46 protein-coding genes, 1 tRNA gene and 2 pseudogenes are annotated in these 49,182 nt (G+C 55.5%); 27 read left to right on the top strand and 22 right to left on the bottom strand.

The window, feature by feature from the left end:
* Positions 1-80 precede the first annotated feature (80 nt).
* From FEAC_RS10545 to FEAC_RS10535, 3 genes are all read right to left on the bottom strand, one after another.
* Positions 81-659, bottom strand: coding sequence for a hypothetical protein (locus FEAC_RS10545; protein ID WP_052566234.1), 579 nt, complete (start codon positions 657-659; stop codon positions 81-83).
* Positions 660-724: 65 nt separating this feature from the next.
* Positions 725-1,108, bottom strand: coding sequence for an ABC transporter permease family protein (locus FEAC_RS10540; protein WP_052566233.1), 384 nt, complete (start codon positions 1,106-1,108; stop codon positions 725-727).
* 46 nt (positions 1,109-1,154) lie between these two features.
* Positions 1,155-2,192, bottom strand: a complete 1,038-nt coding sequence (locus tag FEAC_RS10535; protein ID WP_160290381.1) for a LacI family DNA-binding transcriptional regulator — start codon at positions 2,190-2,192, stop codon at positions 1,155-1,157.
* A gap of 253 nt (positions 2,193-2,445) precedes the next feature.
* On the opposite strand from FEAC_RS10535, the gene FEAC_RS10530 reads away from it, so the two are divergent.
* A complete protein-coding gene (locus tag FEAC_RS10530; protein WP_035391820.1) occupies positions 2,446-3,852 on the top strand; it encodes a GH1 family beta-glucosidase in 1,407 nt (468 codons plus the stop codon).
* Between the two features lie 176 nt (positions 3,853-4,028).
* Here the strand turns inward: FEAC_RS10530 and FEAC_RS10525 are convergent, their stop codons facing one another.
* Both FEAC_RS10525 and FEAC_RS10520 read right to left on the bottom strand, forming a co-directional pair.
* Positions 4,029-4,757 carry a GNAT family N-acetyltransferase gene (locus FEAC_RS10525; protein ID WP_035391834.1) on the bottom strand — a complete coding sequence of 243 codons (729 nt, stop codon included), beginning with the start codon at positions 4,755-4,757 and terminating at the stop codon, positions 4,029-4,031.
* Between the two features lie 279 nt (positions 4,758-5,036).
* Positions 5,037-5,534, bottom strand: coding sequence for an NUDIX hydrolase (locus tag FEAC_RS10520; protein WP_052566232.1), 498 nt, complete (start codon positions 5,532-5,534; stop codon positions 5,037-5,039).
* 313 nt (positions 5,535-5,847) lie between these two features.
* Between FEAC_RS10520 and FEAC_RS10515 the strand changes: the two genes are divergently transcribed.
* Both FEAC_RS10515 and FEAC_RS10510 read left to right on the top strand, forming a co-directional pair.
* Positions 5,848-6,873: an alpha/beta hydrolase gene (locus FEAC_RS10515; protein WP_035391829.1), complete on the top strand. Its 1,026-nt coding sequence runs from the start codon at positions 5,848-5,850 to the stop codon at positions 6,871-6,873.
* A 414-nt stretch (positions 6,874-7,287) separates the two neighbouring features.
* Positions 7,288-9,852: an EAL domain-containing protein gene (locus FEAC_RS10510; protein WP_081901277.1), complete on the top strand. Its 2,565-nt coding sequence runs from the start codon at positions 7,288-7,290 to the stop codon at positions 9,850-9,852.
* A 311-nt stretch (positions 9,853-10,163) separates the two neighbouring features.
* Here FEAC_RS10510 and FEAC_RS10505 read toward each other — a convergent pair whose 3' ends face one another.
* Together FEAC_RS10505 and FEAC_RS10500 are read right to left on the bottom strand one after the other, a co-directional pair.
* Complete coding sequence (locus tag FEAC_RS10505) at positions 10,164-10,472, bottom strand: group II intron maturase-specific domain-containing protein (RefSeq protein ID WP_081901279.1); 309 nt, start codon at positions 10,470-10,472, stop codon at positions 10,164-10,166.
* Between the two features lie 197 nt (positions 10,473-10,669).
* On the bottom strand, positions 10,670-11,728 hold the full coding sequence (locus tag FEAC_RS10500) for an IS110 family RNA-guided transposase (protein ID WP_035390505.1): 1,059 nt from the start codon (positions 11,726-11,728) through the stop codon (positions 10,670-10,672).
* 245 nt (positions 11,729-11,973) lie between these two features.
* Here FEAC_RS10500 and FEAC_RS10495 point away from each other — a divergent pair, with 245 nt between their 5' ends.
* Genes FEAC_RS10495 through pcaF form a run of 3 tightly spaced genes read left to right on the top strand, consistent with a single transcriptional unit; the run spans position 11,974 to position 13,861 of the window.
* Entirely contained in the window at positions 11,974-12,237 is a 264-nt protein-coding gene (locus FEAC_RS10495; protein ID WP_152623195.1) for a hypothetical protein, read from the top strand.
* Positions 12,234-12,659 carry a hydroxyphenylacetyl-CoA thioesterase PaaI gene (gene paaI, locus FEAC_RS10490; protein ID WP_035390509.1) on the top strand — a complete coding sequence of 142 codons (426 nt, stop codon included), beginning with the start codon at positions 12,234-12,236 and terminating at the stop codon, positions 12,657-12,659. Before FEAC_RS10495 ends, paaI begins: the two co-directional genes overlap by 4 nt.
* A gap of 2 nt (positions 12,660-12,661) precedes the next feature.
* Positions 12,662-13,861, top strand: a complete 1,200-nt coding sequence (gene pcaF / locus FEAC_RS10485) for a 3-oxoadipyl-CoA thiolase (protein ID WP_035390511.1) — start codon at positions 12,662-12,664, stop codon at positions 13,859-13,861.
* Between the two features lie 24 nt (positions 13,862-13,885).
* Here pcaF and FEAC_RS10480 read toward each other — a convergent pair whose 3' ends face one another.
* The 5 genes from FEAC_RS10480 to FEAC_RS10460 form a co-directional block, all read right to left on the bottom strand.
* On the bottom strand, positions 13,886-14,860 hold the full coding sequence (locus FEAC_RS10480; protein ID WP_152623194.1) for a hypothetical protein: 975 nt from the start codon (positions 14,858-14,860) through the stop codon (positions 13,886-13,888).
* A 224-nt stretch (positions 14,861-15,084) separates the two neighbouring features.
* On the bottom strand, positions 15,085-16,089 hold the full coding sequence (pyrB, locus tag FEAC_RS10475) for an aspartate carbamoyltransferase (protein WP_035390515.1): 1,005 nt from the start codon (positions 16,087-16,089) through the stop codon (positions 15,085-15,087).
* A 57-nt stretch (positions 16,090-16,146) separates the two neighbouring features.
* On the bottom strand, positions 16,147-17,655 hold the full coding sequence (locus tag FEAC_RS10470) for a class I adenylate-forming enzyme family protein (RefSeq protein ID WP_035390517.1): 1,509 nt from the start codon (positions 17,653-17,655) through the stop codon (positions 16,147-16,149).
* A gap of 216 nt (positions 17,656-17,871) precedes the next feature.
* A complete protein-coding gene (locus FEAC_RS10465) occupies positions 17,872-18,936 on the bottom strand; it encodes an HD domain-containing protein (RefSeq protein ID WP_052566238.1) in 1,065 nt (354 codons plus the stop codon).
* Positions 18,937-19,104: 168 nt separating this feature from the next.
* On the bottom strand, positions 19,105-19,842 hold the full coding sequence (locus FEAC_RS10460; protein ID WP_035390519.1) for an SDR family NAD(P)-dependent oxidoreductase: 738 nt from the start codon (positions 19,840-19,842) through the stop codon (positions 19,105-19,107).
* Between the two features lie 77 nt (positions 19,843-19,919).
* Here FEAC_RS10460 and FEAC_RS10455 point away from each other — a divergent pair, with 77 nt between their 5' ends.
* The 9 genes from FEAC_RS10455 to aroA are packed head-to-tail and all read left to right on the top strand — an operon-like array spanning position 19,920 to position 28,021.
* Positions 19,920-21,383: an FAD-linked oxidase C-terminal domain-containing protein gene (locus tag FEAC_RS10455; protein ID WP_201773896.1), complete on the top strand. Its 1,464-nt coding sequence runs from the start codon at positions 19,920-19,922 to the stop codon at positions 21,381-21,383.
* On the top strand, positions 21,377-22,567 hold the full coding sequence (locus tag FEAC_RS10450) for an FAD-binding oxidoreductase (protein WP_052566231.1): 1,191 nt from the start codon (positions 21,377-21,379) through the stop codon (positions 22,565-22,567). Before FEAC_RS10455 ends, FEAC_RS10450 begins: the two co-directional genes overlap by 7 nt.
* On the top strand, positions 22,564-23,811 hold the full coding sequence (locus tag FEAC_RS10445) for a (Fe-S)-binding protein (RefSeq protein ID WP_052566230.1): 1,248 nt from the start codon (positions 22,564-22,566) through the stop codon (positions 23,809-23,811). Before FEAC_RS10450 ends, FEAC_RS10445 begins: the two co-directional genes overlap by 4 nt.
* A 22-nt stretch (positions 23,812-23,833) precedes the next feature.
* Complete coding sequence (locus FEAC_RS10440; RefSeq protein WP_052566229.1) at positions 23,834-24,319, top strand: GNAT family N-acetyltransferase; 486 nt, start codon at positions 23,834-23,836, stop codon at positions 24,317-24,319.
* On the top strand, positions 24,316-25,017 hold the full coding sequence (locus tag FEAC_RS10435) for a hypothetical protein (protein WP_035390521.1): 702 nt from the start codon (positions 24,316-24,318) through the stop codon (positions 25,015-25,017). The genes FEAC_RS10440 and FEAC_RS10435 overlap by 4 nt, the downstream gene beginning before the upstream one ends.
* Complete coding sequence (gene scpB / locus FEAC_RS10430) at positions 25,010-25,612, top strand: SMC-Scp complex subunit ScpB (protein ID WP_052566228.1); 603 nt, start codon at positions 25,010-25,012, stop codon at positions 25,610-25,612. Before FEAC_RS10435 ends, scpB begins: the two co-directional genes overlap by 8 nt.
* 17 nt (positions 25,613-25,629) lie before the next feature.
* Positions 25,630-26,316: a pseudouridine synthase gene (locus tag FEAC_RS10425; protein ID WP_035390522.1), complete on the top strand. Its 687-nt coding sequence runs from the start codon at positions 25,630-25,632 to the stop codon at positions 26,314-26,316.
* 10 nt (positions 26,317-26,326) lie between these two features.
* Entirely contained in the window at positions 26,327-26,689 is a 363-nt protein-coding gene (gene aroH, locus FEAC_RS10420) for a chorismate mutase (RefSeq protein ID WP_035390525.1), read from the top strand.
* A gap of 6 nt (positions 26,690-26,695) precedes the next feature.
* Positions 26,696-28,021 carry a 3-phosphoshikimate 1-carboxyvinyltransferase gene (gene aroA / locus FEAC_RS10415; RefSeq protein WP_052566227.1) on the top strand — a complete coding sequence of 442 codons (1,326 nt, stop codon included), beginning with the start codon at positions 26,696-26,698 and terminating at the stop codon, positions 28,019-28,021.
* A gap of 281 nt (positions 28,022-28,302) precedes the next feature.
* On the opposite strand, the gene FEAC_RS10410 is transcribed toward aroA, so the two are convergent.
* From FEAC_RS10410 to FEAC_RS10400, 3 genes are read right to left on the bottom strand one after another with little or no spacing between them, the layout of a single operon-like run.
* Positions 28,303-28,749: a MarR family winged helix-turn-helix transcriptional regulator gene (locus FEAC_RS10410; protein ID WP_035390527.1), complete on the bottom strand. Its 447-nt coding sequence runs from the start codon at positions 28,747-28,749 to the stop codon at positions 28,303-28,305.
* Position 28,750: 1 nt separating this feature from the next.
* Entirely contained in the window at positions 28,751-29,143 is a 393-nt protein-coding gene (locus FEAC_RS10405; RefSeq protein WP_052566226.1) for a carboxymuconolactone decarboxylase family protein, read from the bottom strand.
* Positions 29,143-29,790: a class II aldolase/adducin family protein gene (locus tag FEAC_RS10400; RefSeq protein ID WP_035390529.1), complete on the bottom strand. Its 648-nt coding sequence runs from the start codon at positions 29,788-29,790 to the stop codon at positions 29,143-29,145. The genes FEAC_RS10405 and FEAC_RS10400 overlap by 1 nt, the downstream gene beginning before the upstream one ends.
* Before the next feature lie 275 nt (positions 29,791-30,065).
* On the opposite strand from FEAC_RS10400, the gene FEAC_RS10395 reads away from it, so the two are divergent.
* A complete protein-coding gene (locus FEAC_RS10395) occupies positions 30,066-30,818 on the top strand; it encodes an SDR family oxidoreductase (RefSeq protein ID WP_035390532.1) in 753 nt (250 codons plus the stop codon).
* A 77-nt stretch (positions 30,819-30,895) separates the two neighbouring features.
* Here FEAC_RS10395 and pspAB read toward each other — a convergent pair whose 3' ends face one another.
* On the bottom strand, positions 30,896-31,471 hold the full coding sequence (gene pspAB / locus FEAC_RS10390) for a PspA-associated protein PspAB (protein ID WP_035390534.1): 576 nt from the start codon (positions 31,469-31,471) through the stop codon (positions 30,896-30,898).
* A gap of 1 nt (position 31,472) precedes the next feature.
* Complete coding sequence (gene htpX, locus FEAC_RS10385; protein ID WP_035390536.1) at positions 31,473-32,432, bottom strand: zinc metalloprotease HtpX; 960 nt, start codon at positions 32,430-32,432, stop codon at positions 31,473-31,475.
* 59 nt (positions 32,433-32,491) lie between these two features.
* On the opposite strand from htpX, the gene FEAC_RS10380 reads away from it, so the two are divergent.
* Both FEAC_RS10380 and FEAC_RS10375 read left to right on the top strand, forming a co-directional pair.
* Positions 32,492-33,235: a (d)CMP kinase gene (locus tag FEAC_RS10380; RefSeq protein ID WP_052566224.1), complete on the top strand. Its 744-nt coding sequence runs from the start codon at positions 32,492-32,494 to the stop codon at positions 33,233-33,235.
* Positions 33,235-33,933, top strand: a complete 699-nt coding sequence (locus FEAC_RS10375; protein WP_052566223.1) for a lysophospholipid acyltransferase family protein — start codon at positions 33,235-33,237, stop codon at positions 33,931-33,933. The genes FEAC_RS10380 and FEAC_RS10375 overlap by 1 nt, the downstream gene beginning before the upstream one ends.
* 124 nt (positions 33,934-34,057) lie before the next feature.
* On the opposite strand, the gene ispH is transcribed toward FEAC_RS10375, so the two are convergent.
* Positions 34,058-35,116 carry a 4-hydroxy-3-methylbut-2-enyl diphosphate reductase gene (ispH, locus tag FEAC_RS10370; protein ID WP_052566222.1) on the bottom strand — a complete coding sequence of 353 codons (1,059 nt, stop codon included), beginning with the start codon at positions 35,114-35,116 and terminating at the stop codon, positions 34,058-34,060.
* A gap of 77 nt (positions 35,117-35,193) precedes the next feature.
* Between ispH and FEAC_RS10365 the strand changes: the two genes are divergently transcribed.
* The 7 genes and pseudogenes from FEAC_RS10365 to FEAC_RS16440 all read left to right on the top strand — a co-directional run.
* Positions 35,194-36,585 (top strand): DUF512 domain-containing protein, encoded by a 1,392-nt coding sequence (locus FEAC_RS10365; RefSeq protein ID WP_035390538.1) that lies wholly within the window; start codon positions 35,194-35,196, stop codon positions 36,583-36,585.
* The gene (gene der, locus FEAC_RS10360) at positions 36,578-37,942 is read left to right on the top strand and encodes a ribosome biogenesis GTPase Der (RefSeq protein ID WP_236684641.1); all 1,365 of its coding nucleotides are present in this window, start codon (positions 36,578-36,580) and stop codon (positions 37,940-37,942) included. The genes FEAC_RS10365 and der overlap by 8 nt, the downstream gene beginning before the upstream one ends.
* A gap of 59 nt (positions 37,943-38,001) precedes the next feature.
* Complete coding sequence (locus FEAC_RS10355; protein ID WP_035390540.1) at positions 38,002-39,522, top strand: acyl-CoA carboxylase subunit beta; 1,521 nt, start codon at positions 38,002-38,004, stop codon at positions 39,520-39,522.
* Positions 39,523-39,887: 365 nt separating this feature from the next.
* The gene (locus FEAC_RS10350; protein WP_035390541.1) at positions 39,888-40,775 is read left to right on the top strand and encodes an MBL fold metallo-hydrolase; all 888 of its coding nucleotides are present in this window, start codon (positions 39,888-39,890) and stop codon (positions 40,773-40,775) included.
* Between the two features lie 11 nt (positions 40,776-40,786).
* Entirely contained in the window at positions 40,787-41,947 is a 1,161-nt protein-coding gene (locus FEAC_RS10345) for a methyl-accepting chemotaxis protein (RefSeq protein WP_052566221.1), read from the top strand.
* Between the two features lie 91 nt (positions 41,948-42,038).
* Positions 42,039-42,116: transfer RNA gene (locus FEAC_RS10340), tRNA-Pro, on the top strand.
* Between the two features lie 1,019 nt (positions 42,117-43,135).
* A pseudogene (locus FEAC_RS16440) lies at positions 43,136-43,836 on the top strand (transposase); the annotation flags it as partial.
* Positions 43,837-43,925: 89 nt separating this feature from the next.
* Here the strand turns inward: FEAC_RS16440 and FEAC_RS16120 are convergent.
* From FEAC_RS16120 to istA, 3 genes are read right to left on the bottom strand one after another with little or no spacing between them, the layout of a single operon-like run.
* Entirely contained in the window at positions 43,926-44,186 is a 261-nt protein-coding gene (locus tag FEAC_RS16120; RefSeq protein WP_269078270.1) for an ATP-binding protein, read from the bottom strand.
* Positions 44,173-44,670 carry an ATP-binding protein gene (locus FEAC_RS16115; RefSeq protein ID WP_269078269.1) on the bottom strand — a complete coding sequence of 166 codons (498 nt, stop codon included), beginning with the start codon at positions 44,668-44,670 and terminating at the stop codon, positions 44,173-44,175. The genes FEAC_RS16120 and FEAC_RS16115 overlap by 14 nt, the downstream gene beginning before the upstream one ends.
* A gap of 21 nt (positions 44,671-44,691) precedes the next feature.
* Complete coding sequence (gene istA / locus FEAC_RS10320) at positions 44,692-46,239, bottom strand: IS21 family transposase (RefSeq protein ID WP_419195368.1); 1,548 nt, start codon at positions 46,237-46,239, stop codon at positions 44,692-44,694.
* A gap of 141 nt (positions 46,240-46,380) precedes the next feature.
* Here istA and FEAC_RS16435 point away from each other — a divergent pair.
* Positions 46,381-46,955 (top strand): annotated as a pseudogene (locus FEAC_RS16435) (IS256 family transposase); the annotation flags it as partial.
* Positions 46,956-47,261: 306 nt separating this feature from the next.
* On the opposite strand, the gene FEAC_RS10305 reads toward FEAC_RS16435, so the two are convergent.
* Positions 47,262-48,428 (bottom strand): acyl-CoA dehydrogenase family protein, encoded by a 1,167-nt coding sequence (locus FEAC_RS10305; protein WP_035392420.1) that lies wholly within the window; start codon positions 48,426-48,428, stop codon positions 47,262-47,264.
* A 267-nt stretch (positions 48,429-48,695) separates the two neighbouring features.
* Between FEAC_RS10305 and FEAC_RS14810 the strand changes: the two genes are divergently transcribed.
* Positions 48,696-49,182: helix-turn-helix domain-containing protein (locus FEAC_RS14810; protein WP_160290380.1), on the top strand; the 487-nt coding region annotated here is incomplete at its 3' end.

Below are 49,182 nucleotides of genomic sequence, written 5' to 3'. Positions count from 1 at the left end.
CCCTCGATCTGGTTTGGACCAAGACGGTTACAGAGAGCTTGAAGAGCTACAGAGTCCCTCACAGGAGGCGAACCCATTGGCTAACTCCGTGAATCCGATACTGCTTTGAGCGCTTGACGTTTCGCCCATTCGTGTCCGTTGACCCAGACCTTTCCCGGATAGGGGAAGTACGAGCAGATCTTGATGAACCCGGCTCCGAAGTCGGCATCCATGAGATAGAAGTAGTAAGCGGTGACTCGTCGATCAGCCTTTGCGAAGGTGAATGACGGAGCACCCCCAGACGAGTCCTTCCTCTTGGTTGCGCTAAAGACTGATTGAAACTCCTGGGCTACTCCGATTGCTACTATTCCAGGTTCAGTTGCAGCCTTGAGGTAGGGCTCCATGACCTCGATGTGGCGCTCACCCTTCTTAAAACGCACAATAGGGATGTTGTTTGTCGTTGCAAAGCTCCGAACGGCCTCTCTGAAGCGATTCCCCATCTTCTCCATGATGGCCGGAGAGGCAATTGGCATCTTTCGATGATCGCGCAGGAAGTAGACGACTTGACCTGGCATTTGAAGCTTGGGCACATAGACGTTCAAGTAGATCCGGTCGAGACACTCAAGATCGAGAATCACATGGCTATCGAGGAGATCGTTCACGTTTGCAACGTCGCCCACACCCCACCCCCAAACGGTCGGTCAGGTTTTGTCCTGATACCGGTCATGATAGAGAACCTGCATCATTATCCACTCACTCGGCGGTCCGAGGTTTGCCTCATTAGAAGCCAGCTTATGATAGTCGCGGTGCCAACCAAAATGACGGTCCACGGCAACGCGCTCTTGATGATGTCTATTACTGGAGTTGGAAACTGGAGTGGGTCAATGCCGAAGTTCCCATGAGCCAGCTGACCCAGATAGAGCAGGTACTGGTGGGCTATCGAACCATTGTGTCCGACACCGAGCAGAACATCGAGCGCATGTTGAGCTGATGGCTTCAAGTTTGGATACTTGGACATCAAGTTCTCAACTACATTGCCTGGCATGAGCCTAGGTATGAAGAAATTTACCGTCACCGCAGCAAAGAGTGCGATTAGGTAGAACCCTAACCTCCTCAATAAAAACCGCACTGCAACCGTACCCCCCTTTCGCCAGAGATCTAGCCTTACTCTCTGGCTACTCTTTGCAACCGCAACTCTCTCTTATTACAAACCTGGTCGGCAGGACTATATTTTGCATGACCGGCTTACGCTGAGAGATCGCTTGATCAATCAACACCTCAGCGGCCACCGACCCTAGCTCCTCGACCGGCTGATGCACCGTGGTCAGTGCAGGCGTCATGTGGCGTGCCATCGATATATCATCGAAGCCAGTAACGGCAATGTCTTCTGGCACTCGCAAACCAGCCTGAGTCAGTGCGTGGATCGCGCCGATGGCTGCCTGATCGTTCGCGCAGGCAATCGCCTCTGGCATCTCGGCACCAGTTGCCAGGCGCTCGTTTATCACGCGAACCGCCCCCAAGGAGGTATAGTCCGAATACCACCCAGCTCCAGACTCAACCGAGGCTCCCAGCTGTTGTGCCGTATCCACAAAAGCGTCGCGACGCTTCATCGAGTCAGGAGAGTTGGCGAACCCAGCCAGAAAGGCAAGTCGGCTGAAACGATGATCCTCGATGAGATGCGTAGCTACCTGAACGGTTGAATCATGGTTCTCCACCATCACCGTCACCGCCGAGCGCGATCTCCCACTACCAGCCAACAAAACTGTGGGGATACGCTTGGCCACTGTTGGCACCAGACGTTCTTTCAGTGTTCGATCCAATAGAATCAGTCCGTCGCAGTTAGCCACCATCTGGTCGATCTTGCCGTCAAGGTTGTCGTCATCTACACCACCAAGCAAAAGCGAGTACCCTCGCTTACCGCAGGTACGTTCGACACCGCGGATGATCGCGTCAGTAAAGAGTAGGCTCTCTTGAACCAGTTCGAAACTATCCTCTGTCTGAGATCGTTTGAACACCAATCGAATGATATTCTGAGAGCCTCCAGACAGACCGCGAGCAGAGCTGTTGGGGACAAAGCCCAGCTGTTCAATAGCCAACATCACCTGTTCTCGGGTGGCAGGGCGAATGCTATCGTATCCATTGATCACACGAGAGACGGTCGCGATCGACACTCCTGCGCGAGCAGCCACTTCATAAATGGTCGCTCTAGTCATAGAATCACCCACCATAGTGCACCGACCTCCTTTCGCGCTCCCACCCTGCTGACCTATCTCCACAGCGTCTGGCCTATACGACCAAACCGGTGACCAATCTGTAAGCCCTTTCACGAAATATAGCATTAGGCTAGATCAATTGTTACAATTTGCAGAAAAAAATTGGTTAATTGCTGTAAGCGCTTTCAGCAAGATATATGGTTGATGTAGTCACTGGCGCCCGGTGGGGGTGAAGTAGGAAGGGAAGAGGCACTTGTCGAATCTTGACGCGATCACATTTCCAATCGATTTCGTCTGGGGTGTGGCAACGGCATCCTACCAAATCGAGGGAGCTGCCAACGAGGGTGGGAGAGGCGTCTCCATTTGGGATACGTTCGCACACACCCCTGGCAAGGTTCTCCATGGGGATACCGGTGACATAGCCTGCGACCATTATCACCACCTTGCCGAAGACGTCGCGCTGATGCAGCAGCTGAATATCAGTTCGTATCGATTCTCTCTCGCATGGCCACGCATTCAGCCCGACGGGAAGGGTCCCTTGAACAACGAGGGCATCCAGTTCTACATCGAGCTGCTTGATCGCTTGGAAAAGGCAAACATCAGTCCCTTCCCCACTCTCTACCACTGGGATCTACCACAGACGTTAGGTGACCAAGGAGGTTGGACGCAACGAGACACCGCCTACCGATTCGCTGACTACGTCGAGATGGTAGTCGACGCACTGGGTTCGAGAGTACAGCGCTGGATCACCTTGAACGAACCGTGGTGTTCATCCTGGCTCGGCTACGCAACCGGCCAACACGCACCAGGTGAGACCGACTTAGCGGCCGCGCTAAGTGCTAACCACCACCTACTGCTAGCGCACGGGTTAGCAGTCGATGTGATCCGCAGAGACACCGATGCACAAGTTGGGATCACTCTCAATCTAGCTCATGTCACACCAGCGAGTGAACACGAACTCGATATCCAAGCTGCACGATTAGTAGAGGGAAACGCTAACCGCATGTTTCTCGACCCGATCTTCAAGGCCGCCTACCCAACAGATATGCTCAACCTCTACGGAGATTCAGTTGCCCACATAAGACGAGATGATCTGGCTATCATCTCGCGGCCAATCGATTTCCTTGGTGTCAACTACTACCACCCGAGCATTGTCGGTTCGCGTGAACGTCTGCACGAACATGCAGCGATGGGATACCATGTCGACAATACAAAGGCGCCTACCCTCCTTGAGACCACGTCTAATGCGATACACCTTCGACGGCCAGGGATTCCGCGGTCGCTTATGGGATGGGAGATAGAGCCAAAGACCTTCACGGATCTCTTGATAAAGGTCAGAGAAGGTTACGGAGAAATTCCGATCTACATCACCGAAAACGGGATGTCCAACGCTGACTACGCGCGCCAAGATGCAACAGTGGTTGATCCAGAGCGGATCGAGTATTTAAACGGTCATATCAGGGCGGTTCATGATGCGATCTCAGCTGGAGTCGACATTAAGGGTTACTACGTATGGAGTCTTCTCGACAACTTCGAATGGGCACTTGGATATTCGCAGCGATTCGGACTTATCTATGTCGACTACCCGACGGCGCGACGAACGCCTAAGTCGAGCTACTTCTGGTACCGCGACCTCATCACATCCCGGGCCGTGCGCTAACTCAGTCGACGATCCCAGAGCCATCTGATTGCCACGCGTCCAACACACCCCAGAGTCTCGTTGTCAGGTCAAAACTCTCCTGCCAGCGGAGATGTCATCGTGCTCCTGGTCGACTGATCGTAAACACCGTTCCAGCTGATCACCGTCACAAGGCTCGGGTTATGGGCGTCGAAACACTAGTTGGTCGGGCTACTGGTCAATGCCGCCTTCGTGAGCCCAGAGAGTGCGAGCCGTTGACGTCCACCAGCATCGAAGTTCGAAGCCGCGAGCCATTGCTCAAAGACAGGCTTCAACAGTGACCAATCCCTATCAGTGATTGAATACCAAGCAGTGTCGCGGTTCCGGCCCTTAACCACTCTCATCTGCCGGAACGTTCCCTCGTAGCTAAAACCAAGTCTCTCGGCTGCCAATCGAGATGGTTTGTTCAATGAATCGCACTTCCATTCGTAGCGGCGGTAACCAAGCTCCTCAAAGGCGTTACGCATCATCAGGTACATCGCCTCGGTGGCTGCAGTAGTAGCTTGCAAAAGAGTGCTAAAGGAGATGTGTCCGACCTCAATACTACCGTTCAACGGTTCAATATGTTGGTAAGAAGCGACACCGACCGCCTTACCGCTGCTGTTGATAATTGCGAAGAACATAGGGTCATCGCGATGAGCAACATCGTCAACCCACGCGCGATATTCTTCAAGGTTCGCAAACGGGCCGTAAGGAAGATACGTCCATCGCCCATCATCGAGATCCAAAGCATAAGCACTATAAAGGTCGGCGCCATGGAGATTGGCATCGAGAGGCACCACTTGGCACCAACGTCCCTCCAGTGGCGCGCTACGAGGGCGTCGAGATCCAGCCCATGAGACTACAGGGTAACCAACCGGTTGGCAAAGGTGATTGAACTCACTCATAGACGCGAGTATAGATAGGTGTGCACCTCTATAACCAATGCTCTTGGAGCAACCAGTTGCAGAGGAAACTGCCCAATCGGGGAGTGATCTACCTAGACCCACCCAAGGTCTTATCAGAGGCTTTGCTCCGACCACCGAAAGAAGCACAGCAAAAACATGCCCTATGTCGACAGACAATCCTCAGTCCAGGTCGATGACTCGAGGTTTTAATACTCGGCGGTTACCACGCTGTCTCGCCCGGTCAAGCATGAGCACCCGACTCAGCCATTGCGCTCAATGCTAGTGCTGCTCGCCATCTTTTGGTAACCAACCACCCCCGACATGCTCGGCCAACAGTGCAAGCAACTCGCCCGGTTCAATTACCACCGCTTGGTCGCCGAGCTTCTCACGCGTCCACCAGCAAAAGCCTAACAATGTGGTCTGCTCCTCGTCCGTGAGGGCGGTAGGCCGCACTTGAGCATCTCCAACGCGCGCAACAAAGAAGGGCTCTACCGAGATCAACCTGCGTCCAGCCCACAAGTGGTCTCGCCGCAAACGCGCGACAGGACCAGTAATCGTTCCAGTGGGCAACCCAGTCTCTTCCGTCAACTCCCTCTTGGCTGCGTCGAGTTCAGACTCGTCAGCCTCCACGCCACCACCGGGTGGCTCCCAAAACGTTCGCCCATCGACCGGGTCGCGCCAATGCAACAATAGGACTCGCTCGGCAGTATCGAGACAGATGACCCGTACGGCCGGGCGAACTACCGCTGGAACATCTCCTTTACTATCCGCCGTCATCTCGCAGTCCTGTCTCCTTCCGCCGCAGCAACGGATTCACCAACATTTGTGCAATTCACACATGGCTCCTTCCTCCCCTGGCAGCCCAAGTAGATCGAATGATAACCAGGCCTGAGTTGACTAGCTTGCAGATCCGCGAGTTCAAGCCGCCCACTTCCGCAAACTATCCGAGCACGCAATTTGGTTAATTCTCTGACTCTAGCGCTGGATAGATCCTGTTCCCAATTCCGCACAACCGCCGTCTGTCCCAATTTGATACGCAGATCCACCGTCTCGGAAATTCGCCCAACTTCGAGGTGCTAGTGTGAGCATCATGGATAATCGGGTAGATACGGCCTACATCGGCACAATCAATGAGCACATCATCGAATCAGATGCGTTAAGGGGCAACCCGCTGGGTGATGCCGCTGCGCGTCCCCTGGTCGTCTACACCCCACCCGGATACGACGACGATTTGGATCGACGCTACCCGAGTATCTACGTCATCCAGGGGTACACAGGACAGGTAGCAATGTGGTGGAATCGTAGCCCCTTCAAACCGCTCTACCCAAAGGTGGTTGACGATCTTTTCGCGAACACTGACACGCCTCCATGTCTGGTCGTCTACGTCGATGCGTGGACTACCTACGGTGGCTCTCAATACGTAGATTCCATCGGAACCGGGAGGTACCACACCTACCTATGTGAAGACGTCGTGTCCTTTGTCGACAACCACTATAGAACCCTCAACGACCCGGCTCATCGAGGCATCCAAGGCAAATCAAGTGGCGGCTTTGGTGCCATGATCACGCCAATGCTGCGCCCAGACGTGTTTGGCGCTCTTGCGTCACATGCTGGTGACTCCCTCTACGAACTCTGTTACGGTGCTAGCTTCGGTGAGGCAGCTCGTCTCCTTCGCAATTGGGATGGATCACCCGAGATTTGGTGGAATGATTTTAGAAAGCGACCAGCATTCTCTCATCCAGCGGACATGACCTTGCTAGGGCTTTACGGAGTCGCTGCCTGTTTTTCCCCCGACAAAAATAGCCGTCCAGTACTCCCATTCGACACCAGAAGCGGCCGCCTGCTCGATGACGTTTGGGCCCAATGGTTAGAGTGGGATCCGGTGCGAATGGTACGTCGGCACGCAACCGCGCTCCAGGGTTTAAAGGGGATCTGGCTGGACGCTGGGAGGAACGACGAATACTATCTCGATCTTGGGGCTCAAGCCGTCGTGGATGAACTTGCGGCGATAGGCGTACACGATGTCGCCTTCGAACTCTTTGATGGGAAGCACGGGGGTATTGACTATCGCTATCCGCTGTCACTTGCGTTCCTCGCCAATCGACTCCAACCGTAGACGGACTCCATGGCAAACCAGGGGGCGTCACAACTACCGCGGCACGGCGTCACATACGATTACATCGCAGCCATCGAACCCAGTACAGTACTACATTTTCATCTCTGATGTTTGGATGCATCGCTAAAGCTATTATCTGTCACGCAAAGCTCGTGTGTTCAACTCCCGACCGAGGAGCAATGCAGCTAAAGCATGGAGCTGGAGGCAACATCAACTAGACACAGCTCGTCGATTGAAGAGAGCAAAGAGGCTCAAGGAATCCTCCGTTGGAGTCGATCTTCATAGTGAAGAGACACGCACCGTCATGTACGCTAGGCATGCGTTATTGACTACTGGCGAATTGAGGTCGCACGCAACCTAGGTCATTGCCAACGATACGAGCGTCGGTGGCTCTTAAGTTCGAGCAGCCGGAGGATGAGCATGATTAAAACCAACCATCCTCATGCGGCCCACCAACCGTCAGCCAAAGAGGTTGTAGTTGCTCTCGCGCACCCACCGTGGACAAATCGACAGTTTTGGGTAGCGCAGGTTTTGGTGTTGATCGTGGGCATCCTCCATCTCATCGGAGATATTGCTAATAGCCACGGCTCTTCACCAATCCCAGGCTTCGTCTGGATCCTTCCACTGCTTATCCCCGTCGTCTATGCCGGAATCACGGCTGGAATTGCAGGAGCTCTAGGTTCCGCAATAGTTGGCATCATGCTGATGCTGCCGGCCGACCTCTTACTTCCGCATACCACAACAGAGCTCTGGGGGGCCTGGAGTATCTACGTGATGGCGATCGCCATCGCCATCCTGACTGGTGTCGCCGTTGCCAGGTCCAACTCCATCATTCACATGGAGGAGATAACGGAGGCGATGGCAGAGGAGGAACAGCGATTCCGACTCGCATTTGACGACAATCCAACGGCGATGGCAGTCGTTGATATGGATGGTTATCTGCTAAGGGTCAACCCATCGGCCTGCCGGTTGCTAGACAGAACTGCCGACGAGCTGACAGGAACTAGTTTTCTCGCCTACACCCACGTCAACGATCAAGCTATCGCAGCAGACCTAAATCAAGATCTCGCTGCTGGCAAGCTAGTTCAAGTGCACTACACAAAACGCCTTCTCAGAAAAAACGGCGATGTAATCTACGTTGAGATTGCGAGGTCACTCGCAAAGGATCGAACAGGTGCACCACGTTACGTGATTGCATCCATTCGTGATCTCACTGCAGAGATAGAGGCGGCTAGAACGGTCACCGAAAGTGAAATGCGATTTCGGCTGGCTTTCGAAAACAACATGGCAGGCATGGTGCTTCACAACCACGATGGACGTTTCATCGATGCCAATGACGCATTTTGCCGGATCGTCGGCTTCAACGTCGAAGAGCTCGCTGCCAATGGTTCTTCCCTCTTCCTCTATCCAGAAGATGCCGAGATGGCGGCGACCGATCGGCAGAGAGTGTTATCCAATGGCGGATCCTCTACCCAGAATGTAAGGCGCTATCGACACAGGAGCGGAAAAATCATCTATGTAGAGGTGGCTCGATCGACTGTACGAGACGAAGACGACAAGCCATTATGTACCATTACTTCGGTGAGGGATATCACCGCTGAGCGAACTCTTACAGAACAGCTTTCCCACCAGGCACTACATGATTCCCTTACCGGCCTTCCTAATCGCATCGCGCTTATGGATCGCATAGCGCACGCCCAGCAGAGGATCAACCGCCAAGGGGGCGTCAACGCCCTGCTCTTATTCGACCTTGATGACTTCAAGGGAATCAACGACACCCATGGACACCATATAGGGGATCAAATCTTGGTGGCGCTCTCGGATCGACTCAGAGGAACGCTGCGATCCTCAGACAGCCTCTGCCGTCTTGCCGGCGATGAGTTCGTCTACCTGGCGGAGGATCTCAGCGAGCTCTCGGATGCCGAACTCTTGGCAGCACGACTTCTGGAGGCCCTATCTGCACCGTTTACGATCGATAATTTAACCATCCAACGTAGCGCGAGCGTGGGAGTGGTTGCCTGGGGTCCCCCTGGTGATCGAAGCGCCATCGAACTCATCCGAGCTGCCGATACAGCCATGTACGAAGCCAAACGCGAAGGCAAGGCGAGGTATGTGTTGTATACAGCCGACATGGGCGAACGAGCAGCTACAAACTTCCGAATCGCACAAGATCTCGTACCGGCTATATCAAACGGCGAACTCAAAATGTATTACCAACCCATAGTCAACATCGGCAACGGGAAAATTGTCGGGTGGGAGTCACTGATGCGATGGAGACACCCAGAGCATGGGTGGATCTCGCCGGATACCTTTATACCTTTGGCAGAACAGAACGACCTGATACTGAAGCTCGGCCAGTTTGCACTCATGCAGAGTCTTGCCACAGCTTCGGCATGGCCTCGGAAGGGAGTCGGAATCACGCCACCGTATGTAGGTATCAATCTATCGGCCCGTCATTTTCATGACCCCGATCTATTGCCTATGGTAGAGAGTGCGCTAAAAACCTACGACTTTCCTCCCGAATGCCTAGTAATCGAAATCACCGAGAGTGCCGCACTCCTTGACATCGAATCTGCAAGACGAGTAATCACAAGTCTCGATGAGTTAGGAATTTTACTCGCTTTGGACGACTTTGGGACCGGATACTCCTCTCTCTCCTATCTTGCGAAACTACACCCCAAGATCATCAAGATCGATCGCAGTTTCGTAAGTCCCACCGTCAAGAGCCCATACGTACAGCGATCACTTGAAGCCATTATCTCCCTCTGCCAGGTCCTCAAGATAAGCGTCATAGCCGAAGGCATAGAGACCCCTAGTCAGCTTGGAGCGTTGCAGTCTCTCGGATGTGAATTAGGGCAAGGTTTCCTGTTTTCAAAGGCCGTACCCGCTAATGAGGTTGATCACACCGAGAGCTTGGTGCTGAACAACTGGAAGCGTGCAATTGCTTCGCTAGAAACAGTGGATCCATCACCGCTGTAGCCAAGCGCCGAGGACGGACAGGGATTGCCATCCGGTCGGAACAAGTGTCTTTATGCCAAAGGTAACCTCAGCAGATCAGGCGGACGGCAGGGATCGAGAAGCTGGACGGCCTGAAGTGTCGGTAAGGCAGGCCACTGGTTGAGCATCGTCCGATCGCGGTTGAGATCCCGACCAGGCCATTGTGGTGGCATCTTCCAGCCCACCGGCCCAGGATCAGCAGCCCCCACGATTGGAGTCAGCCTCCCCAGCGACCCCCTATCAAACCGTGCATGCGGTTCGCCCGCACACGGCTTTGGAGACACCGTTCATTCTCAGGCATGCGCAGTTGGATAGCGTATGGTTCCACTGAGTCGGTAGATACCAAGGTTCCCTAGCCACTCCCAGGTGAAGCGGTCGATCCAGTTGAAACCGGATAGGCCGTACTTCCTGGAGGCTAACTTCGCCATTCTCTCGTGTACGTAGGAGTCGATTGCTCCGAACTTCTTGGAGGAGTTACCCTGACAGAAGTAGGTGCCCCAACCACGAAGTACCGGGTTGAGTTGTTCGACTACTGCTTCAAATGGACGCCCTACCTGCCGTGGCTGGGTCAGATCCCTAACTTTGGATCTGATCGATGCCATAGCTCTAGGCGAGGGCCATTTGTTGAGATAGTAACGACCTTGTCTCTTCCAGGACTTCACCATGCGATGGTGAAACCCTAGGAAGTCAAAACCCTCTGCCCCTTCTCGTAGGTTTGCTACCTTGGTCTTGACGCTCTCATGTTTGTCAAGTCGAGAGAGTAAGTCGTTTGAATGTTAGCGGGCCTCGATGGAGAAACCTAGGCAGCCACCTTGTGATTGACCAAAACGTGATACACCTCTCTGGCAACATAGCGCTTCAAGCACCTCATTACTTCTCGTTTTGAGAGGCCCTCCGCCAAACGACGGGTCACGTAGGCCTGGGTTCGTTCGTCCATTCGGATGCGGGAAAGAACTACGATGTGTAACGCGGAATTCGCCTGACGGTTTCCCCCACGATTGAGTCGGTGACGGTTGGTCTTACCCGAGGATGCAGGGATGGGACAAGCTCCACACATCATCGCAAAGCTGGCTTCTGAACCGAGACGCTCTGGATTGTCACCCGCGGCCACCAAGAACTCACCAGCACTATCTACTCCCATGCCGGGAAGTTCGAGCAGTGGTCCTGCTAACTCCTTCACCAGCTTCTCGATGAGTTCATCGAGATCTGCGATCTCGTCATTGAGCTCAAGCACACGCTTGGCCAGTGATTTGAGCGCGATCTGGGTTGCGATGTCGGGATCGCGGAAACTCTCTCTGGTTGGGCGGGAGGTCGCAAGCTTGCGCAACAGGTGCATCCGGGTCTCACCTCGATATTGCTCGCGGATCTTATCGGATGCCGCCACGATCGTATTGTGCAACTCCTGTAGGGTGGCCCTGCGACACTTGATTGCGGTCTTTCGGGTCGTGCGCAGCACACGAAGGGCTTCTACCTGCCCACTTCGATCCTTGGCCACCTGGACGCGCTGCCCATAGAGGGCAGCGAGGGCTGCTGCGATGGCGTCGTAATCATCACTCTTGCCCTGTGCTCTACGAAGGGACTTGTCCGGTCGGGTGACCTCAAGCGTGGGGATGTTCGCGGCCCCAAGGTACCTGGTAAGGCCAGCTCCGTAGCTGCCCGTGCATTCGACACCCACTCGAGCGACATCACCAAGAGAACGCATCCAAGTAATGAGTGACAGATAACCGTGACGGGTGGTGGGAAAGCTCTTGGTACCAAGCACCTTTCCGGTGTGATCGACAACCGCGGCCACATGCAGGTCTTGATGGGTATCGACCCCGCCAGCTACCTGTCCTTCCCCCAACGAAGTAACATTCATACTGACTCCTTTCCATTGGTTAGGATCGGCATCAGCTCTTGGTCGGCGACGGACAAGACAGTAACGGGGCCATATGCCGTGCTCTCATGAGGTCACGTTGTCGGCTGAGGCTGATGCCTCTGGCCAACTACCCCTGATGGCTGACGAGTCAAGACAATGACAATTACGTCGGTCCGGGTGAGGGTCAAGCCACCAGGGGCAGCTAGCCACCAACTATCTTTGCATGTCTATCCCTAATAGAGGTATTGGCATGCAAAACAGCTGGCGTACCCATTCTTACTGTCCGGGTGATGGAGGAGCTGCTTGGCCAGCTTGGGGCAGGGCTAGAGGTATCGACGATCAAGGCTCTCACCATGTCGACGTTTGGCATCCTCAACTGGCATGCTCGCTGGTTCCGTGAAGGACCTGGCAGGATCGATCTGGTGGAGTATGCGAAGTTGGTGACCGAGTTTGTTCTCGCGGGAATGACTGGAGTGGTAGCGATGAGGGCTATTGAGGTTGGGCAATGACTGAACAGGAGCTCGCTGAGGCGTGTGCTCGCGCGATGTACGCACGTGATCTTGCGTCTCAGTCCCTTGGGATTGAGCTCGTACGTGTTGCTCCAGGTAGCGCCAGCCTGACGATGGAGATCACCGATACCATGGTGAATGGTCACAGGATATGTCATGGTGGCTATATTTTCTTGCTCGCTGATACCGCCTTCGCATTTGCTTGCAACACCTACAACTTGGTGACCGTGGCTCAGAGTGCAGCTGTGGAGTTCATCGCCCCTGTCTACCGTGGCGATCGGCTGGTCGCGATAGCGAGGGAGCTGACTCGGTTTGGGAGGAATGGGCTCTACGACATTACGATCGAACGTGAGGGCGAGACTATTGCTATCTTCCATGGTCGATCTCGATCATTGGGACAGCCGGTTCTAGAGGAGGAGTGAGGATGCCAAAGGCCTATCTTGTCGGGGGAGTTCGAACTCCGTTCGGGCGCTATGGAGGCGTACTCGCCTCTGTGCGTACTGACGACCTCGCAGCACGGGTGCTAGCTGAGCTCATGGGGCGCTTTCCGTCGGTGGCTGGACATGTCGATGAGGTCATTCTTGGATGTGCCAATCAGGCAGGTGAGGACAATCGCAACGTCGCCCGGATGGCGGGCTTACTCGCTGGTTTGGGGGTCGAGACCCCAGGTGTGACCGTGAACCGGCTCTGTGGATCCGGACTTGAGGCGATAATGACGGCCTCGCGCCTGATCAAGAGTGGAGATGGGGAGATCGTCATCGCCGGTGGAGTCGAGGGTATGTCGAGAGCACCGTTTGTAATGCCAAAGGCTGCGAGCGCCTACGACCGCGCCATGGAGGTCTTTGATACCACGCTCGGATGGCGTTTTGTCAACACTCGTATGCGTGAGGAGTTCGGCGTAGACTCGATGGGGGAGACCGCCGAGAACGTCGCTCAGGAGTTTTCGATATCTCGAGATGATCAGGACGCCTTCGCTATGCGCTCACAGGAGAGAGCCGCCAAAGCACAGGAGAATGGTCGCCTAGGGCGGGAGATCGTCTCGGTCGAGGTGCAGAGCAGACGCGAAACAAAGGTTGTCGATCGTGATGAGCATCCTCGGTTGACCTCGTTGGACAAGCTCGCAGAGCTCAAACCTGCCTTCCGTAACGGGGGTACAGTGACGGCCGGAAATGCGAGTGGGCTCAATGATGGCGCCGCCGCTGTCTTGGTCGCTAGTGAACGGGCTGTGGAGCGCTATTCGTTGACTCCGGTGGCGGAGGTGATGGCGGGAGCAACCGCTGGCGTCCCTCCACGGATCATGGGCATAGGACCCGTGCCGGCCTCGCGCCGGGTTATGGATCGTTTGAATCTACGGATTACTGATTTTGGCGTCATAGAGCTCAACGAAGCCTTCGCCGCTCAGTCGCTCGCCTGCCTTCGTCAACTTGGTCTTCCAGATGATGCCGACTTTGTGAACCCCAACGGTGGCGCCATCGCCTTGGGGCATCCACTTGGGGCGAGCGGCGCTCGTCTGGCGCTTACCGCTACGACTGAGCTGGGTGAGCGCGACCTTGATCTTGCACTGGTAACGATGTGTATCGGAGTTGGTCAGGGCATCGCCGCTGTGTTCAAGAGGGTTGACTAGTTGAACTTGTGGTAGAGGGCGGCCTCAACCACCCAGACAGGCACTTGGTATCGGTAGCTCGACCACGTTCTCCCTTCTGGTCTGAGTCATCACAAACAGGTGTGAGTGTCCGATGGTCAGTAGTTGATCGGTGGGTGCGAGCGGAAGTTGCGCGACGATGCTGCCGTTGCTGGGATCTATACACGCGTTACGTGCACCACCACCAGCAACCTGTGAGAGAAAGATCAGTTGATGCGATGCGTTGACCTGAAGGCCGTTGGAGCCGAGGATACAGGTTGGGCTGTTGGTGAGTAGAGACGAAGGGCAACCAGCGACGGTTGGGGTGAGTCCTCTGAGGCGATAGCGGCTGACGTAACCCATATTGCCGGTCGCCTCGCTTATCCATATGTTTTTACCGACAGCTGCTGTACGCGGGGCAAAAACTCCGTTGAGCGATGCGCTTGTGCCGATGAGATTTGCGTTGGCGCCAGAACGAATCTCGATCCGTCCCTGACCACCTCGGTTGGCGATAGCCACCACTAAAAGGTGATCTTGAGTGTCGGTGGACACGGTGGCTGAGAAGGCAGCTGTGAGTTTGACCTGCTTGCGAAGGTTGGCATCACGGCGGTCGATCCGGAGTAGCTGGTCACCTTCTGAGACCCAGAGGTAGCTGTTGGTGGTGGCCATAGAGGTTCCTGGATCTGTACCGATAAGAGGTATAGTTCTCGTTAGGGTTAGGTTGTCGGCGTTGAACTCATAAAGGATGGCCTTACTCGGCGCGTTAGATGACGTGATCCACAGATGTCGGTTGGTTGCGACTCCAGCTTCGATGCTGCCAGCGAGTACGTTGGTCGAGAGCACTTTGGCGTTTGCTCGGTCGATTCGTACGACTGCTGATCTACTCTGTGCACTGCCAGGGTGTGCGAAGACCCATCCAAGGTAGATCCCGGACGAGGCGTCTATGACGCTTGGATCAAAGACGTTGTGAAATACCCTTGTGTGCTTTGGGCCAGTGGTCACCACCAAGTGTGGTGGTGCAACCGTCGTGCCCCTTTTTGTACCTGTGCCCCCAGATTGGCTCGCTGTAGCGGTGGAGCACGCGCTGAGCATGACTGCAGAAGCGATCAGTGATAGCAACCAGCGTCTGGGTGAACGATTGTGACCTCGTTTGACCCGGTAGGTGGAGGGTGAGATCGTGTTCAGGGACGTGCTATTGCTAGCCGCTTGCCCTAAGTGATGGCCAGTTAGGTAGTGGTATGCCATAGTGGGTCCCGATAGGTCGACTCAATCGAGTCAGCGACCCCAAGGATGAGCGCAAACAGCGCCATTCTTATCGGTATTCCGCGGTCGGTTTGACGGAAGATTGCCAAACGAGGATCGGCATCTAGATCGGTGCTGAGGTCATTCGATGATGGGGTCGAATCTCGAGGCAATGGGTGCATCACGATCGTCGAGGAGTCGCCGACATGCTCGACGAAGGCGGTGTTGACATGGAAGTCGTGGCTATAGCCCTCGATCTGCTCTCCCTGGAGCCGTTCCCGCTGAATCCGTGTGGCGTAGATCACGTCTACACGGTCGGGTTCGGTCGGCATACTGTCGTATTCGACTACCTTATGCCCGCGTGACTCGACCAACTCGACAATCGAGGTGGGCATCGAGAGCAGATCTGGTGCCAGGAGGGTGAAGGTCATCGACTCGTAGAGGCTGAGGAGTTTCAAAAGTGAGTGGACTGTGCGTCCATACTTGAGGTCGCCGACGAAGAGCACATGGGCGCCGTCGAGTTGCTTGTCGCGGGCGGCAAACTCCTCTTCGATGGTGTAGATGTCTAGGAGGGCCTGAGTTGGGTGCTCAGCGGCACCATCCCCTGCGTTGATCACCGGCACCAGAGATGCCTTGGCAAACTGGGCTACCGATCCCGCTTCAGGGTGGCGGATAGTCATGATGTCGGCGTACCCGCTGATCACACGGGCGGTGTCTGCTATCGACTCCCCCTTGGCCATCGAGGAGAAGGTCAGGCCGACGGTCTCACGCACCGCACCACCGAGGCGTGAAAACGCACTCCCGAAGCTAAGGCGCGTCCTCGTACTTGCCTCCAGAAAGAGGCTCGCTAGTACGGCGCCTTCGAGAACACGGGTAACCTTCTCGCGGCGCGCGATCGGCTCCATACGGCGCGCAACACTCATGATCTGCTCAAGGTCGTCCCTCGAGAGCTGGTCCACTGTGAGAAGATCGCTCCCTACAAAGTTCACAGCTCGCTCCCTTTCAGATGATGCGCTAGAGTTCCGGTTGGCGTCACCAGGGTCACACTAGTTGCCGATTCGGGTTGTGTGACCGCTCCAAAACGGCTCGCGCAGGTCACGTTTCAAGATCTTTCCAGCACCGGACTTTGGGAGTGGACTCTGGCGCAAGTCGATCTGTTTAGGAAGCTTGTAACCGGCAAGTTGTGTCCGTAAAAAGGCGATAATCTCCCCCGGCGTTACATCTTCACGAGGCACGACCACGGCGTGGACAGCCTCACCCCACTTAGGATCTGGCACCCCAAAGACCGCGGCCTCCTGCACCTTTGGATGCCGATAAAGTGCGTCCTCTACCTCGATGGTGTAGACATTCTCACCGCCAGTGATGACCATGTCTTTGAGTCGGTCGATCAGGAAGAAGTAGCCATCGTTGTCGACCATCCCGAGATCTCCGGTGTGGTACCATCCGGACCGGAGCGCGCGTTCGGACTCCTCAGGGAGGTTCCAGTAACCCTTCATGACGTTGTTTCCACGGATGGCTATCTCACCGACTTCGCCTGCGCCGAGTTCGTTGTCATCTGGGTCGAGAACCGCGAGGTCAACTCCGACTGCAGGAACGCCGATCGATCCTGCTTTGGCATCTGCAAGGTGCCGCTCTTCGTGAGCGAAGATAGAGGCGATCGGTGAGCTCTCGGTGGTTCCGTAGAGATGGAGCATCTCGGCAGTTGGAAAGTGATGATGCGATTGCTTCAGAATCTCGATAGGAGCAGGTGATGCACCGTGACTTAGTAGTCGAAGCGAGGAGACGTCGCGAGGTGAGGTCGCCATGACATCATTGATCGCGAGCATCATGGTCGGCACCGCGAGAGTGCCGGTAGCGCGTTCACGTTCTATGATATCTAGCGCCTCTTTGGGGGCAAAGGTTCCGAGCACGATCTGAGTGGCGGTGAGCCAGATGGACGCGATCACAAGACAGGTCCCGGCGGCGTGAAACATAGGCGCCATCACCAGCCAGCGATCCTCCTCGGAGAGGTGAGCCCAGGCGATGGCCGTCCAGGCGTTGGCGAGCAGGTTCCCATGCGTGAGCATCACTCCTTTGGACCTTCCAGTGGTCCCTCCGGTATAGAACAACCCGGCCAACGTCTCTTCATTTGGCTGGTCGAGGTAGTCGATTGGACTCGCCTGCCCAAGCGCCTCCTCATACTCATCAGGGATTGTGATCACATGAGCGACTGAGGTGCCGATCGAGTCGAGCTTGCGGTCGGTGATGACCACGCGTACATCGGCATCTGAGAGCGCAAAGGCTATCTCGGCGATGGTCGAACGTGTACTCAGCGGCACGAGTACCAGGCCGTTGGAGGGGACGGCGAGGTAGACCTCGATGTAACGATGGCAGTTGTTGGCGATGATAGCGACGCGATCACCTGGCGAGAGATCAAATCCTTGGAGTACAGCGCTGAGTTTGTGGATCCTTGTCTCGAGTTCTCTGAAGGTGAGGCGATCCTCTCCGCAGATAACGGCGACCTTGTTCGGGGCTACTCGAGCCCCACGCCGTAGCGGATCTTGAAACGAATGCATACGAGTCCCCCTCGGTCACGGCACAAAACCAACGACACACAAAACCAACGACACAAGATGGTGCCAGCGAGCTCAGGTGCTCGTATCCCAAATGTTAATGGATCGATTGTTCGATAATGATGATGGAGGACTTGTTTGTTCGACTCGGTTGGACTGGTTTACTCCAAGGAGGCCTGTCGCGATTTGGAGGCGATGGCTACCTTGTTTTGGCTAGAGCTAACCTCGAAGGTCGATCCCCATTGGGAGTCGGTTCACTGGCCAGTCAAGGAGTTCGTGGGCGAGTTGAAAGGCAAAGCGGTCGGTCATCCCTGCTACGTAAGCCACCACCTGGCGTTCGATCGATATCTCCTCCTCGCGTTGCGGTAATGAAGCTGGATGGTCGATGAGATACTCGGTTAGCGACCGGAGCAGAGAGATGACAGCCCGACTCTGTGCTTCAGAGGCGTCGGTGGTGTAGATATGGGTGTAGTTAAAGGATCGAAGGGCAGCAAGTGCCTCACCTGCCTCGAGGCTGAGCCCAATCGTGCCGGCCACAATCGTGGTCTCTATGACGTCGGTTATGAAGTAGTCGAGCTGGCGGTTGCGGTGCGAACCTATCAGGCTGGTGAGATCTGTTGGGATGGCTTCACGCGCGAGCAGACCTGCACCGATCGCATCCTCTAGGTCATGGGCTGAATACGCGATCCGGTCGGCGAGAGCGACGATCTCGGCCTCAGGAGTTATCGGCCGTGGCCGCGACCAAGAGTGGTTGGCGATGCCGTCGGTGGTCTCTAAACAGAGATTTAGCGGGGCTAAGGTGACGAAAGCTCCCCACGGTGCGTGATCGAATCCCTCGGACAGAAACGGTTCGAGAGCGACTTCGCTCGCATGTCCTCCTGGTCCGTGCCCGCAATCGTGCCCGAGGGCGATCGCCTCGGTGAGGTCGACGTTGAGGCGAAGTCGACGAGCGATGGCGGACCCAACCTGCGCCACCTCTAAGGCGTGTGTGAGTCGAGTGCGTTGGTGGTCGGCGGGGAAGATGAATACCTGGGTCTTGCCTGCGAGCCTTCGAAAAGCGCTCGAGTGGAGAATGCGATCCCGATCACGCTCAAAACAGGTGCGATAGTGGTCGGGCTCCTCTGGCTGCGGTCGATCTCCGCCACCATGGGCGAGAGTAGCGGCGTCACAGAGCGTCGCCGCTTGCTGGGCTTCGGTGCTGAGGCGATCAGCAAGGCTGGTGCTTATCAACCTTGGATCCTCATGCGCAGTGATGACGCCGTCTGGGGTGCGATTCCCGTGCATGGTTGCGATCCACTCCGCCTGATGATCACGATGCAGGTAGACCCTCTCCATCAGCCCCTCCTTGTCTAAGTGACTCCGTTGCACTCCGCTCACGGTTCTGTAATCATGAGTCTGGTGCCTGGGTGTGACATCGCGGTCCATCTGTCAGTGGAGCTATCGCTCCAACGATCAGTGGCGTGATACGTTGAAGGCTCCAAACCCTTGGTCGACGGGCATTAGCGATACGGTGTTTATGTTCACGTGACTCGGGAGTGTGACTATATAGCCGACGAGATTGGCGATATCCTCGGGCTTGAGTGCTTGCATCCCGTCGTAGACGCTGGCGGCGCGATCGGCATCATTGTCGAAGCGAACCAACGAGAACTCGGTGTCTCCGACCATACCTGGCTCGATGTTGGTCACTCGCACCCCGGTACCGGCAAGGTCGGCTTTGAGGTTGAGACTGAATTGACGGACGAATGCCTTGGCGGCACCATAGACATTTCCACCCGGATAAGGGAACTCACCGGCTACCGATCCAAGGTTGATGATCGTGCCTTGGTGACGCTCGACCATCTGTGGCAGGATCGCATGGGTAAGCACCGTTAGTCCGGTCACGTTGGTTGCGATCATGGTGAGCCAGTCGGAGAGCTCCGACTCCTGGGCACTCGCTAACCCGAGGGCTCCACCCGCGTTGTTGATCAGGACATCAACTACACCAGCCTCGTCGGCGACCTCCTTTATCGCCTGCGAATCTGTGATGTCGAGGACTTGGACCGTAATACGTTCGTCGCCGAGGCGATGCGCGAGGTCGTTTAGGCGTTGCTCGCGGCGACCGGTTATAAGAAGTTCGTATCCCAGTTTGTGGAGTGTGACGGCGATCGCCTCGCCGATTCCGGAGCTGGCACCTGTGATCATGGCCTTCATTGAGAATTCCTTCCGTTCTATACTTGCTGTTAGGGCCGTCTCAACAGGCGAGGGCCTGGAGAGAGGGGTGATGTAACGTGACGATTTCGCAGATCGACATCCTCGTCGAAAGGCTCCGCACCGTTGTCGGCCCGACGTCACTCATCTTAGATGACGTTGAGCGTGGAGCCTATAGCTGTGATGGGCTCACCAGCCATCGTGCCGTACCTCAGATAGTGGTGGTACCGGCGGATCGCGAAGAGCTGGTGGCGGCGGTGCGCGCCGTGATAGATTCCAATCTTCCCTGGGTAGCCAGAGGGTCAGGTACTGGCCTTTCCGGTGGAGCCCTTCCTGACGAGGAGGGGGTGCTGGTGGTGACGACCAGGCTCAACAACATTCTCGAGGTGGATCCGTTTTCACAGATTGCTGTCGTCGAGCCAGGAGTGGTAAACCTCGACCTCTCCAAGGCCGTCTTGGGCTATGGTCTCTATTTTGCTCCTGATCCATCCTCTCAGATCGCTTGTAGCATCGGTGGTAACGTAGCTGAGAACTCCGGGGGTGCACACTGCTTCAAGTATGGTTTTACCACTAATCACGTGCTGGCAGTGGAGGTTTTGTTGCCGACTGGGGAGCTTGTATGGCTGGGTAGTGAAGGTATGGATGGACCCGGACCCGACCTTCGGGGAGTGGTGATCGGCTCTGAGGGGACACTCGGGATCGTGACTAGAGTCGTCTGTCGGCTGATGCCGCTGCCCGAGATCCGTCGTACGCTGGTGGCCTACTTTGATTCGGTCGACGCCGCTGCTCGCGCCGTGAGTGATGTCGTCGCTCGTGGTATCACCCCTGCTGCTATCGAGATGATGGATCACCTCGCAATAGTCGCATGTGAGCTTGCGACTGGGGCTGGTCTCGACACCTCAGCCGAGAGCTGCCTACTGCTAGAGCTAGATGGTGAGTCCGACGAGGTTGCCGATGAGTTTCAAGCGGTGCGCAAGGTGATGAGTTTGCACGGCTCGTTGCACGTCTGGGAGGCGATGAACGAGGATGAACGTGCCCTGATGTGGCTAGCCAGAAAGGCTGCTTTTGCCGCTGCTGGCAGGGTTGCGCCGGCCTACATCGTCCAAGATGGTGTTGTGCCGCGCTCCGCGTTACCGCGCGTACTCGAACGGATCGGCAGACTGAGCAAGGAGTCAGGCCTCGCGATCCTCAACGTGTTTCATGCTGGCGACGGTAATCTGCACCCACTCGTGACCTATGATCCGGCGATTGAGGGGCAGGAGGAGATGGCTGAGGAGGTCGCTGCGAAAATCTTGACCCTCTGCCTTGATGAGGGCGGATCGTTGACTGGCGAACATGGCATAGGCGTCGACAAGGTCTGTCACATGCCGGATATGTTCTCAGATAGTGATTTAGACACCTTTTCACGGCTGCGAAGTGCGTTTGATCCGAAGGGATTGTGCAACAGGGGCAAGTTGTTGCCGACCCCAAGACTCTGTGGTGAGCGTCCTGGACGTTACCAACCACATCCACTAGAGCAGGCTGGGTTGGGTGAGAGATGGTAACCGATGTGGTGACACCAGCTACGGTTGAGGAGCTTGCTGAGTGGCTTAGCCAACTCGATCGAGATCGCCACGTGCTAGTTCGTGGCATGTCTACTAACAGCTTGGTAGCAGGCGAGGACCATGCCGTGGTGAGTACCCTCGGTCTGGTCGATATCGAGCATCGGGTAGACGACTTCTCGGTCTCGGTCGGTTCGGGCATCTCCTGGAGGCAGCTCCAGGATCAGCTGGCTCGGGCGGGTCAAAGGGTGGCGGTGGATCCACCTGGTTCAGGTACGGTGGGTGGCGTGGTCGCTACGGGTGCACGAGGAGGACTTCTTCATCGTTATGGGGGCGTTCGTGATCAGATCATTGGGATGACGGTGGTGCTGGCCGATGGCACAGTTGCACACAGTGGCGGCACTGTAATCAAGAACGTGGCCGGATACGACTTGGCAAAGTTGTTAACTGGTGCTCGTGGACGCTTTGGTGTCATAGCTGAGGTGATTTTTCGGACTCGCCCACTACCGGAGAGCCAGCGAACGCTTCTGATTCCGATCGATGTTGCCGAGATTCGAGAGGTGGCCACCGTACTCACCCGGGCCAAGGTCGAGGTAAGTGCGCTCAGTTTTGCGGAGGGTTTTTTGTCCTGCCTAATCGAAGGGGGAGAGGCGGCGATCGACCGAAGAGTGGAGCGATTGAGAGCGGCCGTGGCGATCTCCGGTATCGAGATTCTCGACGATCGTGGATCGCAGGAGCGCTGGCACCACCTATCCGACCTTCAGCTCCCGGTCGACGGTGGCCTCGTATTCGCGTTCTCCACCCGTAGTGCTCGGATGTTGAAGCTGTTACCCAGGGTCGTCACTTCGCTTGCGTCGTCGCTAGTTGCGTATGTCGCCTACGTCGGGGCCGGGGTGGTGGACGTGTCGGTGGATGGCGCGGACGCAGAGAAACATCTTCGTGAGCTAGCGAACATCTTCGATGCAGCCGATGGTAGCGATATGGATATCCGAGTCGAGCTACGCGCTAGGCACGATCGCTGTTTATATACGTTTCCGAAAGATGTCGACCCGCATCTGGATAGTACAACCGGTCCGTTGGGGCAGGTCGGACACGGTAGTCATCTTTCAATGGTGGCGACGCCTAGATCTGGGTTGGTGGATCGAATTTCTGTGGCGCTCGACCCAACCGGGAGGTTCTCGTATTGAAGACGGTTAGCAACGATCAAGCCAGCGATTTTGCAGCCATCACCCAGCTCAGCTCTGCCTGTGTGCACTGTGGGTTTTGTTTGGCTGCATGCCCTACCTACGCCGTTACCGGGATGGAGAACGATTCGCCGCGGGGACGAATATGGCTACTTGCCGAGGCGGCGCGTTCTGGGAGTGTATCAGACGTTCTGCGTGTCCATATTGATAGATGTATCGGGTGTGAAGCCTGTGTTCCGGCCTGCCCATCCGGGGTGCGCTACGATGAGCTGATCGATATAGCTCGTCGTGTCGTAAATGTCCGTCGCCCAAAGCGAGAACTTCTTGCTAGATCGGTGATGACGACTGGCTTTGCACGCGCACATCGGTTGGCCCGACTCGTTGCACCTGCCCAGGGGGTAGCTCGTGTGCTAGACCGCTCTTCGCTACTATCTCGCTTGCCCTCTCGTCTACCAAGGTCTCGGGCACTCGTACGACAAGCTACGGTGATTGCTCCGCAAGCGTCACCGCAGGTCTTTACGTCGTTGGTACCCAACGAGCGAGCTCGGGTGGTCTTGCTCACCGGGTGCATCGCGTCAGTGCTCTTCAAGGATGTCAATGATGCGACTGTCGAGGTCTTGAACGCCGAGGGTATCTCGGTTATCGTTCCCAAGGATCAGGGTTGCTGCGGCGCTCTAGCCTCTCACGCTGGTCAACGAGCTGGCGCGCAGCGCTCGGCTCGTGCCGTGATCGAGGCCCTCGACGTGACCGGCGTCGATGCGGTCATAACCAACTCAGCCGGCTGTGGCGCGATGATGAAGGACTATCCGGAGCTCCTCGGGCACGAGCAAGAGGTGGAGAGATTCTCCTCTCGAGTTGCCGATGTCTTGGAGTATCTTGATCGAATGGAGAGCATCGCCGATTATAAGTCGATGCCACGTCAAGTCCTCTATCACGACCCATGCCACTTGAAATTTGCACAAGCCGTTGGTTCAGCACCATCGTCCGTGATTCGTCGGATTCCAGATATCGATCTACGCAGTGTTGGAGGCCCTAATTGCTGTGGTGCGGGTGGCCTCTACTCATTGGCACAACCTGAACTAGCGCGTCAGGTGGGAGAGGCAAAGCGGGATGCAATTCTTGATGCTGGTGCTGATCTACTCCTATCTGGGAACCCTGGATGTGCCATACAGCTACAGACGCTCCTTGGTGATCGAGTCGAGGTGGTTCACCCGATCGTGCTGCTTGCAAGAGCACTTCGGCAATGAGGTTAGATCATGAATCCAGGCCATGAAAAGAGATGACGAGCTTTCGATCGAAGTCGGTGAGATCACTGCCGAGGTGCTTGACGTGCGTGCCCGCATCCTCCGGGCGGGTATGGATCCGGCAACGGCACACTTCCCAGGAGATGAGAATAGCAAATCAGTGCATGCTGTTGCAAGACTCAGTGGCCAGGTGGTTGGTGTTGGTAGCCTCATACCGGAGGCGATCGGGGATCGCCCTGCGCTACGACTTCGTGGCATGGCGGTTGAGGCCGATTTCAGAGGACAAGGGATTGGGGCTGCGATCTTGGAGCGGCTGCTAGAGGTTTCACATGCTTGGACCGATGAGATCTCGTCTACGGGGTCCGGAGCGGGGGAGTGTCAACTGATCTGGTGTCTTGCGCGTGTCGGGGCGCGTAGCCTGTATGAGCGCCATGGTTTTGTCGCCCTTGGAGCTGAGTTTGTGATCGAAGGAATTGGAGCGCACGTGCAGATGTTACGGAGCTCGCTATGAACCGATTGACGGAGAGTCTCGAACTTGTGCGTAATCAGATGCTTGACTTGGCGGATCTACGTCTTGGTTCTCTCTTTTCTCAACTCTTTGTCATCGACGATATCGATGAGGTGAGCCTCGAAGTCGTGGCCGGGACCTGGCTCATGAGGATGAAGATGCACTGGCTGCTTGATAGAGATGACGATGAGGTCATCGAAGATGAGGAGTTGGATCGCGCTCTTGAGGGCATCTTGTTGGGACTCGTTGAAAAGACGATCTACGCTTCCGCCTCCAAGGCGATGCGGACTCGATTAGAGACGACCGCAGCATCGCTCCCGGTCTCGCTCGAGGCCTCTGACCTAATCGATCACGTCGAGAACGTTGTTCTACCATCATCTGGACTCGGTGAGGCAATCGCCAGAGCTCTGGCTCGGGCGAGCATGAACACTGAGGCGGATCCCACACCACTCGATCGATCATCGGTGGACGTCATCGGGATCGGTTTGAGTTTCTTGGATCGGCTCGAGCGGATGACGTCGTTTTCTGCAATGATTGCAGGAGGAACGGGGGTAGAAGTTATAGTGAGCTTCGTGATTTTGCTTGAAGCCCATGCGTTTGGAGCTATCGGGTTACGTCAAGTCGGTGACGATATCGAGGTGGGGGTTATCGATGGCGAGCGACTTGGTCTTGTAGCTGAGATGGTGCGTACCCTTGGCTGATGGCTTGCTTGCTGGGGATTCCGGTGAGGTGGTCGCACTTGCGACGGTGGCAAGAACAATCGAGGGCCTGCTGTCTCTTGGCATAGGACCCATTGGACTAACCGAATTGGCTGAGTTCCTCGAGTTGGAGGTGAGCTATGTCGAGGAGGCGATCGACTCCCTTGCTACCGATCTCGTTGAGCATGATCGAGCCACCAGGGTGGTCAAAGTGGCCAACGGATATGCACTCAAGACGGCACCCGATCTTGCTGGCGTGTTAGGTCGCTTTCTCTCCGAGGACCAAAGTCCAACTCTGTCAGCGGCGGCGATGGAGGCACTGGCGGTGGTGGCTTACCTGCAGCCGGTCTCTAGGGCACAGGTCTCTGAGATTCGCGGCGTTAGCTCGGACGGAGTGATCCGTCTTTTGGTCGACCGTGGTCTGATCGAGGGCGATCGGCGACGCGGACGCATCGGCGAGCCTATCCTCTTCCGAACTACTCAGCTGTTCTTGGAGCGCTTTGGACTCGATGATCTCACTAACTTGCCTGCACTCGCAGACTTTGTCCCCTCTGGTGAACTGGTTGAGGTGCTCGAGGAGTCACGACGGAACCGGTAGGCGAACGACTTCAGAAGGTGCTTGCCGTACGCGGATATGGGTCAAGGCGAACGGCAGAGGGCTTGATTGAGGCGGGTCGTGTAACCGTCAATGGAGAGGTAGCACGGCTTGGCTGCCGAGTCATCGACGCAGATTCGGTCTGTGTGGATGGAGCCCCGGTGGGGATCGCTGAGTCTCTAGAGTACAAACTACTCAACAAGCCCGCTGGCGTAGTGTCAACCGCGAACGATCCTCACGGTCGCAAAACGGTGGTGGATCTGGTGCCAAGCGTCAGCCGCATCTACCCAGTTGGACGCCTCGATGCTGAGAGCGAGGGCCTGTTGATCCTAACCAATGATGGTCCCTTTGCCGATTACCTGATGCATCCGCGCGGTGGCGTGGAGAAAGAGTACCTGGTTGCAATCGACCGGAGAGTTACTCCACAGCTTCTTGGAGCCATGCGCCGCGGTATCGAGGTCGACGGCGATCTACTGGTTGCTAAACGTGTAGGTCAGCTCTCGAGTCAGACACTACGTATCGTGCTCAAACAAGGCAAGAATCGTCAGATTCGTCGGATGGTGGCAGCCTGTGGGTTTGAAGTGACCCGACTGGTTCGTACGCGAATCGGTTCACTTGCTGATCCGTCGCTGGCACCAGGGCAGTCGAGAGACATCAGCACCGCTGAGTTGATCGCATTGCGTAGCGGAGGACGGTCGATCCGCTAACCTGTCACCCATGGGTGTACGAGCAGTGCGAGGAGCGACGACGGTAGAGGCTGATACCGTCGAGGCTATAGATAAGAATGTTCAGGAGCTCGTTAGTGCGATGCTCGAGCGTAATTCGATCCACAAGGACCAGCTGATCAGTATCTTGTTCACGGCGACTCCGGATCTGCATGCGATGTTTCCTGCAGCGGCGGCAAGAGCCCTTGGACTTGGCGATGTTCCGTTGATGTGTGCGCAGGAGCTCAGCATTGATGGGGCAGTCGCACTCTGCGTGCGTGTAATGATGCATATCGAAGATGACCGGGCCCGAGGCGAGTTCCACCATGTGTACCTTCGCGGAGCGGTTGGTCTCCGCGACGATCTTCCGGACTAAGCAGCGGTGCGCGCACAGATCACCTCGACGGAACCATTCCTGTCTGGGGATCTTCAGCCTCCTCCCGATAAGTCTATAAGTCACCGTGGACTGTTGCTGGCGCTACTTGCTGAGGGGACTTCACGCCTTGACAACCTCAGCTCGGCGCTCGATGTCGCAGCTACCGGATCGATGGTTGAGCTGTTTGGGGCATCACTCGAGACCGAGGGGTCGGTCACGCTAGTCGAGAGCCCCGGCATTGCCGGCTTACGCGAGCCAGATGGTGTCCTTGACCTTGGAAATTCGGGTACCGGGGTACGTTTGGGCATTGGAGTTGCAACCCTCGTTCATGGAGTGTCGGTCTTTACAGGAGACGATTCCCTGCGACGACGGCCGATGGGGCGCGTTATATCGCCGCTCCAAGAGCTCGGAGCCTCGATATGGGGCCGCGGCGGTGACGGAATGCTCCCGGTAGCTGTTCGAGGTGGCGGGCTAAGGTCGGGCGTTGTTCACCTGCGAGTAGCCTCAGCGCAGCTGAAATCAGCCCTCCTCTTTGCGGCTTTGGGGGTAGACGGACCAGTTAGTATTGTCGAGCCCACGCTGAGCCGGCCGCATACTGAGGAGCTATTTGCGCTCACTGAAGTGGGGTTCGATGAGGACGTCGAGGAGCAGGATGGTTCTCATCGGGTCACCGTTTCCGGTCCTACACGGCCGTCGCCATTTAGCTTCCGGATTCCAGGTGATCCATCGGCGGCTGCTTTTTTCGTGGTAGCCGCTAGCTGTGTTCCGGGTGCGGTCTTGACGGTAGAAGATCTCTATCTTGGCCCTACCCGAGCTGGTTTTCTAGAGATTCTAGCCCAGATGGGAGCCGATCTCGTTCTAGGTGATGGACAGGTCACGGTGCAGGGAGGTTCACTGGAGGGCTCCGAGATTGGTGGTCGAATCATTCCGAGTTTGATCGATGAGATCCCTATTTTGAGCGTCGCTGCCGCCATGGCCGATGGTGTAACCACTATTAGGGACGCCTCTGAACTCCGAGTCAAGGAGACGAATCGTATTGAGACCACGGCAGGCTTTTTACGTGCGTTTGGCGTTGAGGTGATGACGCTGCCGGATGGCTTGGTGATCCACGGTGGCCTCCGCCCAGGATCCTTGCGTGGGAATCGTCGACGAGTGATGGCAAATCTCGATCATAGGATCGCTATGTCTGCGGCGGTGTTGGGGTTGTTGGCAGGTGGCGTCACCGAGATCGATGGTGTCGAGACGGTTGCAACCAGCTATCCGGCTTTCTTCTCCGACCTTGACCGCCTTAGCTCGGCGACCATACATCTGGATGGAGCCGCGAAACCATAGGTGGCGGGAGCCATGTTCAAGATCATTGAGCAATGTCTAACGTGTGTTGCCTTAACTCTACAGGCGTGATAGCTAGCCGTGGTGACGACTTCATTGCAAGGGTCGGTGGGTGTGTTCGCTGTGCTGGTGTCCACTACCGTTCAATTATTTGACCGTATCTATTCGATTCTGCATCACCGCTGATGGTCGGAGGCATCAGTAGAACACTAATCGCCTTTGACATGAGCGGAAGGCTTCGCAGTGACATCCCTCCGCTCTTGCAGACGGGGCTTGCTATCCCGTTATGGTGAAGCTTCATCCGGGATACCTACGATAGTCTCGAGAGTTGTGACCAGGGCCGTGAGGGCTTCACGATCGCTGTCGCTCAATCGGTCGAAGGTCTGTGCCATCATATCGTTCCTGAGTTTGAGCACCTCCAAGGTTTGTTGCTCACCAAGTTTGGTTAGAGCAAGAGTCGCTTTTAGTCCTGAGCGTTCGGCGGGCACCACTAGGAGCATTCCACGCTTGGTGAGGCGGTCAATCTCTCGTCGGAGGTTTGACGGGTCTGTTCCGATAAGCCGACTCAGTTCTCGTAGGCCGAGGCCGCTACGGCCTTGTAACGCTCGCAAGATCGCCGCTTGTGGTTGGTTTAGATCAAGCGCCAGCAGACCTCCTCCCCAGTCCGTTCGTAGTCTACGTACGAGCCGCGAGAGTCGGAAACCGAGATCACCCGAGAGTGCATCCTCCATATCAGGTTTGATTCTCTGGGAAGACTCGCCCCAGGATGGCGACTCCTCTGCTATATGCGGGCATGCCGGCCGTAATTAGAGCGAGTTCTACTACACCTACGAGCTCCTCTAAAGAGGCGCCAGCTTTACGGGCAGCATCCGCATGGAGTTCCGCTTCCTTCTCCTCGCCAATGGCCAGGAGTTGTGCAAAATGCACGAGCTGTGCCGTCTTTGGTCCGAGTGGATTGTCCATGATGAGTTGTGACCGGAGCTCCTCGATGCGAATGATGCTTCTATTGCGCCCGGAGATCCCCGCGATCCGGATGCGTTCGGCAATGTTAGCAGGAACTGTGCCGGTCAGTTCTCGATACGAATTCGCGATGGTCGCGTTATCTATGCTCTCATGATCGGCCATCAGCGTACTCTGGCCATGGATTCGCGGATGGCCTCCAGGGCTGTCTCGGGAAGAGAGCTAGCCCCGCCGAGGCTAACTGCTGCCAGCTCTGCCTCTGCTGCCTCCTCTAGGACGGTGAGCAGCTGTGCAGTGGCGAGCGGGTCGCTTGCAAAGACGAGGACGCCATGGTTGCCAAGGATGACAGCGTTTGTATCAGGATGCGCCTTGACCTGGTCGATGATGGCGGAGACAGACTTCGCCGATCCTCGAGGTGCCCATGGAGCCACTGGTACGTCGACTGCCTGCCCCCAACGAAGGAGGGCCTCATAACGGCAGGGTAGCACAACATTGGCCATAGCGAAGGCGAGCAGGTTCGGTGAGTGGGTATGGATAATTCCTCCAACTGCGGGCCGCAGCTTGTAGATCTCAGTGTGCATGGCGATAATCTCTGCGTTGGTGGGGTCGAGTTCACCTTCAAGTACCGTGCCGTCAAGCGCAACGGTGGCAACGCGCTCACTGGTGAGATTACGAACCTGACCGTCGATGGTGAGCAACATCCTCTCGTCGTCGAGACGGGCGGAGAGGTTGGCATGGCCGCTATGGGACATCACCTCGTTGGCGAACAGGGTATGAGCTGCGTGAACAATCATGTCAGCTTGCTTGGTCATTTTCTTCTCCTTGTTGGAAGCTACATAGTTAGGTGTAGTAAATACTACACCTAACTATGGGCAGTTGATGCCGATTGGCGACAAAAGTTACTGTGTTCTGCTATTACTGCCATAACTCGACGACGTGGGTAGCCGAGGAACTGCTGTGGTTTGGTATGAGAAACTTGACTAACGAATAACGCATCTAGCGCTTGGACTGGATGCGCTAAGGTGGGGGTGGCGGCGAAGGGTTAGGCGTGGTGGCGCTTTCGGTTGCCAGTGGGAGGTGGGTAGACATGGACTTGGGCTTGAAGGGTGCCAAGGCACTCGTTACGGGAGGCTCTCGAGGGCTTGGTTTTAGTGTCGCGTCGGCACTGGTCGAGGAGGGAGCCGATGTTGTAATCGCCTCGCGTGACGAAGTGTTCGGCGAGAAGGCTGTTGGCTTGTTGGGTCATGGCTCTCAATACCTGCCGGTAGACCTCACCGTCCAGAGCACTCCAACGGAGTTGCTGCGACGATTTCTTATGCTGCATGGGCGAATCGACATCCTGGTGTTGAACTCAGGAGGGCCGAGGAACGCCTCTCTGGGCGCTATGGATGCCAGTCATCTTGGTGATGGTATTGGGGCTGCCCTGGCCCCGATGGTCGAGTTGGTTGAGGGAGTGGCGCCGTTGATGATGGCCCGTCGATCTGGGCGGATCGTGTCAATCAGCTCTTACGTGGTTCGCGAGCCAGATCCGGAGATGATGCCTTCTAATGTCGCTCGCGCTGGTTTGCTAGCCTACCTTAAGGCGGCAGCGTTTGAACTGGCGCGTTACGACATCACCGTTAACTCAGTATTGCCTGGCTTACACGCAACTGATCGTCTTGTCCATCTCCGCGACTCAGGTGTAGATCTTGATCGCATGCTCTCTCGTGTACCGATGGGGCGATTTGGGGATCCTGATGATTTTGGTCGCATGGTCGCCTACCTGTGTTCGAGGTGGGCCGGCTATATCACCGGGCAGGCGATAGCGATTGACGGTGGCTCGACTAGAGGGCTGCTGTGACGACGCGGTCTTTGATCTGTTGTTGCCGGCACAGGCAAGGACACAGAGTTTTCAGCATATAGCGGCGGCTAGCGTGGTCAGTGGGAGGAGCTGATCGGTATATCCCATAGGGGAAACCATCGCTGCATCTCAGTCTCTAGCGGAAGGTCGGTGCCGACCACAGCTTTGAGCGAGAGTTCCCTCTCGTTGTCGCGGCGTTCATGACCGACGGGAACAAACGGATAGAAGGTTCCTCGCTTATATAGATACACCCAATAGACCATTCCCTGGCCACCTGTATCTTTGAATGGGTAGAGCGAGCACAGAAGCTGTGGCGAAAACCCATGATCTTCAAGGCTCCGGTTCACTGAGTGTGAGGCGGTTACGACCGTCTCTAGATCTTGGCCATTGAGAACGACCCAGCGGTAACCGAATGAGTCGGTGGAGAGCGATACAGTTACGTCGTTCATCTCCTTGAGGACATCCTGGAACTCAGTCTCGGTGTTAGCAAAGGCGGCACCTGATGCGGGTTTGAAGACAACGGCCGCCTGATTTGTTGGAATCAGGTTCGCAGAGACTTGCAGGGTAATCGCGGCGCTCGACAGTGCAAAGATGGCGTCAAGATTCGCGTTTACTTGTTTTGACTTGCCCAAGAGGGTGTCGAAGAATCCCATATCATTCTGCCTTTCCTAGCTCGCGATCGAGCTCATCGAGTTGCGCAATTCGCTTCTCGAGGCTGGGATGGGTGGCGAATAACCCAGAGGCGAGAGATGGATTGCGAGGATTGATCGCTGGCGTAAAGAAGAAGGCGTTGAATGCCTGAGCAGTACGAAGATCGCGAGTGGGGATCTGCCCCATCGTGCCGGAGATGCGCAGCAGGGCTGACTTGAGGGCAGCTGGCCGTCCGATGAGGATTGCACCAGCCCTATCGGCCGCCAACTCGCGATAACGCGAGAGAGCTCGAATCAACAAGAAGCTGATCGCGTACACGACGGCGGATATCAGCATGATCAGCATCTCTATGGCAATTATGTTACCGCCACCATTGCCGCGGCCCCCACCACGGCCACGTCCACCGCCGTAACCACCGCCCATCATGCCACCAAAGATCTCGGAGTAGAACATCAAACGCGTTAGCAGTCCGGCAAGCACACCAAGGAAGGATGCAATAGTCATTACCGCCACATCTCTGTGGGCGACGTGACTGAGTTCGTGTGCTAGCACCGCCTCGAGTTCTTGTGGGGGAAGCCGACGCAACAGGCCGCGAGTTACACAGACAACCGCGTTCTTAGGGCTTCGTCCTGTGGCAAAGGCGTTTGGGATGTCGAGTTCAGAGATGGCGATCTTTGGCATTGGCATATCGGCGAGAGTGGTGAGCCTTGCGATGATTTGGTACAACTCGGGCGCCTGCTCCTGAGTCACCTCGTGGCCATGCATTCCAAAGAGTGCAATACGGTCAGAAAAGTAGAACTGTGCCACTAAGAGGACTACCGCAATCACCACCACGGTGAGTGCTCCCACGCCGACTGCGATTAACACGCCAAAAAACAGAACATAGACCAGGCCAAGAAGGAAGATTGTGAAGGCCATACGAGCACTTAGCCCTCTATCCTTTACGTATCGAGAGTCTGCCACCGGACCGCCTTTCTGGGATCTGTCTGATTCCGCTGAGACGCCAAACTAGGACTCTAGAGATGGGGTCCATAGCTGCCGTATCACCTGCTATTCTAGCAGCTGGTATACGAAAGGTTGGAAGTGGGCTTCACGCGACACATTCAGGAAATTCAGGAATCGGTGTCGTAACCATGAGTTTGGTTGTGGCGATCGATGGGCCCGGTGGGTCAGGAAAGTCCACCGTTGCATATCGGCTCGCCGCAATGCTGTTACTGCCGATGCTTTCCACTGGACTGTATTTCCGCACGGTGGCATGGGGGTTGAGTTCAGTTGTGCTCCCAGACCAAGACGATGATACTGCCGATATCAATGACTGGTTTGACCATCACGAAGTCGCCGTTGAGGGCCAAGTCGGGCTGCTCGACGGTCGAGCTTTGGATGAAGAGCTTCGCTCTAAGCGTGTCCAGGAGGTCCTGGCCCAGGTATCGGCGAATCCAACCGTCCGCCGACGGATTCTCGAGTTGGAGCGGGCCGAGATAGCGAAGTTGGGATCATGCGTAGTAGAAGGACGCGATATTGGTTCGGTAGTTTGGCCAGATGCAGTCTGCAAGTTCTATTTGGTAGCTCGTCTAAAGGTGCGTCTAGAGCGCAGACCTGAGGAGGGGCTGCAGCTTTTGGATCGAGATTTAAAGGACACGACCCGTTATCATGCTCCCTTGAAGGTTGCCGAAGACGCCTTTGTCGTGGATAACTCTGATGAGTCTCTTGATGTCTTAATCGCCAGAATGGGTGATCTCGTCAAATTGCGAGCCAAGAGTTGCTGATGGATCGGTCACGCTATGTTGCACCAACCACTTTCGAGCGCCGTTTCTACCAAGGTGCGCAGCGTATAGTGGAGGGTTGGAATCGGCGCTACTGGCTGACAACCGTGCACTACCAAGAGCCGATACCGAGGCCGCCCTACATTTTGGCACCGACGCACAGGTCTAATATCGACACCCTTCTTGTGGGTTCGATCACCCGCGATCCAATGACCTATATGGCTAAGGCCGGAGTGTTCGCAAATCCTGTTTTTGCCAAGCTTGTTCGTCTACTTGGAGGCTTTCCGGTCGACCGCGATGGAACTGATCGTGATGCCGTCGAGATTGCACAGGCGGCACTACTGGCGGGTTCGAGTCTTGTAATCTTCCCAGAGGGAACGCGGAGAAGAGGAATGATTGTGGAGAAGCTCGAAGAGGGTGCCTCTTATCTGGCTCTCAAGGCTGGAGTACCTATCGTCCCGGTCGGGATAGCAGGATCAGAGATGGCGATGCCGGTCGGCTCTAGCTTCATATACCCATCGCTGATAGCAATAGAGGTAGGCCCACCACTGTTCCCACTCTCGGTCCGTACTGGCGATATCTCCGGGGGACGTATGCGTCGTTCCGAGATCACTCGGCTCACTAGCCAATTGACCGATGAACTCAATCGACTACGCGCACAGGCTGACGCCGAGCGCCTTCGTATGCGTTCGACACTTTAACACCAATGCTGTGGCGTATCTTCTGCTCCATGTTGAACTATGGCCATGCCGCTTCGTTTCTAAGTTTTGCCCTGTAGGGGTTGATCTAGCCGTTACCCGCTAACAGCACCTAGATGGATGCTATTTAGTCGACTGAGGGGTCTGGATGCCAGTCGGGTTCGGTGGCGAGATCGGCGAGGGCGTCGCGCGCTAAGTCGTGAAGCCCCACCTCTGCTGAAGCTTCTTTGCCCAAGAGTAGCGCCGCAGCGGCGGAGAGACCGGCCAAGAGCTCTCGCAACTCAGGTGGGGCTGGAAAGAATTCATCTTCAGCTATAGCGCTCACGATCTCTGGCTCGTCACGAGCTTGGAGTCGCTCAACCACGCGGGCGACTACGTCCTCGGCTGCCGACGCACCGGCGGTGATGCCTACGTTGCCGGAGATGTCATTGGGTAGTTCGGCCTCGGAGTTGATTCGAAGCACCCTGGATACCCCTTTGGCCTTGGCGACGCGCTCTAGCGCGCGTGTGTTCGAGGAGTTTGCGGATCCAATCACGACAAGGGTATCTACTCGCGGTGCGATCTCCGCGATGGCTGCCTGTCTGTTTGTGGTGGCATAGCACAGATCTGAGCGTCCGGGCATCCATACAGGACCCAGACGATCCTTGGTTCTGTCTGCGAGTTCCTGCCACTCCGGCACCGCAAGTGTCGTCTGGGCTAGGAGAGCGATCGGGCGTTCGTCCTTGACAAGCGCCTCCACGTCAGCAATGGTCTCGACAAAATCTACCGAATTAGGGGCCTCTGCGGTGGCACCAATGGCCTCCTCGTGACCGCGATGGCCGATGTATACAATTCGGTATCCCTTGCTGGCTCTGGTGCGAATCTCATGGTGAACCTTGGTGACGAGGGGGCAGACGGCATCGATTACAGTTCCTCCTTGGCCTCGTGCCGCCTCGACGACCTCGGGAGCCGAGCCATGGGCGCTCAGCATAATGGGAGATCCCTCCGGTACCTGGGAGATGTCAGGAACGAAGATGACGCCAACACGCGAGAACGCCTCGACCACCAATTGGTTATGGACGATCTCATGGTAGCAATAGACCGGGGGTGGGAAAATCCGCACCATCCAGGCGAGCGCGTTAATCGCCTTTTCGACGCCGGCGCAGAAGCCGCGAGGAGATGCCAAGATGACTTTGTCGACTGTCACAGATTCTCAGTCTAGACGGGATCGAAACCTCTAGGATTGCCTTTAAAGCTGGTGTGGACCCTTTAGGCTGGTGCTGTATGCCTTACCCCTCCATCCTTCGTGTATCTTCAGGTTCCCCAGCAGAGCGCGCGGGAATCGTGGCAGGCGATGCGTTGGTGGCGGTTAATGGCGTTCCTCCGCGAGATATCATCGATTACCAGCAGTTGGTCGATGGACCGGATCCATTAGTCACCATTCAACGGGCTGGCCTAGAGATTGAAGTTCCAGTCGATAAGCCGGCTGGGACGTTGGTTGGGATGGAGATTTCAGACGCACTCTTTGATAAGGTGCGCACCTGCGATAACCACTGCGAGTTCTGTTTCATCTATCAGCTTCCGAAGGGGTTGCGACGTACGTTGTACGTGAAGGATGATGATTATCGTCTATCGTTCCTCTACGGCAACTTCACGACGTTGACTCGCTTTACTGAAGCCGACTTTGAACGTGTTATCACCGAACGGTTAAGTCCACTCTATGTATCGATCCACACGACTGACCCGCTGTTGCGCGCTGAGATGTTGCGCAACCGTAGAGGAGCTACTTCTCTGCGCTGGCTTGAGCATCTGCTTGATGCAGGAGTCACCGTCCATGGCCAGATTGTACTGGCACCAGCGATAAACGATGGTGATCGACTGCGCGCAACGTTGACCGATATTCTGCTCCGCTTCCCAAAGCTCGCCTCGGTTGGCGTTGTTCCGTTGGGTGTATCTAAGTACACCAAGGAGCCAAGGATGCGTCCGATGACTAAGGAAGAGGCTAGGGAGGCGATAGCGACGGTGGAGGAGTTCTCCGATGTTGCTCAGGCGATGCTTGGAAAGACGATGGTCTACTGCTCCGACGAGTTCTATCTGTTGGGCGAGATGGAGTTTCCTCCCTACTCCAGCTACGCCGATTTCGAACAGCTCGAGAACGGGGTTGGAGTGACGCGAGCGTTTGAACGCGAGTTTGCGTTGCTAGAACGCACAAAGTCGGCGGGTCACTCTGGCTTCTTCTCCTCGATCGATGGAGCGCCTGCGCTAGGCTATCGCGCCGTCCGGTTTCGTCCGAAGGGTTTTGGCCAACGACGATCGGCTGGGGCGGTGTCGGTGGCTATCGTCACCTCGACCTATGGCAAGCTAGCACTTGGGCGAGTCTTCGAATCGAAGGGTCAGGCACCTGTCGACGTCATCGAGGTGACTAATGAGTTTTTTGGAGGAAACATCGCAGTGACTGGATTAATGAGTGGTCAAGATGTTGCCCGCGCTATTGCCACTACCGACTACGACCGACTGCTTCTGCCAGATGTCTGTCTTAGCGAGGGGCGTTTCATAGATGGTCTTGATGCTCGAGAACTGCCACGAGAGGTTGAGGTGGTACCGACAGATGGCGCCTCGTTGGCGGCGGCGCTCCAAGGAACAACCTTTCCATTGATTGGAGGAGCACGTGGCTGAGGTGACCAAAGTCGCAATCGTCGGGCGCCCGAACGTCGGGAAGTCATCGCTGTTTAACCGGATGGTCGGTAGGCGAGTAGCGGTCGTCGAAGAACGAGCAAAAGTTACGCGTGATTTAAAGGTCGGCGAGACACGTTGGCGAGGCCGGGTATTCGAGTTTATGGATACCGGTGGTTGGCTTGGCAAAGGCGATGCGCTGGATCTAAAGGTGTCAAAGATGGCCGAGCGAGCAGTGCGCGAGGCTGATGTAGTGCTTTTCATGGTCGATGTCCGCACTGGTGTAACCGATGAGGATCTCGACGTCGCCAAGATGCTCCACCGTCGCCCAGGATCGACAGTGTTAGTCGCCAACAAGGTAGATCACGAACGCTATGATGCACAGATCTACGAGTTCCTCCAGCTTGGATTTGGTGATCCAGTGGCGATCTCAGCCATGCATGGTCGCAACACTGGTGACTTGTTAGATGCATTGGGTGAACTAACCGGAGGATTCGCGAACGATGCTCCCGGTGAGATGCCCGTCTTTGACGATCGGGTAGACGAAGATGAGCAGGAGGATCTCCCACTTACCGATGCAGTCCGAGTCGAGGCGCTTGAACTAACGGTGGCCATAGTCGGGCGCCCGAACGCCGGCAAGTCGACGCTGTTCAACCGCGTCGTCGGGCAGGAACGAGCGGTGGTCTATGACCGACCGGGGACCACGGTTGATACCATCGATACCGTGATCGAGACCGAGATGGGCCCGGTTCGTTTCTTTGATACCGCAGGTCTGCGCAGACGGTCTCGATACGCTGAGGCTACCGAGTACTACTCGATGGTGAGGACCTTGAGGGCCATCGATAGTTGTAACGTCGCGATCCTGGTAGTCGATGCGACCACGGGAGTAACCGGTTGGGATCAGCGTCTTGCAGAGCGAATCGACCTGGCAGGATCTCCTATTGTTCTAGTTCTCAATAAATGGGATCTCCTCGACCATGATGCGCGGTTGATGGTGAATGCGCAGGTAAGTGATCGACTCTCGTTCCTTACGGGTGTTGAACCTATGCGTATCTCTGCTCAGAGTGGCAAGGGCGTGCACCGTCTCCTACCTAAGATCTTCGAGGCTCAAACTGCCTATAGATCTAGGGTGCCGACCGGCGAACTTAATCGCTTTCTCCGTTCTCTGCAGGGAGCTAACCCGCCGCGAGAGGGTCGTATTCTTTACATAGTTCAAGGTGCTACCGAACCTCCTACGTTTACCCTGTTCACTAGCAAGCCGTTGACGGCGTCATACCTCAAGTTCTTGGAGAATCGGATTCGTGACCAATACAAGTTGGGCTCAACTCCGGTAAAACTTCGTGTGCGACGCAGGGATTAACTTAACTGAGGGCTTTGCTCGGAATGAGGGCAGCAGATCGACTGGGAGGTAGGAGAAGGATGAGCGAACGGGTAGTTACGCGTGCAGAACAGATCAAGTACGGATGGCCAAAATCCGTAGAAGACAAGCTTCAGAAGTCTGAGAAGCTCCATGCTCGCGAGCGGATCTCTCTCCTTGTCGACCAGGGTTCGTTCCGCGAGGATGGTCTCTTCGCGAACGAGCGCGATCCCAGCCTCCCTGCAGATGGGGTGATCACAGGCACTGGGGTGATCGATGGTCGTCCAGTAGCGATCATGGCCAATGATCAGACCGTCAAGGCTGGATCTTGGGGAGCTCGTACGGTTGAGAAGATTATTCGGATTACCGAGCTTGCCTATGCGCAGTCGTTACCTATTTTCTATCTGGTCGACTCGGCTGGAGCCCGGATCACAGACCAAGTTGACCTTTTCCCTGGTCGTAGAGGTGCCGGTAGGATTTTTGCGAACCAGGTAAGACTCTCTGGTCGAGTCCCGCAGATATGTTGCCTATTTGGCCCATCTGCCGCCGGGGGTGCCTATATTCCTGCGTTTTGTGATGTGGTTTTTATGGTAGAGAAGAACGCCTCTATGTACCTTGGTTCGCCACGAATGGCTGAGGTGGTGATCGGCGAGCGAGTTACCCTCGACGAAATGGGGGGTGCAAGGATGCACGCCTCGGTCTCGGGCTGTGGTGACAACCTGGTGACAGATGATGAGGCGGCAATTGTTGCCGCGCGAGCCTACCTTTCGTATCTTCCAAGGTGTTACGAAGACGATCCTCCACGCGAGGAGGGTATAGATCCTGTGGTTGAGTTTGACGACTCGATGATTCCATCGCAGCCACAACAGGGGTATGACATGCATGCGGTCATCAACTCTATAGTCGACGCCGGCAGCTTTTTCGAGATCAAGCCGCTCTTTGCCACCGAGATCTTGGTTGGCTTTGCTCGCTTAGATGGAGCGACCATCGGCATAGTAGCGAACAATCCGATGTCAAAGGGCGGAGTGTTGTTTGTAGATTCGGCCGACAAGGCGGCTCGGTTCATCTGGAACTGCGATGCCTTCAATATCCCACTTCTCTTCTTAGCGGATGTTCCAGGCTTTATGATCGGATCAGAGGTTGAACGTCAGGGGATCATTCGACATGGTGCCAAGATGATCACTGCTGTAGCCGAGGCTACGGTGCCCAAAATATCGGTGATCGTCCGCAAGGCCTATGGGGCTGGACTCTACGCCATGTGTGGACCCGGTTTCTCTCCAGAGGCGACGATAGCACTGCCGTCTGCGGCTATAGCTGTGATGGGTCCGGAGCCAGCGGTGAACGCCGTGTATTACAACAAGATTGCCAGCATCGAGGACCCCGAGGAACGAGCGGAGTTTATCCGGGCCAAACGAGAGGAGTACGAGAAGGATGTTGATCTCCTTCGTCTGGCTAGTGACCTGGTAGTTGACGCGATTATAGAGGGTCGTTTTTTGCGCCAGGAGCTTATCGCCCGCTTCAGTCGCGCGGGTCGGCGCGACCGTGCCTTCTCGAGTCGGCGACATGGAGTGCCGCCGGTCTAGATGTTGGACCAGACTTGCGGTTAGACTTGAGTTATGCCTTGGTGCGAGAGTTGTGAACGTTTTCAAGACTCAGAGGAGATTGACCGTGAGGGTCATTGTCCTGGTTGTGGGACGGTTATCGCGGCTCCAAAGAAAAAGCCATGGCACTTCAAGCTTTTGATAGTGGCAACGGTTCTGTACTTGACCTACAGGCTGGTTCAACTGATTCTCTGGCTCCATCACGTTCTATAGCATCATGAGTCATATCTCCATAGTGCTAAGCCGCCATGACAGCTAAATCCAATTCTCCCAGCGGACCAACCGCTAGTCACCTGGACGTCTCTCAGTCTGCTACAGTTCGATCCAGGGGCAAGGATACCAAGACGGTGGAGGTGGGGGAGGGAGTCTTTGCCTACCTACAGCGAGATGGATCCTGGTATCTCAACAATGCAGGAATCATTCCTGATCGTAAGCTCTCGTACCTGATAGATTCTGCCGCGACTATTACTCGGACTAAGGCCCTGGTTGCTGAGGCACGTCGCCTAGGAGTGGGCGATCGAGTTGGGATGGTGGCTACCCATCACCATGGCGACCATACCAATGGGAATGCGTTTATAGATCCGAGCTTTCTGATCAGCCATGCTGCAGTACGGGACGAATTGAAACAGGGTTTCGCGGTGCCACCAGCAGGATTGTTCACAGCTGTCGACTGGGGTGAGATCGAACTCAGACCACCCGACATCACCTTCGCTCGAGAGCTGACACTCGAGGTAGGTGGGCGTAGGGTAGAGCTTCGCCACTTGGGTTACCCGGCGCATACATTGGGCGACTGTGTCGTCTATTTTCCAGATGATCGTCTCCTATTCGCAGGTGATCTCGCCTTTGAGGGTGGGACTCCTTTTGCGCTCATGGGTTCGGTGCGAGGCTGGCTCGCTTGCCTTGGCGAGTTGCGTTTGCTTGATGTTGAGACGGTAGTGCCGGGACATGGTGAGATTTGTGCGATGGGTGTGTTCGACGATGTGGAACGCTACCTGCGTTTTGTTCTTGACTTGGCCGAGCGGGCCATCGATGCAGCGATCACCCCACTCGAGGCTGCCTACGACTCCGATTTGGGCGAGTTTGCCGACTGGCATAATCAAGAGCGTATCGTAGGAAACTTGCACAGAGCGATGGCCGAGCTATCAGGAACCGAGTCGGGTGGTACTATGGATGTAGCGATGGCCTTTGCGGACATGGTGACCTATAACGGTGGCCCACTCACCTGTTTCGCCTAACGTTCTACTCCTTGAATCAAGCTCTTCTGAATCGTGCCGATGATCGTTATATGGGAAGAGGTTTTGCTGGCCTGAGACGTTCGACTGCGATTGGGAGGGAGGTTCTCGATCGCCTTGATGCGCTCGTGGTGCTGGCAACTCCGGATTCCGAAGCGCGTATCACTTACGTTAGCCCCCAAGCCGAACGGCAACTTAAACTTGGTTCTGCTGGCGGTAACGCGACACTCGTGCAGCTTTTTGATGACTCCGACCGTATTCGCCGGCAACTACAGCGGTTGCTTGCAGGACAAGTAAAAGATCATGTTGAACTCGATTATCAAGCTGGTGATCGCCAGTTCGTTGCCAAGGTTCTCCTGCTGAAGAATACCGAGAACCAGTCGGAGGATTGTTTTGTTGTGCAGTGGCGCGAAGTATCGCTACGGGTGCGCGACGACCAACAGCGCCGAGAGTCCGACTTGCACCGATCTTCGGTCGTTACCGAGGCGGTTAGCCAGATCGCGGCTGCAGTGGAGGAGCTCTCTGTAACCGCCGGCGAAGTTGCGGCTAACACAAGGGTGGTCAAGGAGGCGGCGGAGTCAGTTAATGGTAAGGCCGCCGAGAGCCGTGATATCTTCTTCGCCGCTAAAGGAGCTATAGACGAGATTTCAAGACGCATGACTGAGACCTCGGCTACACTAGCGCGTCTTTCCGAGAAAACTAAGTTGATCGATGCGATGGTGTCCACTATACAAGGGATAGCTGATCAGACAAATCTTCTTGCACTTAATGCTGCTATCGAGGCCGCGCGAGCTGGTGCGGCGGGTAGGGGATTCGGGGTCGTTGCGGATGAAGTGCGTCAACTAGCAAGTCGAGCACGGGGTGCAGCATCTGAGATTGCGGGTCGTATCGCTGAAGTCCGAAATGGCACTATCGAGGTGAGTGAGGGATTCGAGGAGAGCTTTCAAGAGGCCCTTCGTGGCGCTACGAATGCAGAGGCTGCTGCGATAGCGCTTGAAGACATATTGACCGCTAATCGACAGGTACGTGAAATGCTGCTTCGCATCAATAGTGCTACAGAACAGCAAGAGGAGGCGACTATGGAGATCTCCAATCGATTGTCTGGGATTCTTGTCGCCACTGAAGGCACCGCTGACGATTCGAGGCGACGGTTCGGAGTGCGTGAAGAGTTGTAATATCTGGATGCTTCGGGTCCCACAACAGAGACCGAGGCTGATTCCGATAGACGTGACTTCGTGGCCCCATGTTCTCGTTAGAATGGGGGCACGGGCTGTGGCGCAGCTTGGTTAGCGCGCTTGACTGGGGGTCAAGAGGTCGGGAGTTCAAATCTCCCCAGCCCGACCATAAATATCCAGGTCAGAGGCTAGAAATCAATTGTCTTCCACCTTCGTACTCTTCAGCGGTTGCCTATCCGGTTGCCTATGGTAGCCGGGATAGGCTGACGTGTCCGGTAGCGAGTCGAGTGAATGGAGTGATGTTGACGTCCACCTGTATCAAGAGTTGGAGCGAAGAGTCCCAGTGATATGAATGGATTCCAGGCGGCCTTGCCTCGGTCGGGCACACAGCGTCAGACATAGGTGTTTTCCTTTACGGTTGTGCTAGTTATTGCTTGTTGAGGACGTCGCGGCGTGAAGGCTGAGAGGGGCTGACTATCTCAGTTCTCCTGGAGCCGATTGGTCCGATTCCTGCAATCCCACCAGGATTACGCCGTCTACTCTCTGCTCTCCCTCCTTCTGGCAACCTGAAGTTTGTGCAGCGAGGCTGTGGCGCAGTCGGTGACTGACGTGGCTCCGATTATGCCAGGAGGCGTGGTCCGGTGGGTCGTCAATTGTAGAGATTCAATTATATTCAGCGATCCACCTATCGCTGAGTGGATAGGTGGATTGCGCTTTGGGTTCTTGAGATGCCCTTGGGTTGGATTGCACAGATACTTGCCTTGGGGTTTCATCGTGACGGCCGGCAGAGGCGGCGGTGCGCCCAGGGCTATGATCATACACTTCCATCTAATCCGTAGTTGGCTCTTGAGCTCTTCAATCGAGGTCATGAGTTTGCATCAGCGCAGCTCAGAGCAGGTATTGTGTTCAACAGTTGTCGAGAACACTCATGGTTGTTCAGAATTCCGTGACATTTTCTGTGACACAAATTGGTAGCCATGTCAGGCGTAGCAAAGCTCTCAACCACATCCGGACTGGACAACACCTGTTGCTCCCCAGCGTCAAGATGGCCCGGCATATGTCTAGCGTCCACCATAACTGGTCGCTAATAAAGCCGGATCGGTTTTCACTTCAAAACATGCTTCCCGTATCTATTATGGTCGGTCCTCTCACAATTAGGAGTGGATCAGATAGGGTTCACCACTCCACACCTACGCCGTAACTGATGCGGTAACCGAGCTGTTGCGCGTTCATGCCAGGCATCTGATCGCTACCGCTCTTGAGGTAGAGGTGACTGAGATGGTAAACGAGCTCAAGAGTGCCGGTAGGGACGTAGTGCGCAATGGCTACCTCCCCGAGCGATCCATCACCACCGCGATCGGTGACGAGCGAAGTTGAGGTACCAAGAATCCGCTCTCGTGACGGCGATGGGTCGATCAACTTCTCATCCAAACTCATTCCTCCCTACCTACGCAGATCCAAGTCCATCGATGCCTGGGTCGCCTATGCCTACCTGAAGGGAATCTCAGAACGCGATAAAGCCTAAGTTCTTAAAGCTTGTCCAAGGCGAGCGAGCCAAGAAGCTGACACCCAATCGTTGACAATGGGGCATCGTCTCCTCCCTCAAAGTCGAGTGGAAGACCAAGTCCGACGAATGGAAGAAGCGTGGCCTCTCTAGAGATACCTTCTCCTACATTTACGCCGACGGCATCTACCAAGAGATCAGAGGGGATAACCCCAAGCTCTGCGTGCTTGTGGTCATCGGAGTCGATGACCAGGGGAGCAAACACCTCCTCACTTTGGAAAATGGAACGAGAGAATCCACTCAATCCTGGCGAGAGTGCACATTTCGCTCATTTCGGACACCGAATCCGGAGTTTTCGGACAGTCTCGGACGGGGAGCCATCGGGTGCCACGCCTAACCCCTACCTCACCTCCTTTCTGGTGACTGTTCTTGGTCGGTGACCCATCGTTCTCATCTTAGGTGTTGGACCTCTTCTCATCCCTGTGCTTCGGGTGGTTGGGTTACCTTGCGCATCGATTCTCCGTTGAGTTCGATGCGGTGAAGGTTCGTTGTTAAGCGGTCAAGAAGAGCGTCAGCGATCGTCGGGTCACCAATGCTTGCGTACCAGTTGGCAACTGGGAGTTGTGAGGTAAGGATCGTTGAGCGAAGTCCATGACGATCCTCGATCACCTCTAAGGTGTCACTGGCAGCATCTGGGTTGATGGGTCGAATGAGAAAGTCATCAAGTATCAACACCTCCACCTTGGACCAGGCATTCATGAGACGTGCCAGTCTCGGAATCACCGCGGGCGATGCCAAGCTCTTCGAGCATTCGCGGATACCGCAGATAGAGAGCCGAGTGCCCCTGACGGATGGCCGCATGCCCAAGGGCACACGCCACATAGGTCTTACCCACTCCCGTGGGTCCAAAAACGGCTACTTGGTCGTGGTTGCGTACCCAGTTCGCGCTTGCCAAGGACAGCACCTGGGAACGGTCAAGACCCCGTGAGGCTCGAAAGTCAAGGGACTCTATGCTTGCCCCGGAGCGTAACTTGGCTGCCCGCAAGAGTCGTTCCATCCGACGCTCATCTCGGTAGCTGATCTCGGCAGTCACGAGATGGCTAAGGCGTTCGTCAAATCCCAGGGTGAGAAACTCAGATGAACGCGACTGTTGTTCTAGAGGGTCGATCATTCCTTCGAGTCGGAGACGCCCTAAGGCTTCAATGGTCTGATTGGTCATGGTATTTCCTTTCTTGGTTGGTTACTGGTAGTAGTCGGAACCACGAAGGTTCTCATGGATAGGTCCGGGTTCCGAGGGAGGTGTTTCACCTGGTGGTGGTGCACTATCGAGTCCGTTCTTTAGAATCGAGGCCACACTGCGATAGGAGTAGGACCCAAGGGAAAGAGCGCGACTACAGGCTGCCTCGAGACGCTCTGGTGAGTACGTCTTTGCAAGACTCATGATGCCAAGACAGCTCCGGTATCCCTGTTCTGGGTGTGGACGGCGCTCGAGTACTCCCTCAACCAGGGCTCCCGTCATTGGACCGGTGGTCTTGGCCCAGTTGATAATGCGTGAGGGACTCCACTCGAGGTGAGCCCGGTGAGAGGCTGGCATGTGCGAGGGGTCCGTGGTAAAGCCGTAACGGACACTACTGCGTGGATGGAGAGCCACTCTGACCCCCTTGGCAAAGATCTGCACACTCTTCTCTGATAGTCGTACCTCGACGTGGGTGCCTACCAGGCGGTAGGGTACCGAATAGTAGTGACGGTCAGCGCTCACGATGATGTGATAGTCAATGCTGACCTTGGCTCGCCTCCAGGTAGCAAACTCATAGGGAGTAGCTGGTAGCGGGCGCAGATGGTCACGTTCAATCGTCTCAAACAACTCCTGACGTGAGGTACCAAGGGATTTGGTAACCCGGTGGTTAAGATCCCAGGTGAGCTTTACGATCTCTGCGTTGGCCTCTGCGAGACTATGGAAGTGACGGTTGCGTAGCCGTGCGAGAATCCAGCGTTCAACCACAAGAACTGCCACCTCAACTTTGGGTTTATCTCGAGGGTGATAGGGACGAGCAGGCAGTACGGTCATCTGATAGTGTGTAGCCATCTCAAGGTAGGTCGCATTGGGAACAGGCTCATACCGGTCAGCCTTGGTAACCGCGGTACGCATACCGTCACACACGATCGCATCTGTCACCCCGCCAAAGGAGCTAAACGCGCGGGTGTGAGCGCCAATGACGTGATAGAGGTTCTGATTCGCCAAAGCCTCTACGTAGGTCAGGTTCGAGGCCCCAAGGACGGCGACGAAGATCTGGGCGTAGAACTCTACCTCGTCATCTGGACCATAGATAGGAAGGGTGTCCCCGGCGAAGTCGACGAAGGTCTTAGCCCCCGCCACGTGACGTTGGCGCATGGTTGGAGAGAGGGTGTCCGCGAATCGTCGGTAGTACTCGCAGAACTGGGTGTAGCCATAGCCATCGGGATGGGCCTCTCGGTACTCAACCCAGAGGAGCATGAGCGTCATGTGGGGACGCTTCAACTCCCGGTGTAGATAGCCAAGATCGGGCATTGGTTTAGCATGAACGGGTGGCGTGTTGGCCCCAAACAATAGGGACTCTAAGCCATCGTCGTCAAGGTCGTCTGGAAGCGGCCAACACAGGCCAGCTTGCTTTGCCCGTTTGACATAGTCAGATACCGTGCTCTTTGGGAGCGAACAGGCTTGAGAGATTTCTCGTATTGAGCGGCGCTCGGAAAGTGAGAGCCTTAGTACTTCTCTGATTTGGCGCATGATGATGCGGGGACGTGACACAACTACCTCCTCGGAAAACTCGTTGTCCGATTCAGTATGGCTACCTCAGTGGCCCACCCTGTCTAGGTGTCCGAAAACTCCGAAACGGGTGTCCGGATTGGACCGAAACGGGTGTCCGAAAACCTCCGAAATCTGCAGCGAGAGGTCCTCATCGATCTAAAGAGTAGAGGAATGAACGAACCCTTGCTCGCCATTGGAGATGGTGCCCTTGGTTTCTGGGCAGCACTTTCAGAGATCTACCCCGGGACCAAGCACCAACGCTGCTGGTTCCACAAGACGGCCAACATCTTCCAACCACGTGCCCAAATCTCTGCGTCCAAAGGTTAAGGAGGATATCCATGAGGTTTTCCAAGTCTCCGACCAGGAATCATGCCAAGCGGGCTATCGCCACGTTCGAGACCAAGTACGGAGCCAAGTACCCAAAGGCTGTTCACTGCCTGACCAAGGATACCGATGCCCTCTTGGCCTTCTATGACTTCCCAGCTGAGCACTGGGTACACCTTCGGACAAGTAATCCAATCGAGTCGACCTTCTCCATGGTCCGTCATAGAACCATCAAGGTCAAGGGTGCCTTCTCGAATGAATCTGCTCTCTCGATGCTCTATCAGCTAGGTGTAGAGGCTGAGAAGTCCTGCTTCCGATACTGCAACAAAAACCCACCAAAAACGACCCAAAACACCTTCCGATATCAAGGTCACACTCTCGCACTACGCTGACCCTTATGACTCTTGCCATCGAAACGTATCGCCTCGCTCTCGCCAAATCACCCTTATCTACCAACACTCGACGTGCCTACGAGTCGAGAGTGGCTGGATATCTTGCATGGCTGGCCACCGCCGGTGTCGATGGTGATCCGTTAACTTACCCGAGCGCTCGTGATTGGTCGGTCCGTGACTCTAGAGTTAATTGATTCGTTTGGTTACTTCGTTCGTACCTTGAAGTTTGCGCGTTGCCGAGTTTTGATTAGGCAATGCTGCAGGCTTGTACTGATTGCTAGAAATTAAGGTACGATCATCTCCGAATTAATGGTAGGCGGCGATACCGGTCAGTGCTTCTCCTACTACCAGAGTGTGCATCTCATTAGTTCCCTCGTAGGTGTAAACCGACTCGAGGTTTACCATATGGCGCATCACGGGATACTCGAGTGTCACTCCATTGGCGCCCAAGATATTGCGACATTCTCTGGCGATGGATAGGGCTTCTCTGGCGCTGTTTAACTTTCCTATATTGACCTGGACCGGATTCAGTGTTCCCTGGTCCTTGAGGCGTGCGAGGTGGAGTGCTAGCAAAATGCCCTTTCCGAGTTCGACTGCCATATCGACATACTTCTTTTGCGTCAGTTGATATCCAGCTATGGGGCGATCAAACTGGATTCGCTCACGGCCATATTGGATAGCCGTCTCAAGGCATTCCCTAGCGGCTCCGAGCGCTCCAAAGATGATCCCAAAGCGAGCCTCATTGAGACATGTCAAGGGACCGCGCAGACTTGAGACGTTAGGTAGAACTGCATCCGCTGGGAGACGAATTCCATCTAATACCAGCTCAGAGGTAACCGAAGCACGTAGGGATAATTTATGGTGAATCAAATTTGCGGAAAATCCGGCCGTATCGGTTGGGACTATAAAACCCCTAATGCCTTCATCGGTTTGTGCCCAAATCACTGCCACGTCTGCCACGTTGCCGTTTGTGATCCACATCTTGGTCCCGTTGAGAACCCAATCGCTTCCGTCGCGTTTGGCGTGAGTTCGCATCCCACTTGGATCAGATCCAAAGTCTGGTTCAGTGAGCCCGAAGCAACCAATCTTCTCGCCGCTCGCCATGTGGGGGAGCCATTCTTGTTTTTGTTCCTCAGAGCCGAAAGCATGGATTGCTTTCATTGCAAGAGAGCCCTGTACGCTAACTAATGATCGGATTCCAGAGTCTCCGGCTTCGAGTTCCAGACAAGCTAATCCGTAGGCCACTGCTGTAGTTCCAGCACATCCGTACCCTTCTAGATGCATACCAAGAACCCCGAGTTTTCCGAGTGCAAGCGAAAGTTCTTTGGCGGGAATGTGGCCCTGCTCGAACCAGGTTGCTACTTCGGGTTTGATGTGCTTTGTGACGTAACTGCGTACCACGTCACGCATCTCGCGTTCCTCGTCGTACAGCAGACCATCGATGTCAAATAGGCTTTCTGGTGTCTCAAGAATACGTGGCACAACTCTCCTCATTTTAACCTCGCGATCAGAGATCGCAAAAATCTATGTTCATATCGACTGTTTGCAGTTTATAGTTTGCTGGCAGGTGGATCAAATTGGGCTCTATTGACATTCATGTGGATAGATTTGGCCTGGATCTGATCCATAGCCCCAGTTCAGTGGGGGTATTTGAGGCTGAAGTAGCCACATAAGAAACGCACACGGTTTCTGAGCTCTAAATTTGGTGTTGGAAACCCATCAAAAAGGGAGTTCAGAACCGTGCGCGCTACCTCTCTAGTTAAGCAGATGCTGGGCCTTCGCAGTGTCACCGTCATCGAGGTTTTAGTTCGTCCACACGAACTGCTGGTAAAGCTCAGGCTTACCCGATCGCGGTTGGTATGCCCTAAGTGCTCCTATACGACCCGGTCCTGTTATGACACGAGAACGCTCGACTCCCGATGGAGACACCTCGACATCGGGATTCACCAGACGTGGCTCTCGTGCCAGCTGAGACGACTCCGGTGTCCAACCCACGGGGTGATCACTGAGGCAGTACCATTTGCCCGACCAGTTGGGGAGTCGCGGTTTACGAGGGACTTCGAACACCTGGTAGCTTGGGCATGTGCCAAGATGGATAAGACCACGGTGACAAAACTGCTCAGAGTCGCCTGGCGTACGGTAGGAACGATCTGTGAACGAGTCGTCACTGAAGAGCTCGATCCCAACCGTCTTGATGACCTCTTCATTCTCGGGGTTGACAAGATCA

Source organism: Ferrimicrobium acidiphilum DSM 19497 (assembly GCF_000949255.1).
Taxonomy (GTDB): domain Bacteria; phylum Actinomycetota; class Acidimicrobiia; order Acidimicrobiales; family Acidimicrobiaceae; genus Ferrimicrobium; species Ferrimicrobium acidiphilum.
Note: the sequence above shows the minus strand (reverse complement) of the source record. Positions and strands in the feature narration are given on the sequence as shown.

Excerpts from the sequence above, each read along its gene's own strand:
- FEAC_RS10535 (WP_160290381.1), bottom strand. The coding sequence starts at position 2,192 with ATGACTAGAGCGACCATTTATGAAGTGGCTGCTCGCGCAGGAGTGTCG.
- FEAC_RS10525 (WP_035391834.1), bottom strand. The coding sequence starts at position 4,757 with ATGAGTGAGTTCAATCACCTTTGCCAACCGGTTGGTTACCCTGTAGTC.
- FEAC_RS10520 (WP_052566232.1), bottom strand. The coding sequence starts at position 5,534 with ATGACGGCGGATAGTAAAGGAGATGTTCCAGCGGTAGTTCGCCCGGCC.
- FEAC_RS10515 (WP_035391829.1), top strand. The coding sequence starts at position 5,848 with ATGGATAATCGGGTAGATACGGCCTACATCGGCACAATCAATGAGCAC.
- FEAC_RS10510 (WP_081901277.1), top strand. The coding sequence starts at position 7,288 with ATGAGCATGATTAAAACCAACCATCCTCATGCGGCCCACCAACCGTCA.
- FEAC_RS10505 (WP_081901279.1), bottom strand. The coding sequence starts at position 10,472 with ATGGCATCGATCAGATCCAAAGTTAGGGATCTGACCCAGCCACGGCAG.
- FEAC_RS10500 (WP_035390505.1), bottom strand. The coding sequence starts at position 11,728 with ATGAATGTTACTTCGTTGGGGGAAGGACAGGTAGCTGGCGGGGTCGAT.
- paaI (WP_035390509.1), top strand. The coding sequence starts at position 12,234 with ATGACTGAACAGGAGCTCGCTGAGGCGTGTGCTCGCGCGATGTACGCA.
- pcaF (WP_035390511.1), top strand. The coding sequence starts at position 12,662 with ATGCCAAAGGCCTATCTTGTCGGGGGAGTTCGAACTCCGTTCGGGCGC.
- FEAC_RS10470 (WP_035390517.1), bottom strand. The coding sequence starts at position 17,655 with ATGCATTCGTTTCAAGATCCGCTACGGCGTGGGGCTCGAGTAGCCCCG.
- FEAC_RS10465 (WP_052566238.1), bottom strand. The coding sequence starts at position 18,936 with ATGCACGGGAATCGCACCCCAGACGGCGTCATCACTGCGCATGAGGAT.
- FEAC_RS10460 (WP_035390519.1), bottom strand. The coding sequence starts at position 19,842 with ATGAAGGCCATGATCACAGGTGCCAGCTCCGGAATCGGCGAGGCGATC.
- FEAC_RS10450 (WP_052566231.1), top strand. The coding sequence starts at position 21,377 with ATGGTAACCGATGTGGTGACACCAGCTACGGTTGAGGAGCTTGCTGAG.
- FEAC_RS10440 (WP_052566229.1), top strand. The coding sequence starts at position 23,834 with ATGAAAAGAGATGACGAGCTTTCGATCGAAGTCGGTGAGATCACTGCC.
- FEAC_RS10435 (WP_035390521.1), top strand. The coding sequence starts at position 24,316 with ATGAACCGATTGACGGAGAGTCTCGAACTTGTGCGTAATCAGATGCTT.
- aroH (WP_035390525.1), top strand. The coding sequence starts at position 26,327 with ATGGGTGTACGAGCAGTGCGAGGAGCGACGACGGTAGAGGCTGATACC.
- FEAC_RS10410 (WP_035390527.1), bottom strand. The coding sequence starts at position 28,749 with ATGGAGGATGCACTCTCGGGTGATCTCGGTTTCCGACTCTCGCGGCTC.
- FEAC_RS10405 (WP_052566226.1), bottom strand. The coding sequence starts at position 29,143 with ATGGCCGATCATGAGAGCATAGATAACGCGACCATCGCGAATTCGTAT.
- FEAC_RS10400 (WP_035390529.1), bottom strand. The coding sequence starts at position 29,790 with ATGACCAAGCAAGCTGACATGATTGTTCACGCAGCTCATACCCTGTTC.
- FEAC_RS10395 (WP_035390532.1), top strand. The coding sequence starts at position 30,066 with ATGGACTTGGGCTTGAAGGGTGCCAAGGCACTCGTTACGGGAGGCTCT.
- pspAB (WP_035390534.1), bottom strand. The coding sequence starts at position 31,471 with ATGGGATTCTTCGACACCCTCTTGGGCAAGTCAAAACAAGTAAACGCG.
- FEAC_RS10380 (WP_052566224.1), top strand. The coding sequence starts at position 32,492 with ATGGGGTCCATAGCTGCCGTATCACCTGCTATTCTAGCAGCTGGTATA.
- FEAC_RS10375 (WP_052566223.1), top strand. The coding sequence starts at position 33,235 with ATGGATCGGTCACGCTATGTTGCACCAACCACTTTCGAGCGCCGTTTC.
- FEAC_RS10365 (WP_035390538.1), top strand. The coding sequence starts at position 35,194 with ATGCCTTACCCCTCCATCCTTCGTGTATCTTCAGGTTCCCCAGCAGAG.
- FEAC_RS10355 (WP_035390540.1), top strand. The coding sequence starts at position 38,002 with ATGAGCGAACGGGTAGTTACGCGTGCAGAACAGATCAAGTACGGATGG.
- FEAC_RS16115 (WP_269078269.1), bottom strand. The coding sequence starts at position 44,670 with ATGACCAATCAGACCATTGAAGCCTTAGGGCGTCTCCGACTCGAAGGA.